This window comes from Streptococcus sp. 20925_1_77, assembly GCF_041432125.1.
Taxonomy (GTDB): domain Bacteria; phylum Bacillota; class Bacilli; order Lactobacillales; family Streptococcaceae; genus Streptococcus.
Map to the genome: position 1 here is coordinate 1 of NZ_JAPVZB010000017.1, position 44,897 is coordinate 44,897.

Annotated in this window: 19 protein-coding genes; 14 read left to right on the forward strand and 5 right to left on the reverse strand. The window is 41.6% G+C overall.

Annotated features, from left to right (window positions below; genetic code table 11):
• Window positions 1-45: 45 nt before the first annotated feature.
• Window positions 46-957, reverse strand: coding sequence for a UTP--glucose-1-phosphate uridylyltransferase GalU (gene galU / locus O3626_RS08765; RefSeq protein WP_371496440.1), 912 nt, complete (start codon window positions 955-957; stop codon window positions 46-48).
• Window positions 958-1,002: 45 nt separating this feature from the next.
• A complete protein-coding gene (locus tag O3626_RS08770; RefSeq protein WP_023919779.1) occupies window positions 1,003-2,019 on the reverse strand; it encodes an NAD(P)H-dependent glycerol-3-phosphate dehydrogenase in 1,017 nt (338 codons plus the stop codon).
• 229 nt (window positions 2,020-2,248) lie between these two features.
• On the opposite strand from O3626_RS08770, the gene O3626_RS08775 reads away from it, so the two are divergent.
• Window positions 2,249-6,148: a SpaA isopeptide-forming pilin-related protein gene (locus tag O3626_RS08775; RefSeq protein ID WP_371496442.1), complete on the forward strand. Its 3,900-nt coding sequence runs from the start codon at window positions 2,249-2,251 to the stop codon at window positions 6,146-6,148.
• Window positions 6,149-6,299: 151 nt separating this feature from the next.
• Here O3626_RS08775 and O3626_RS08780 read toward each other — a convergent pair whose 3' ends face one another.
• Both O3626_RS08780 and O3626_RS08785 read right to left on the reverse strand, forming a co-directional pair.
• Window positions 6,300-6,989: a gamma-glutamyl-gamma-aminobutyrate hydrolase family protein gene (locus tag O3626_RS08780; RefSeq protein WP_003012927.1), complete on the reverse strand. Its 690-nt coding sequence runs from the start codon at window positions 6,987-6,989 to the stop codon at window positions 6,300-6,302.
• 151 nt (window positions 6,990-7,140) lie between these two features.
• Window positions 7,141-10,422: a SpaA isopeptide-forming pilin-related protein gene (locus tag O3626_RS08785; protein WP_371496445.1), complete on the reverse strand. Its 3,282-nt coding sequence runs from the start codon at window positions 10,420-10,422 to the stop codon at window positions 7,141-7,143.
• 414 nt (window positions 10,423-10,836) lie between these two features.
• Between O3626_RS08785 and O3626_RS08790 the strand changes: the two genes are divergently transcribed.
• The 5 genes from O3626_RS08790 (at window position 10,837) to O3626_RS08810 (ending at window position 25,874) form a co-directional block, all read left to right on the forward strand.
• The gene (locus O3626_RS08790) at window positions 10,837-11,283 is read left to right on the forward strand and encodes a dUTP diphosphatase (RefSeq protein ID WP_371496464.1); all 447 of its coding nucleotides are present in this window, start codon (window positions 10,837-10,839) and stop codon (window positions 11,281-11,283) included.
• A gap of 9 nt (window positions 11,284-11,292) precedes the next feature.
• Complete coding sequence (locus O3626_RS08795) at window positions 11,293-11,760, forward strand: isochorismatase family protein (protein WP_155200156.1); 468 nt, start codon at window positions 11,293-11,295, stop codon at window positions 11,758-11,760.
• Window positions 11,761-11,780: 20 nt separating this feature from the next.
• The gene (radA, locus tag O3626_RS08800) at window positions 11,781-13,115 is read left to right on the forward strand and encodes a DNA repair protein RadA (protein ID WP_371496447.1); all 1,335 of its coding nucleotides are present in this window, start codon (window positions 11,781-11,783) and stop codon (window positions 13,113-13,115) included.
• Between the two features lie 282 nt (window positions 13,116-13,397).
• Window positions 13,398-13,892: a carbonic anhydrase gene (locus tag O3626_RS08805; protein ID WP_269796096.1), complete on the forward strand. Its 495-nt coding sequence runs from the start codon at window positions 13,398-13,400 to the stop codon at window positions 13,890-13,892.
• Between the two features lie 237 nt (window positions 13,893-14,129).
• Entirely contained in the window at window positions 14,130-25,874 is an 11,745-nt protein-coding gene (locus tag O3626_RS08810; protein WP_371496449.1) for an SspB-related isopeptide-forming adhesin, read from the forward strand.
• A gap of 409 nt (window positions 25,875-26,283) precedes the next feature.
• Here the strand turns inward: O3626_RS08810 and O3626_RS08815 are convergent, their stop codons facing one another.
• The gene (locus O3626_RS08815) at window positions 26,284-30,156 is read right to left on the reverse strand and encodes a glycoside hydrolase family 66 protein (protein ID WP_371496451.1); all 3,873 of its coding nucleotides are present in this window, start codon (window positions 30,154-30,156) and stop codon (window positions 26,284-26,286) included.
• A gap of 599 nt (window positions 30,157-30,755) precedes the next feature.
• On the opposite strand from O3626_RS08815, the gene O3626_RS08820 reads away from it, so the two are divergent.
• From O3626_RS08820 to O3626_RS08855, 8 genes are all read left to right on the forward strand, one after another.
• Window positions 30,756-33,386, forward strand: a complete 2,631-nt coding sequence (locus O3626_RS08820) for a GbpC/Spa domain-containing protein (protein ID WP_371496453.1) — start codon at window positions 30,756-30,758, stop codon at window positions 33,384-33,386.
• A 160-nt stretch (window positions 33,387-33,546) separates the two neighbouring features.
• On the forward strand, window positions 33,547-34,413 hold the full coding sequence (locus tag O3626_RS08825; protein ID WP_371496455.1) for an ABC transporter permease: 867 nt from the start codon (window positions 33,547-33,549) through the stop codon (window positions 34,411-34,413).
• Window positions 34,410-35,174 carry an ABC transporter ATP-binding protein gene (locus O3626_RS08830; protein ID WP_070464549.1) on the forward strand — a complete coding sequence of 255 codons (765 nt, stop codon included), beginning with the start codon at window positions 34,410-34,412 and terminating at the stop codon, window positions 35,172-35,174. The genes O3626_RS08825 and O3626_RS08830 overlap by 4 nt, the downstream gene beginning before the upstream one ends.
• Before the next feature lie 915 nt (window positions 35,175-36,089).
• Window positions 36,090-36,632, forward strand: a complete 543-nt coding sequence (locus O3626_RS08835; protein WP_195311437.1) for a hypothetical protein — start codon at window positions 36,090-36,092, stop codon at window positions 36,630-36,632.
• A 203-nt stretch (window positions 36,633-36,835) separates the two neighbouring features.
• On the forward strand, window positions 36,836-38,497 hold the full coding sequence (locus O3626_RS08840) for a ribonuclease J (protein ID WP_272106909.1): 1,662 nt from the start codon (window positions 36,836-36,838) through the stop codon (window positions 38,495-38,497).
• A gap of 69 nt (window positions 38,498-38,566) precedes the next feature.
• Window positions 38,567-39,349 (forward strand): alpha/beta hydrolase, encoded by a 783-nt coding sequence (locus tag O3626_RS08845; protein WP_371496458.1) that lies wholly within the window; start codon window positions 38,567-38,569, stop codon window positions 39,347-39,349.
• A 171-nt stretch (window positions 39,350-39,520) separates the two neighbouring features.
• Complete coding sequence (gene gltX / locus O3626_RS08850) at window positions 39,521-40,978, forward strand: glutamate--tRNA ligase (protein WP_371496460.1); 1,458 nt, start codon at window positions 39,521-39,523, stop codon at window positions 40,976-40,978.
• Between the two features lie 237 nt (window positions 40,979-41,215).
• A partial coding sequence (locus O3626_RS08855; protein ID WP_371496462.1) for an accessory Sec-dependent serine-rich glycoprotein adhesin occupies window positions 41,216-44,897 on the forward strand: 3,682 nt, incomplete at its 3' end.

Genomic DNA, 44,897 nt, shown 5'->3' on the forward strand with positions numbered 1-44,897 from the left:
TCCGGTCTCTTTGCTTTATAGTCGAAAAATCAGGGTGAGTATTTTTTACTCCTTGGTCGCTTTCTCAGATTCTTCTAAATGTTTTCCAAGATCAATGATATACTGTTTGAGATCATCTTTGACTTGAGGGTGTTTCAAGGCATAGTCAATCGAAGTTTTCATGAAGCCGAATTTATCACCCACATCGTAGCGCTGGCCTTTAAATTCACGGGCAAAGACTCGTTGGGTCTTATTGAGGGTGTCGATCGCATCCGTCAATTGAATTTCATTGCCGGCACCTGGTTCTTGATTTGCAAGAATATCAAAGATTTCAGGAGTCAAGAGATAGCGCCCGATAATAGCGAGATCACTTGGAGCATCCTCTGGGTTTGGTTTTTCGACAAACGTTTCAACGCTATAAAGACCGTTAATGCCTTCGCCTTGAGGTGCGATCACACCGTAAGAAGAAACCTCTTCGTGAGGGACTTCCATCACAGCGATAGTGGACGCATGGGTTTCATCGTAGTCGTTCATCAATTGTTTGGTCAATGGCAGGGCATCATCATTAGTGATGTCCATCAGGTCATCTCCCAGCATGACGACAAAAGGCTCGTTTCCAACAAAGGCTTTCGCTTGAAGAACAGCGTCCCCTAAACCTCGAGGGTGACTTTGGCGGATGAAATGAAGATTGATCGCTGTTGTATCATTGACCAACTTGAGTAAGTCAGTCTTGCCTTTTTGCTCGAGATTGTATTCCAATTCGAAGTTAGAATCGAAATGGTCTTCGATCGAACGTTTAGCCTTCCCTGTTACGACAAGGATTTCTTCAATCCCAGATTTCAGAGCCTCTTCTACGATGAATTGGATCGTAGGTTTGTCAACGATTGGCAACATTTCTTTTGCCAAAGCTTTGGTAGCTGGGAGGAAGCGTGTCCCCAAACCAGCCGCAGGAATGACTGCTTTTCTAACTTTAGTCATATAGTTTCCTTTCTAAAAGGTAGGATTGATGATAGGGTGGTTGACTTATTTCCACTCATTTTCTTCTTTAAATTCATTGCTCATCATGTGGTGGATGGCTTCGCGGATATCTTTTCCTTCATAGATGACTTGGTAAATGGCTTGTGTAATCGGCATGTAGACATCCAATTCTTGGGCCAGCTCGTGGGCGACTTTGGTCGTAGAGATCCCTTCAATGATCATGCCCATGTTGGCTTCGATGTCTTCCAATTTTTCGCCACGTCCGAGAGCGTCCCCAGCTCGCCAGTTGCGGGAATGGACAGAAGTTCCGGTAACGATCAAGTCACCGACCCCAGACAAACCGCTATAGGTCAATGGGCTAGCTCCGAGCTTAACGCCAAGGCGCGTGATTTCAGCGAGACCGCGCGTGATGATGGCTGCTTTGGCATTGTCCCCATAACCAAGACCGTGCAGGGCTCCAGCTCCGACCGCGATGATGTTCTTCAAGGCTCCAGCAGTTTCCACTCCGATAACATCTGTATTGGTATACAGGCGGAAGTAGTGATTGCTAAAGAGTTCTTGAACATAGCGTGCAGCTTCTAAATCTATTGAGGCAGCTGTAATGAGGGTGATGTCCCGTACGATGGTTTCTTCCGCGTGACTAGGTCCAGAAACGACCACCACCTCGCTGCGAAGAGAAGCAGGAATTTCTTCTTCAAGGATTTGAGAAATCCGATCGTGTGTACCAGGTTCTAGTCCCTTGGAAGCGTGCATGACTGTTACAGGGTGATCCAGTGTTTCAGCGACTTGTTTCGCCACCAAACGGGTCACCTTTGTAGGAACGACAAAGAGGATAGCGTCCACACCGTCCAAAGCTGCTTTCAAATCAGTCGTAGCAGTGATGTCTTCGCTAATAACGATATCTTTGAAATAGCGTTGATTGGTATGAGCGGTATTGATTTCATCGATTTGTTCTTGGATATTTCCCCAGAGACGGACTTCATGGCCGTTATCATTGAGGACTTGTGAAAGGGCTGTTCCCCATGAACCAGGACCCAATACTGCAACGGTTTGTTTTTCCATAGTATTCTCCTTCGTGAAGATTTCATTTCTATTTTACCATACTATAGGAAAAAAAGCTTTGGAATCTAGCTGAAATTCATAGGAAAAGCAAATAATATGATAATTGAAAGAATCTTGATAATTTTAGTAGATGATGCTTGCATTTATATGTTGAATATAGTACAATCTCTTACATATATTACTCTAATTAGTGATATATAGGAGAAATAAAAAGAAAAAGGAGTTTATGATGAAAAAGAGCTTAAAAATAATACTAACCCTAGTATTAGTTTTAGCTAGTGTCTTTGGTTTGTCCAACATTCGGTCGGCCAATGCGGATGGCACATCAGGAAAGATCCAAATTACAAGTAAAACGATCACACCTGCTAAGTCACCCGTGGACCAGTACACGGACATTGAGGTTGATCTAACTTTCAATGTTCCGAACGGAGTTAAATCTGGGGATCAAGCGGTCATTGCCCTCCCTCAGAATTTAAAATTTATTAAGGATCAGACATTTGATGTCATGAGTCCGGATGGTAAGTCTGTGGTTGCAAAAGCAGTTATTAATGCCGCAAGCAAAACCATCACCTTGACATATACAGATTATGTGAAAAAAAACTCGGACATTTCAGGTAGCTTGTCTTTTGGAGTTCGGGTAGAGCCTGCAACTGCATCTCCAAGCAAGGTTCCCATCACCTTGAATGTGGATAACAATCCTGTCCCTGTAGGGAAAGTTGACTTTGTAGTTGACCCAGGGAATGCTGAAAAGACCTTGGACAAGGTTAGCTGGGATACAAAACTCTTAGCAGATGGCAGTATCACACGTCAATATGAAGTACGTGTCAATGCAGCGAAAGAGCCGTTAACAGAAGCAGTTGTGACTGACCAATTGCAAACAGAAGGAATGAGCTATGTAGAAGATTCCTTTGTGATTAAAAAAGGGAATTGGGTCGTTAACAGTTCGTATAAATTAGACTTGAAAAATGGGCAAATCGTTAACATGCCAGTTGAGTTTGGAGCAGATAAGAAGAGCTTCAAAATCAGCTTGGGCAATGTAGCCCAAGGCGAAGGTTACTCGATTATTTATAAGGTGAAGATTCCTTATACCCCTGCAAAAGGTGAGAAGTTCCTCAATAATGTAACCTTGAAAGCTCAAAAAGTTGTTGAAACAAAGAGCAACCCATTCGTTTATCAAACTGCTACTGGGGAGGCTGAAGGTTATACCTTCTCCATCAACCTCAAGAAAGTTGATAGCCAGGATGAAAACACTGCTTTAGCAGGTGCTGAATTTAATGTAATCCGTGTTGCAACGGGTGCCGTTGTCGGTAAGTTGACAACCAATGCAAAGGGAGAAGCAAGTATTGGTGGCTTGTTGAATACAGCCTACCAATTAGTTGAAACAAAAGCTCCAGAAGGATATGAATTGGATGCAACTCCAATTGATGTCAAATCAGAAGATTTTGGAACAACAAAAACAGCCCTTAAAACAGTTACAAACAAGAAAATTGTTAAAGAACCGACACCAACCAGTGCGGTGATTGAATTAGATAAGGCCCTTACGGGTCGTGACTTGGTAGACGGTGAGTTTAATTTTGAATTGTACGAAGGTGCGAACAAGCTTCAAACTGTTACCAACAAAGCTGGTAAAGTAACCTTTGAATCTATTTCTTACACAGCAGAAGGTGAACACACTTACACTGTGAAAGAGGTTAAAGGGGATAATGCCACTATTGCTTACGATGCTTCTGAAAAACAAGTGACTGTTAAAGTCACTCGTGATGGAGATGCCTTGAAGGCAGAAGTTGTCTATCCAAAAAGCAAAACATTTACCAATGCCTTCACACCAAAGGCGGCGAATGCAACAATTGAATTAGAGAAAGAGTTGACAGGTCGTGACTTGGTAGACGGCGAGTTTAGCTTTGAATTGTACGAAGGAGCTAACAAGCTTCAAACTGTCACTAACAAAGCTGGCAAAGTAACCTTTGAATCTATTTCTTACACTGCAGAAGGTGAACACACTTACACTGTGAAAGAGGTTAAAGGGGACAATGCCACTGTTACTTACGATGCTTCCGAAAAACAAGTGACTGTTAAAGTCACTCGTGATGGAGATGCCTTGAAGGCAGAAGTTATCTATCCAGAAAGCAAAACATTTACCAATGCCTTCACACCAAACGCAACGACTGCAACAATTGAATTAGAGAAAGAGTTGACAGGCCGTGACTTGGTAGATGGCGAGTTTAGTTTTGAATTGTACGAAGGAGCTAACAAGCTTCAAACTGTTACCAACAAAGCTGGTAAAGTAACCTTTGAATCTATTTCTTACACAGCAGAAGGTGAACACACTTATACTGTGAAGGAAGTGAAGGGAACTACCCCAGGTATCACATACGATACAGCCGAAAAACAAGTCACCGTTAAGGTAACAAAAGATGGAGACAACCTAAAAGCAACAGTTGTCTATCCAGAAAGCAAGGTCTTTGCAAATACTTACTCAGCTCCAAGTCCAGCAAAAGCTAAAATTTCAGCTAGCAAGATTTTAGAAGGTGCTGAATTGAAGAATGGCGAATTCAATTTCCAATTGTTGGATGAAACCGGAAAAGTTCTTCAAACAAAACAAAATGCTGAAGATGGTACGGTAGCCTTTGATGACCTTTCATATTCATCAGAGGATGCAGGAAAAACTTTCCACTACACGATCAAAGAAGTCATTCCTGAAAGCAAAGCAAAAGGAATGACCTACGATGAAGGAAGTATTGATGCGACTGTAACTGTCACAAAAGATGATGCAAGCAATACACTCAAAGCTTCTGTGGCATATGGTGATAAGAAATCATTCACTAACAAATTGGTAACAACTTCAATTCCGCCAACTCCTCCAACTGTTGACAAACCTGAATTGAAACTCTACAACATTCAATTGCACAAAGCTAACGCAGATGGAAATGCTCTTGCAGGTGCTGTATTTGGTCTCTTTGAAGCCGATGGTACTACTCCTGTAGCAAATCCTTATGGAGAAGGTCAAGCGACAGCTACTTCATCAGATGAAGAAGGTAAGAAGGGGCTTGTAACCTTTACGGGATTGGAAGCAAAAGATTATGTAGTGAGAGAGCTTACAGCTCCAGACGGTTACCAACTATCAACAGATGTGATTAAAGTTTCTGCTAGCGAGTTGAGAGCTGCGACTAACCTCGTCGTAGACAAAGGAACAGTGGTCAACAAACCATTCACTTCAATTCCGCCAACTCCTCCAACTGTTGACAAACCTGAATTGAAACTTTATAGCATTCAATTACATAAAGTCAACAATGAAGGGAAACCACTTGTTGGAGCTGTCTTTGGACTCTTTGAGGCAGATGGTACTACTCCAGTTGCCAACCCATATGGAGAAGGTCAAGCGACTGCGACTTCAGATGCGAACGGTCTTGTAACCTTTACAGGATTAGAAGCAAAAGATTATGTAGTAAGAGAGCTTACAGCTCCAGACGGTTACCAATTATCAGATGAAGTCATCAAGGTCGCAGCTAGTGATTTGGTTGCTTCAAACAGTGTAGTGGATAAAGGAAATGTCGTTAACAAACCGTTCACTTCAATTCCACCTACTCCACCAACTGTTGATAAACCTAAATTAAAACTCTACAACATCCAATTGCATAAGGTGAATAAAGAAGGTAAAGCACTTGCAGGAGCAGTCTTTGGACTCTTTGAAGCAGATGGTACAACTCCGGTAGCTAATCCATACGGTGAAGGTCAAGCAACTGTATCTTCGGATGCAGATGGTCTTGTAACCTTCATAGGATTTGAAGCAAGAGATTATGTCATCAAGGAATTGACAGCTCCAGCTGGCTATCAATTGTTGAGCGATCCAATCACTGTTACAGCGGAAGACTATGTACAAGCTACAGACTTGGTTGTGGATAAAGGAAATGTAGTTAATGAACTAACTCCTCCGACTCCGCCAACAGGAAAGACCCCACCGCCTTCTACTGACAAGCCTAAAAAACAGATTCCATCAAATCCTCCAAAGGGAGAAGGTAAGAGATCTCTTCCTTCTACAGGTGAAACAGTAAGTACTGGACTTGTTGCAGCAGGGCTTGCCCTTGCAGGTGCTGGAAGCATACTCGTTGCTAAAAAACGCCACGAATAATAATTCTTAAAACAGGTTTTCATCTAGCATTGCTAGATGGACCTGTTTTTTTATTGATGACCGTACTGTTTTCTGACATTATTTCTGATGTCTTGCGCGTCTTTTCTTAGACACAAAAAAGAGATCGGCTCAAGTCCAATCTCTAACTTCATTATAATTCCTGCAATAAATAACGGAAGAGTTCTAAATTCCCTTTTTCTTCATTGACCAAGTATTCTGGATGCCACTGCAAGCCCATAATCCGATGGCCGTCTACTGCTTCAATGGCTTCGATGGTGTGATCGCGCGGATCAAAGGCGGTCGCACGGAAATTCGGTGCAAGATCCTTGATACTTTGGCGGTGCACGGAATTAATCCGACTGGCCTGACCAAAGAGTTGTTCCACCACACTGCCTTTTTTAGTCTGGATAGAATGGGAAGTCCCAAACGGAAGTCCTTGCCAATGCCCTTCGATCTCTTGGTTGAGTGTTCCTCCAAAAGCCACATTGATCAACTGAACCCCACGGCAAATTCCTAGAACCGGTTTGTTTTGGCGTACTGCTTCCTTCAGTAGGGCAAGCTCAAATTGATCCCGTTCGATATTGTAATCATCGCTCTCGATGGTTTTTTCTTCGCCATAGAGACTAGGATCGACATTTTGGCCTCCACTTAATATCAATTTGTCAATCGTTTCAACATAGTCCTTAACTAAGGAAGGATCCCCCATCGGGATGACCATTGGAAGTCCACCTGCTTGACGAATCCCTTCTGCAAACTGGCTGGAAACGGAGGAATGAAGGTTTTTCCCTTCCGGGTCCACCGGACAGAGATTAGCGGATACCCCAACAATTGTTCTGCACATATTCATTCCTCCTTCATTATTACTAATACTTATCTTACCACCCATTAGTGATAGTGTCTAATATGTATTTTTAAAGGAGATGATAAATAATATTTATCGCGTAAAAAAACAGGTTTGTCTAGCAGGGCTAGAACAAAACCTGTTTTAGAAATTAATTTTCACGTTTTTTGTAAACCAAGGCGCTTCCAGCTACTGCCAAAGCAAGTCCTGCAGCTACTAGTCCCTCACTCACTGTTTCACCTGTAGAAGGAAGAGTATGTTTCTTCTCTTCTTTTGGTTGACTTCCAGAAGGCTTATCACCTTTTGGTTTATCTGTTGATGGAGTAGTTGGTGGAGTTGGAGGAGTAGTTGGCGGGGTCGGAGGTGTCGGAGGAGTTAGTTCATTAACTACATTTCCTTTATCTACAACCAAGTCTGTAGCTTGTACATAGTCTTCCGCTGTGACAGTGATTGGATTCGTTAATAGTTGGTAGCCAGTTGGCGCTGTTAACTCCTTGATGACATAATCTCTTGCTTCAAATCCTATGAAGGTTACAAGACCATCTGCATCCGAAGATACAGTTGCTTGACCCTCACCGTATGGATTAGCTACCGGAGTTGTACCATCTGCTTCAAAGAGTCCAAAGACAGCTCCTGCAAGTGCTTTACCTTCTTTATTCACCTTATGCAATTGAATATTGTAAAGTTTCAATTCAGGTTTGTCAACAGTCGGTGGTGTTGGTGGAATCGCAGTGAACGGTTTATTGACTACTTTTCCTTGATCAAGCACCTGGTCAGTTGAGGCAATCAATTGACTAGCTGAAACAGTAATCACTTCTTCAGAAAGTTGGTAGCCTTCTGGAGCAGTGATTTCTTTCACAACATAATCCTTGGCTACAAGTCCTGTAAAGGTAACGAGGCCATTGGCATCTGAGGTCGCAGTCGCTTGACCTTCACCATATGGGTTGGCAACTGGAGTTGTACCATCTGCCTCAAAGAGTCCAAAGACAGCTCCAACAAGTGGTTTTCCTTCATTGTTGACTTTATGTAATTGAATGCTATAAAGTTTCAATTCAGGTTTGTCAACAGTTGGAGGAGTTGGCGGAATTGAAGTGAATGGTTTATTGACCACTGTTCCTTTGTCTACGACGAGGTTAGTCGCAGCTTTCAACTCGCTAGCAGAAACTTTAATCACATCTGTTGATAGTTGATAACCTTCTGGAGCTGTAAGCTCTCTCACTACATAATCTTTTGCTTCAAATCCTGTAAAGGTAACCAGACCACTGGCATCTGAAGTTGCAGTCGCTTGACCTTCGCCGTATGGGTTGGCAACTGGAGTTGTACCATCTGCTTCAAAGAGTCCAAAGACGGCGCCTGCAAGAGCATTTCCATCTGCGTTAGCTTTGTGCAATAGAATGTTGTAAAGTTTCAATTCAGGTTTGTCAACAGTCGGTGGTGTTGGTGGGATTGAAGTTGTTACCAATTTGTTAGTGAAGGATGTCTTATCACCATATGCCACAGAAGCTTTGAGTGTATTGCTTGCATCATCTTTTGTGACAGTTACAGTCGCATCAATACTTCCTTCATCGTAGGTCATTCCTTTTGCTTTGCTTTCAGGAATAACTTCTTTAATCGTGTAGTGGAAGGTTTTTCCTGCGTCCTCTGATGAATATGAAATGTCATCAAAGGTTACCGTACCATCTGCAGCATTTTGTTTTGTTTGAAGAACTTTTCCGGTCTCATCCAACAATTGGAAATTGAATTCACCATTCTTCAATTCAGCACCTTCTAAAATCTTGCTAGCTGAAATTTTAGCTTTTGCTGGTTGAGGAGCCGTATAAGTATTTGAGAAGGTTTTATTATCTGGATAAGCCACATCTGCTTTCAGGTTGTCGCCATCTTTTTTCACCTTAACAGTTACTTGTTTATCAGTCTTGTCATAGGTAATACCTGGGGTATTTCCAGCTACTTCCTTAACAGTGTATGTGTGTTCACCTTCTTCGGTGTACTCAATTGGTGCAAATGTTACTTTTCCGTTTTTGTTTGTAACAGTTTGAAGCTTAGTTGCACCCTCGTACAATTCAAAGCTAAACTCACCGTCTTTTAGATCACGACCGGTAAGAGTTTTATCAAGTTCGATGGTAGCTTTTGTTTCTTTTGGCTTATCTTTCGGATTAATAATTGTTTTGGTTACCGAATGATCTGCTCCAAAATCTTCAACATTAACCACAGTATCGGCTTCTTTGATGATATGACCTGAAGGGGCTTCAATTTCAGTTAAGATATATTTATCTTTTAACAGTTTGCCAACAGCAATATTACCATTTTCATCTGATTCAAACTCACCAATGACTTGATTATTAGCTTGACGAACAACTCTAAACTTAGCACCTTTAAGAGGTTGATTTGCATCGTCTACTTTATGGATATTGATTGAGTAAACATAACCAAGACCAGCACCACCAGGAATTTGAACGGCTGCAGCATTCGTTATATTTTTGGTTTCAATACCTATACCTTTAAGAGTTGCTTCATTTCTCAAAACCTCTCCGTCGGCAGGGTCATAATTTAAACGAACATTATAAGCAATACGATATTGGTCATTTTCAGTAACATCACCTAAATCGATAACAAATGATCGACCATCTTCGCTAATTGTAATCTTATGTTGGTCTGTTACATCAACTCTATCAGAGAATACCCATTCACCAGCATCAAAAGAGAATTTACCTTTAATAATTTTAATGCTATCTTTTACGTATGAAGCATTCGTAAATTGTAAGTGATCTTCGAGTGTGGCATTCTTAATATTTTGCTTTGTACGATTGACAGAAATCGTGTATTGAATTTCCCTTTGGTCCCCTGCGTTTACCCAACTAGTCTTTGTTAAAAGTCTTGGATTTCCGTCGCCGACACCAGTAAATGAAACTTTACCAGCAAATTTTGTTTCGTTGTTAATGGTGATTTCTACTGGAACCTCACCTTTTTGAGGGTGTTTTTTGAAATCGATACGAGCGTAAAAGAAGAATGATCCGCTTGTATCGGAGTGTTTTTCAACATAATCCGTATAGGTAATTGTAATGGATTTATTATCTGGGTTTACTTTAGCATTTGCGATAACTTCATTTGTATTTAAATCTCTAATTGGAAACGAACTTGAAGTAATCATCAAAGCATCTGGAACAGTAACTACAGTTGAATCTCCTGCTTTAACATTTTTTCCAGACAAATCAAAATCAGCGTTGATTCGGAAGGTTGCCCACTGTTGTAAGTCCCAGTTGAGATCTCCTCCTTCATTGTTGGATACTTTGATATTTGAAATCGTATCCACGAATTTACCAGTAACGGTTACTCCGGGTGTCTCGGCTGATGTTTTGGTCAGGCTAAGAGTGAAGAGAACCGTTAATAAAGCAAGGATAAATGCAAAAATTTTGACATTTTTTTTCTTATCCATTTTATCTACCCCTTTTTTCATAAAATCCTATTCCCACTATACAATATGGTCAAACTGGTCGAGATCTGTATCCGCTCCGTAAGATCTCAAGTTTCCAAATTGAATCTTGAGAAAGACCTCCATATATTTGTTTTAGTAAGAAAAATATTTTAGTTTTAAAATTATTCCCTACAAAGGGAATTATAGCAAAAATGATGAGTAGCTTCAAGCTTTAAAGGGCGATTTTTGGCATAAATCATATAATAAAATATATTTTCATTTACTTACTATAATTTTCAGAAAGCATACACGAAACTGTCAATAATTTTCCAAAAAAACTAAAAAAATACGAATAGTAGTATAGGAGAGACGCTAGGGCAAAGTGATGGTATAATAGAAGAGATAGAAACTATTTAGAATGAAAGAGGAATCATGATGACAAAAATTCGTGGATTTGAACTTGTATCAAGCTATACCAATCAGGACTTGCTTCCAAAACGGGAGACGGCCCATGCGGCTGGCTATGATTTGAAGGTAGCCGAGCGCACAGTGATTGCACCAGGAGAGATCGTCCTCGTTCCAACTGGGGTCAAGGCCTATATGCAAGCGGGTGAGGTGCTCTATCTCTACGACCGTTCCTCTAACCCTCGCAAAAAAGGCCTGGTCTTGATCAACTCTGTGGGGGTTATCGATGGAGACTACTACGGCAATCCTGGAAATGAAGGTCATATCTTTGCTCAGATGAAAAACATCACCGACCAAGAAGTCGTCCTTGAAGTCGGGGAACGCGTGGTTCAGGCTGTCTTTGCTCCTTTCTTAATTGCAGATGGAGATGAGGCAGCCGGCGTGCGGACTGGTGGATTTGGAAGTACGGGGAAATAAAGGAATAAAATGGCAGACTATTTATTAGTTGTAGACATGCAGTCAGATTACGTTGCTGTAGGAAAAGCATATCATGAAAAACTGACTGCAGCTGTAAATGACAAAATTGCTACCTATCCTAGCGACCGAGTTGTCTATATTCTCAATCGTTTTTTCTGGGAGAGAAAAGATAGAAAGAAGAAATTTGCGACCGACTTGCTGGTTGTATCTTCTCGTATTTTTGAAAAGCGTCGGGCTTCTTGCTTTACTAATCCAGATTTAAAAAATTTTTTAGAGGGAAACAGTGCTAAAAGTATAGAGTTTATAGGGGTAGATGGCAATGGCTGTGTCAAGGCTTCCGTTTTGGCAGCTGTCAAGGAGAATTATCAGGTTTCTGTCGATTTGTCTGCTGTCGGAGTTGCCAACCAGAAGAGATTTCAAAATACATTGTATAAGTGGCGCTCTATAGGAGTCGCAGTAGAAGGAGAATCATCATAGCTAAGAAAAAAACGACGTTTGTGTGTCAAAATTGTGCCTATAATTCACCTAAGTATTTAGGGCGCTGTCCTAACTGTGGTTCTTGGTCTTCCTTTGTCGAGGAAGTCGAGGTTGCTGAGGTGAAGAATGCCCGGGTATCCTTGACAGGTGAAAAAACCAAACCCATGAAATTGGCGGATGTGACCTCCATCAATGTCCATCGTACCAAGACCGAGATGGAAGAATTCAACCGCGTCCTTGGGGGCGGTGTGGTGCCAGGAAGTCTGGTCCTAATCGGGGGAGATCCAGGGATTGGGAAATCAACCCTTCTCCTTCAAGTATCAACCCAACTGTCTCAAGTGGGAACGGTTCTCTATGTCAGTGGGGAGGAGTCGGCCCAGCAGATCAAACTTCGGGCAGAGCGATTGGGAGATATCGATAGCGAGTTTTACCTCTATGCCGAGACCAATATGCAGAGCGTGCGAGCAGAAGTAGAGCGCATCCAGCCTGATTTTCTGATCATTGACTCTATTCAGACGATTATGTCTCCTGAGATTTCAGGGGTTCAAGGATCGGTTTCCCAGGTACGTGAAGTAACCGCTGAGCTCATGCAGCTGGCTAAGACTAATAACATTGCCATCTTTATCGTTGGGCACGTAACAAAGGAAGGAACCTTGGCAGGCCCGCGTATGTTGGAGCACATGGTGGATACGGTGCTCTACTTTGAAGGCGAGCGCCACCACACCTTCCGGATCCTGAGAGCGGTCAAAAACCGCTTTGGCTCAACAAATGAGATTGGGATCTTTGAGATGCAGTCAGGTGGCCTGGTCGAGGTCCTTAATCCGAGCCAGGTCTTTCTAGAAGAGCGCCTGGATGGGGCGACTGGATCGTCCATCGTTGTCACTATGGAAGGGACCCGTCCGATTCTAGCTGAAGTGCAGGCATTGGTGACACCGACCATGTTTGGAAATGCCAAGCGGACGACAACGGGGCTTGATTTCAATCGAGCTAGTCTCATCATGGCGGTGCTAGAAAAACGAGCGGGTTTGCTCCTTCAAAATCAGGATGCCTACCTCAAGTCTGCAGGTGGTGTCAAGTTGGATGAGCCGGCTATCGACCTAGCGGTTGCAGTTGCCATTGCCTCGAGCTACAAGGACAAGCCAACCAACCCGCAAGAGTGTTTCGTTGGAGAGTTGGGCTTGACCGGAGAAGTCCGCCGAGTCAATCGGATCGAACAACGGATCAATGAAGCTGCTAAGCTCGGTTTCACCAAGATTTATGTACCTAAAAATTCTCTGACGGGGATCACGACACCATCAGGTATCCAAGTGGTCGGTGTGACTACACTAGCTGAAGTCTTGAAGAAAGTATTTTGATAGAAGAAAAGAGGCTGGGACAAAAGTCCTAGCCTCTCAATTGTCTTTGGATTGTCGAGCAAGACGCAGTGATTATGTGTACTACGCTGATTTCATCAGCTTTTACAGCCCTACTCAACTGTGCGGAGGTGGGACGACAAAATCGAATTCTAACGAATGACCGATTTTAGTCCCACTCTCTTTTTCCGATGTGACAAATATGAGCAGATAGCACCTGACAGAAAGAAGGGAATATGATAAAATAATAGATGATTTGACATTCAAAGGAATAAAGGAGAGACCATGTCTTATTTTGATAATTTTTTAACAGCCAACCAAGCTTATGTGGCTCTACATGGAGACCTCCGTCTGCCGATTAAGCCGAAAACACAAGTTGCCATCGTGACCTGTATGGATTCTCGCCTTCACGTGGCACCAGCACTGGGTTTAGCTCTTGGAGATGCCCATATTTTGAGGAATGCTGGAGGGCGCGTGACCGATGACATGATCCGCTCCTTGGTCATTTCCCAGCAGCAAATGGGAACCCGTGAAATTGTTGTCTTGCACCATACAGACTGTGGCGCACAAACCTTTGAAAACGAAGGTTTCCGGGAACATTTAAAGAAAGAACTGGGAGTAGATGTTGGAGAGCGCGATTTTCTCCCCTTTCAAGATATTAAAGAGAGCGTTCGCGAGGATATGGAGCTTCTCAAGAATTCCCCTTTGATTCCAGAGGATGTCATTATCTCAGGAGCTGTGTATGATGTGGATACCGGATTGATCTCCGAAGTGAAATAAAATAGAAGAGTTCAAGAAAACAAAAGGACTTTGTTTTCTTGAACTCTTTTTTACTGGTGTAAAAAAATGAACCGGCTAGGAAAAAATGTGACAAAATGATTAAAAAATCGTGGTAAACTATGACATTTTTACAGAATTATGACATATTTATTTCGACATATTGATTCTCTGTGTCGATCGTGTTACAATTTTATTTGTATCATGGAATCATGAAATATGAAAAAGGAGATCCTATAAATGAAGGATATTTTCAATAGACGCCAACGCTTTTCTTTACGAAAATATAGCATTGGGGTTTGTTCTGTTCTCTTAGGAACAGCGCTCTTTGCTGCAGGAGCTCAATCTGCATCAGCGGATGAAGCAACAGCAGCCTCTGGAACTGCAGAAACAGCAGCTTCAGAAGCAGCACAACCTGCTACAACAGAGTCAAGTCAATCAGAAGCACCAGCTGCTTCTAAGGCATACGGGGAAGGAGCATCAGTTCCAAAAATTGACCGTTCTGGGACTGCTGCTGCAACTTCAGAAACACCAGCTCCAGCAACTGAAAAAGCTGAAGTAGCTGAAACACCAGCTGCTACAGAAAACAAGGAAGCGAAAGCTGAAGAAGCTGCAAAACCAGCTAAAGCTGAAACTAAAAAATCTGAAGAAGCTCCAAAAACGACAGCGTCATCAGAAACCAGCAAACCTGTAGAGAAGAAAAAAGAGTCAAGCTCTAAACCAGCTTCTACAACAGCGGCTACCACAGCTCAACCTACTGCAACTCCTTCTGCAGCAGGTGAAAGCTCAGAAAGAGCAGCTACAAGAGAAGAAGCAGCTACACCAGCAGGAACGACTACTTTTTCAGCTACTGTAAGTTCAGCAGCTCCGATCACTGGTACGCAAGCAGAAAGTTCAGCAAGTACAGATGCAGATGCAGCTGTGGCTGTAGCAAATGCTAATGCAGAACGTACAAATGCAGGAGCATTAGCAATAAGCAGCCGTCGTCGTAGTCGTCGCGCTGTTACTGACGAAGCTGTATCTGGAGACCACAACTCTAACCCAGTAGCGGTAAGTACTTACTTAAAAGATGGGGAAAAAGTAACTCCAGAAATTAAAGATGCTAACGGTGCAACTGTAAGCTCTCAACCTGTACCAGCTGGGTACGCGAGAAAAGAAGGAGATTGGTACACATACGCTATCTGGGATTTAACTAGATTCAATGAACGTTATGGTACAAAATACTATGCTCGTGCTTATAAGAGATTTGATGAATCTACAGATACAACTGTTGATTTAATTGATAAATCAACTGGTAATGTACTAGAAACTAGAACTGTTACTGCATCTAGTGGAATTCAAAAATTCACAACTACTACAGCAGCATCTAATAGCCAATTAACTTTCCAAGTTGATTATAAAGCTGGTACTACTGAAACTGGTAAAGCAGCTCAACCATTTATTCAAAATGGTTATGAAGTTGGAAAAAGTATAACAGATTTAGTAGCCGCTGGGCACCAACTTACACCAGCTGAACAAGCACTTTATACTGCTGTTTATAACGCTCGTACTACAACAGATATTCTAAACGTTGTTGAACCAGCTTATAACGGTCGTACAATTACTGATTCAAACGCTAAAATACCAGAAACAATTAATAAAACAACTTACTATAAAGTAGTTGACAAAAATAACCCAACATTTAACGCTAATAAAACAGATAAAACTGTTCAAGATTATAAAGAAAATGGTAATGAAGTAGATTTAGCTAGATATACTCTTAAAGCTGAAGAAGGACAAAGCTTCACAGCATCTGGTGAACGTCAATTTGATGGATATAAACTTTATCAAACTGCTGATGCAAATGATAAATCGGGTTATGTAAGTCGTCCTTACAAAGTTGGAACTAAATTCATGGATGCGGACCGTTATGGTATTAAACGTATTAAAGAAGTAGTAGGCGAAGACGGTTCAGTAGTTATTCGTGTTTACTTACTAGATCCAAAACAACAAAGTAAACGTTCTGATGGATCATTAAGTACTGATGGCTATATGTTAATCGCAGAAACTAAACCAATTAAGCCAGGTGAAGCTAATACTCAAGAATTAGCTGTTAAGAAATCACCTCTTACAACTATTCCACATACAGAAACTAATCCAAAAACTGGAGCAGTCACACAATATCCTAATGGTAAAGAAGTTCCATTTAACTTCCAAACAGCTTCTGGATATACACCATATAAAACTGTATTTGTACCATTCTTAGGAGATGGAATTGGTCACGGTTCAGCTAACTCACAATTAGAACGTGGAGTAGAAGGTATCGGTACAAACGTTGACTTATTAAACTCGTTAACACCATATAAACAACCAATTTACTACTATGTAAAACAAGAGCCAGTTGAGGTAACTCCAGAAGTTGAAAAACAATTGGAAGGACGTGTACTTGTTGATGGTGAGTTTACTTTCAAATTAACAGAAAAGAGCAGCAGTCCTGATAAACATGAAGAAACTGTTACTAACCAGGGCGGCAAAGCGACATTCAGCAAGTTAACATTTAACAAAACAGGTGTATATACTTACACAATAACTGAACAAAAGGGTTCTGATACAAACGTTGACTACGATGCAATGACTGTCACAATGACAGTTACTGTAACTGAGAACGCTCAAGGTAATTTGCAAGCTGGAGTTAAATACAGTGCTGAAGGTGGATTCAAATCAAGCGATGATGATAAGATCTTCAACAACTATGTTGTAGCACCGGTTAAGACTAAATTCGACTTCACTAAGAAATTAGCTGGACGTGAACTTAAAGACGGCGAATTTACATTTGTATTGAAAGATGCAAATGGTAAGACTCTTCAAACCAAGACCAATACTAAACAAGGTGTTGTAGCCTTTGATAATTTGACTTTTGACAATACACAAGTAGGTGTTCACAAGTATACTGTAGAAGAAGTCCAAGGTTCTGAAGCAGGAATGACTTACGACCCAATGAAAGCTGAAGTAACAATTACTGTTACGAAAGAAGGTCACGTTCTTAAAGCAACAAATGCTCTTCCTGCAGATACAGAGTTCAACAATACCTTCACACCTGCTGCAACTCAAGCTCAATTCAAGTTCACTAAACGTCTTGAAGGGAAAGAACTTACAAAGGATGCCTTCACATTCGAATTGCTTGAAAATGGCAATGTGATCCAAACCAAGAAAAATGCAGCAGATGGATCTATCACATTTGATGCGATTGAATACAACGCTGTAGGTGAACACACTTACACTGTGCGTGAAAAAGCTGGAACAGATACAAACATCGACTACGATTCAATGAACGCAGTCGTAACCGTTAATGTAACCAAAAATGCAGCTACAGGTCTCTTGAGCGCAGCTGTTACAATGCCAGAAGACACTGAGTTTAACAACTATGTTGTAGCACCAGTTAAGACTAAGTTTGACTTCAGTAAGAAATTAGCTGGACGTGAACTTAAAGATGGCGAATTTAAATTCGTTCTTAAAGATGCAAATGGACAAGAAGTTGAAACGGTAGCTAACAAAAAAGATGGAACTGTAACCTTTACAGAAATTTCATTTGACAACACTAAAGTAGGTACTCATACTTATACAGTAGAAGAAGTGATCCCTGCAACTAAAGAAGTAGGTATGACGTATGACACTATGAAGGCAACCATCACTGTTGAAGTTGCTAAGAATGGTCATGCTCTTACAACTGTAACAAACGTATCATCAACTGGTGGTGTAGATGATAACGGAGCATCAACTGATGGTAAGGAAGATAAAGTCTTCAACAACAAAATCACTCCTCCAGAAACGCCTGTATTCCAACCAGAAAAATTCGTTCTTAACAAAGAAAAATTTGACCTAACAGGTACAAAATTAATGGACGATGATAATGAATTACAAGATGAATACACTGAAACAAATGCTAATCCATATGCTGATCAAACTAACAACAATGAAGCAGAAAACATCAATACGAAGACTGTTGAACGTGGAGATAAATTAGTATACCAAGTATGGTTAGATACTAAAAACTTCACTGACAAAAACAACATCCAATCTGTTGGTATCTCTGATACTTACGATGCAGATAAGTTAACTGTTAACGCTGCTGATATTAAAGCATACGATAGCGTAACAGGAGTTGATGTAACATCTAAATTTGATATTACAGTAGCTAACGGAGTCATTACAGCGACATCTAAAGCTTCTATGAACAAATCTTTAGGTGATGCTGATAACACTCAAGTTATTGACACAACTAAATTTGCATTTGGTCGCTACTATAAATTCGATATCCCAGCGACTGTTAAAGCAGACGTTGCAGGTGGGGTAGACATCGAGAACAAAGCCAACCAAATCGTTCACGTTTACAACCCAGTAAGCAAATCTGTTGAAACTCCAGAAAAACCAACTCAAAAACGTGTGAACAGTGTACCAATCACTGCAGAGTTCAACTTCACAAAACGTTTGGAAGGTCGTGCGCTAACAGCTGGCGAATTTACATTTGAGTTGAAAGATAGCGACAATGTTGTGATCGCAACGGCAACCAACGATGCAGATGGTAAGATTAAATTCTCTCCAGTAGAGTACACAAATAAAGCTGGTGAAAAAGTCACTGCCCTTAAATACAAGAAGGGTCAAGAAGGTACTTACACTTACTCTGTAACAGAGGTGAAAGGTACAGACGCAACTGTCACTTACGATACAATGAAGGCAGAAGTAACTGTAACAGTATCTCACGACGGTACAGCTAAAGCATTGGTTGCTAACGTAACTGAACCAGCTGACAAAGAGTTCAACAATACCGTAACACCTCCAACAGAACCTAAGTTCCAACCAGAGAAGTATGTATTGAATACAGCTAAATACTCAATCACTGATAACAAACTTCTTGATGATGATGCTGAGTTGACTGATAAATATGGTGAAACAAATACTGATCCATATGTTGATAAAACAAACAACAATGAAGCAGAAAACATCAATACGAAGACTGTTAACCGCGGAGATAAACTCTACTATCAAGTATGGTTAGATACAACTAAATTCTCAGCAACTAACAAAGAAAACGTTCAATCAGTAGGAATTACTGATGACTTCGATGAAACAAAAGTTGATGTAGATGGTTCAGCAATCAAAGCATATGACTCAGTAACTGGTGACGATGTAACAAACAAATTCGACATCAAGGTTGAAAATGGTGTGATGACTGCAACTCTTAAAGCTGGCTTCACGAAGTCACTTGGCGATGCAGAAAACACTCAAATCATTGACACAACTAAATTCGCCTTTGGACGTTACTACAAATTTGATATCCCAGCAACAGTTAAAGCTGATGTACCAGGTGGATCAGACATCGAAAATACTGCAGCTCAAGTAGTCAACTACTACAACCCTGTAAGCAAAACTGTTGAAAAACCAAGCAAACCAACTGAAAAACGTGTAAATAACGTTCCAGTTGAAGTGGAATTCAACTTCACTAAACGTTTGGAAGGTCGTGAGCTTAAAGCTAACGAATTCAGCTTCGTATTGAAAGATTCAACAGGTAAAGTTGTTGAAACTGTAAGCAACGATAAAGATGGTAATGTGAAGTTCTCAGCTCTTACATTCAAGAAGGGTGAAGAAGGCGTTCACAACTACACTGTTGAAGAAGTTGCAGGAACAGATGCTACTGTGACATACGACACAATGAAAGCAACTGTAGCTATCACTGTTGAACACAAAGGTACAGCTAAAGTTTTAGTGGCTAAGCTTGGCGAAATCGCTGATAAAGAGTTCAACAACCGTGTAACTCCTCCAACAGAACCTAAGTTCCAACCAGAGAAATACGTTGTTTCTAAAGAAAAATACGATATCACTGGTGACAAGCTCGTTGACGATGATAGAGAGTTGGCAGACAAGTACGCAGATACAAATGCGAACCCATATGCGGACGATGCATCAAACAACGAAGCAGAAAACTTGAATACCAAGACTGTTGAACGTGGTTCTAAATTGGTTTACCAAGTATGGTTGGATACAACTAAATTTGATGCAGCTAACAAGGACAACATCCAAACAGTTGGTATCTCAGATAACTATGATGAAGCTAAATTAAATCTTAATGCGGCTGACATTAAAGCTTACGACTCTGTAACAGGTGCAGAAGTAACTGATAAATTCGACATCGCTGTCAACAACGGTGTGATCACTGCTAACTTGAAAGCTGGCTTCACGAAGTCACTTGGCGATGCAGAAAACACACAAGTCATCGACACAACTAAATTCGAATTCGGACGTTACTATAAATTTGATATCCCAACAACAGTGAAAGACGATGTGGTAGCTGGTGCAGATATCGAAAATACTGCGGCTCAAGTTGTAAACTATTACAACCCAACAACTAAGAAAGTTGAAAAACCTGAAAAACCAACTGAAAAACGTGTCAACAATGTTCCAATCTCAGTGGAATTTAACTTCACTAAGAAATTGGAAGGTCGTGATCTTAAAGCTAACGAATTCACATTCGAGTTGAAAGACAGCGACAATGTTGTAATTGCGACTGCAACCAACGATGCAGCTGGTAACTTCAAGTTCACTCCAGTTGATTACACAAACAAAGCTGGTAAAACTGTCACTGCCCTTAAATACCAGAAGGGTCAAGAAGGTACTTACACTTACACTGTAACAGAGGTGAAAGGTACAGACTCAACTGTCACTTATGATGAAATGTCTGCAGTTGTAACCGTTACTGTTTCTCATGACGGTACAGCCAAAGCCTTGATCACAAACGTGACAGAACCTGCTGATAAAGAATTTAACAACAAGGTAACTCCTCCAGAAGAACCTAAGTTCCAACCAGAGAAATACGTTGTTTCTAAAGCGAAATTCGATATTACAGGTACTAAGCTCGTTGATGACGATTCTGAATTGACAGATAAATATGGTGAAACAAATACAAATCCATATGTCGATACAACTGCCAACAACGAAGATGAAAACTTGAACACGAAACCAGTTGAACGTGGTCAAAAACTTTACTACCAAGTATGGTTGGATACAACTAAATTCTCAGCAACTAACAAAGAAAATATCCAAACAGTAGGAATCACAGATAACTACGACAAGGATAAATTGACTGTTAATGCTTCAGATATCAAGGTTTATGATTCAGTTACTGGTGCAGACGTTACGACGAAATTCGATATCTCTGATAACAATGGTGTTCTGACAGCGAACCTGAAAGATGGCTTCACGAAGTCACTTGGCGACGCTGAAAATACTCAAATCATTGATACTACTAAGTTCGAATTTGGACGCTACTATAAATTTGATATCCCAGCAACAGTGAAAGACGATGTTGTAGCTGGTGCAGATATCGAAAACAAGGCAGCACAAGTTGTTAACTACTACAACCCAGTAAGCAAGACAGTTGAAAAACCAAACAAACCAACTGAAAAACGTGTTAACAGTGTTCCAATCTCAGTAGAATTCAACTTCACTAAGAAATTGGAAGGCCGTGATCTGAAAGCTGGCGAATTCACATTCGAGTTGAAAGACAGCGACAATGTTGTGATTGCAACTGCAACCAACGATGCAGCTGGTAAGATCAAGTTTGCTCCAGTAGATTACACCAATAAAGCTGGTGAAACTGTCACTGCCCTTAAATACAAGAAGGGTCAAGAGGGTACTTACAAGTACACAGTAGAAGAGGTTAAAGGAACTGACGCAACCGTAACTTATGACACAATGAAAGCTGTTGTAACAGTTGAAGTTCGTCATGATGGTACAGCGAAAGCCTTGATCACAAACGTGACAGAACCAGCTGATAAAGAATTCAATAACACAGTTCGTCCTCCAGAAGAACCTAAGTTCCAACCAGAGAAATACGTCTTGAATACAGAGAAATTCTCTATCACTGATAACAAGCTTCTTGATGATGATGCCGAGTTGACTGATAAATATGGTGAAACAAATACTGATCCATATGTAGATAAAACAGACAACAATGAAGCAGAAAATATCAATACGAAGACTGTGAAACGTGGCGACAAGTTGGTTTACCAAGTATGGTTGGATACAACTAAGTTTGACGCAAACAACAAGGACAACATCCAATCAGTAGGAATCTCAGATGACTACGATGAAGCTAAATTGGAACTTGATTCTACTAAGATCAAAGCTTACGATTCAGTAACAGGCGCAGAAGTAACAGATAAATTCGATATCACTGTGAACAACGGTGTGATCACTGCAACCCTTAAAGATGGCTTCACTAAGTCACTTGGCGATGCTGAAAATACTCAAATCATTGATACGACTAAGTTTGAATTTGGACGCTACTACAAGTTCGACATCCCAACAACAGTGAAAGCTGATGTACCTGGTGGTGTGGATATTGAAAACACTGCGGCTCAAGTAGTAAACTACTACAACCCAACTACTAAGAAAGTTGAAAAACCAAGCAAACCAACTGAAAAACGTGTAAACAACGTTCCAGTTGAAGTGGAATTCAACTTCACTAAACGCTTGGAAGGCCGTGAGCTTAAAGCCAACGAATTCAGCTTCGTACTTAAAGATTCGGAAGGTAAGACTCTTGAAACTGTGAAGAACGATGCCTCAGGTAACGTTAAGTTCAAAGCTCTTGAATTCAAGAAGGGTGACGAAGGTGTACACAACTACACTGTAGAAGAAGTTAAAGGCTCAGACGCAACCGTTACATACGACACAATGAAAGCGAATGTAACAGTTACAGTGAAACACGATGGAACAGCTAAAGTTCTTATCGCGACTGTAGGCGACATTGCGGATAAAGAATTTAACAACCGTGTGACTCCTCCAGAAGAACCTAAGTTCCAACCAGAGAAATACGTTGTTTCTGAAGAGAAATTCGATATCACAGGCGACAAACTCGTTGATGATGATAAAGAGTTGGCAGACAAGTACGCAGATACCAATGCGAACCCATATGCGGACGATGCATCAAACAACGAAAAACAAAACTTGAATACCAAGACTGTGAAACGTGGCGACAAGTTGGTTTACCAAGTATGGTTGGATACAACTAAATTCGACGCATCTAACAAGGACAACATCCAATCAGTAGGAATCTCAGATGACTACGATGAAACTAAGTTGGAACTTGATTCTACTAAGATCAAAGCTTACGATTCAGTAACAGGCGCAGAAGTAACAGATAAATTCGATATCGCTGTGAACAATGGTGTGATTACTGCAACCCTTAAAGATGGCTTCACTAAGTCACTTGGCGATGCGGACAACACTCAAATTATCGACACAACTAAATTCGCATTTGGACGTTACTACAAGTTCGACATCCCAACAACAGTGAAAGCTGATGTACCTGGAGGTGTAGATATTGAAAATACTGCGGCTCAAGTTGTAAACTACTACAACCCAACAACTAAGAAAGTTGAAAAACCAAGCAAACCAACTGAAAAACGTGTAAACAACGTTCCAGTTGAAGTAGAATTCAACTTCACTAAACGCTTGGAAGGCCGTGAACTGAAAGCGAACGAATTCAGCTTCGTGCTTAAAGATTCAGAAGGTAAGACTCTTGAAACTGTAAGCAATGATGCGGCTGGTAATGTTAAATTCTCAGCTATGGAATTCAAGAAAGGTCAAGAAGGCGTACACAACTACACAGTAGAAGAAGTTAAAGGAAGCGACGCAACCGTTACATACGACACAATGAAAGCGAATGTAACAGTCACAGTTAAACACGATGGTACTGCTAAAGTTCTTGTGGCAACTGTAGGCGACATTGCGGATAAAGAATTTAACAACCGTGTAACTCCTCCAGAAACTCCAGAATTCAATCCAGAAAAATATGTTCTAAACGAAAAAGAATTTGATTTGACTGGAACTTCATTATTAGATGATGATAAAGAGTTGGCAGACAAGTACGCAGATACCAATGCGAACCCATATGCGGACGATGCATCTAATAACGAAAAAGCGAATATCAATACTAAGACTGTTAAACCAAAAGATAAATTGGTTTACCAAGTATGGCTTGACACAACTAAGTTTGATGCAAACAACAAAGACAATATCCAATCAGTAGGAATCACAGATGACTACGATGAGGCAAAAGTCGACGTTGAAGCTTCAGCTATTAAAGCATACGATGGTAAGACTGGTGCGGATGTAACAGCTAAATTCGATATCGCTGTGAACAATGGTGTGATTACTGCAACCCTTAAAGATGGCTTCACTAAGTCACTTGGCGACGCAGAAAACACTCAAATCATTGACACAACTAAATTCGAATTCGGACGTTACTACAAGTTTGATATTCCAGCAACTGTTAAAGCGGATGTTAAAGGTGGAGTAGACATCGAAAATACTGCGGCTCAAGTAGTCAACTACTACAACCCAGTAAGCAAGACTGTTGAAAAACCAAACAAACCAACTGAAAAACGTGTAAACAGCGTACCAGTGCAAGTAGAATTCAACTTCACGAAACGTTTGGAAGGCCGTGAGCTTAAAGCTAACGAATTCAGCTTCGTTCTTAAGGATAAAGATGGTAAGACTCTTGAAACTGTGAAGAACGATGCATCTGGTAACGTTAAGTTCTCTAAACTTGAATTCAAGAAAGAACAAGTAGGCGAACACAAGTTCACAGTTGAAGAAGTGAAGGGTACTGACGGAACTGTCACTTACGATGCGATGAAAGCAGTAGTAACTGTAGAAGTTAAACATGACGGAACAGCGAAAGCTCTCATCACTAACGTAACAGATCCAGCAGACAAAGAGTTCAACAACCGTGTAACACCTCCAGAAACTCCAGAATTCAACCCAGAGAAATACATCTTGAACGAATCTAAATTCGATCTGACAGGTGTGAAACTTCTCGATGATGATAACGAGCTGGAACATAAAGTTGCGGACACCAATGCGAACCCATATGTGGACGGTACTGCCAACAACGAAGCTCAAAATATCAATACGAAGACACTTAAGAAAGGTGATAAAGTATACTACCAAGTATGGTTGGATACAACTAAATTCACTGAAGCACACAATATTCAATCTGTAGGTGTAACAGATAAATATGACAGTGCAAACTTGACTGTCAACGGAGCTGATATTAAAGCATACGACTCTGTAACAGGAGAAGATGTGACAGCTAAGTTTGATATCAAGGTTGAAAATGGTGTAATTACTGCAACTTCTAAAGCGGACTTGACTAAGTCACTTGGCGATGCAGAAAATACACAAGTCATCGACACAACTAAGTTGGCCTTCGGACGTTACTACAAGTTTGAAATCCCTGCAGAAATTAAACAATCTGCTCAAGAGGGTGTGGATATCGAAAATACAGCTTCACAAATCGTACACCAATACGATCCAACTAAGAAGACTGTAGAAAAACCAGAAAAACCAACTGAAAAACGTGTAGTCAACATTCCAGTTAAGGTTCAATTCCAATTCACTAAGAAATTGGAAGGACGCACATTGAAAGCTGGTGAATTCAGCTTCGTTCTGAAAGACGAAAAAGGCAATGTGATCGAAACTGTGAAGAATGATGCGGCTGGTAAGATTACCTTCTCAAATCTTGAGTTCAAACGTGGTGAAGAAGGAACTCACCTCTACCATGTAGAAGAAATTCGTGGTACAGATTCTAGCGTTGTTTACGATAAGATGGTTGCGACCGTTGGTATCGTGGTGAATAAAGAAGGTAAAGTATTAGTAGCTACTACTAAGTTGCCAGAAGATACAGAGTTTAACAACACTGTTATTCCGCCAACAACACCACCAACAACACCGCCTAATACACCACCAACACCACCAACAACGCCACCAACACCACCAACAACACCACCAACGACTCCTCCAACACCACCGACACCAACAACTCCACCAGCTCCAGGACTTCCTAACACTGGTGAAGAACAATCAGTATCAGCTGCATTGTTAGGTGCTGCACTTGGTATGGTTGGACTCGCTGGACTTGCAAAACGCAAGAAACGTGAAGACTAAAATTGAGGAGACATCGACATCTTTGTTGATGAGGCGACAATTTTAGATCTAAGAAGAGGCTTTGCTCGAAAGAGCAGGGCCTCTTTGTTATGGAAAATAAAAAAATATACAGGTAAATAGTAAAATTTTTTAGAAATTCTGTAACTAGTTTCAGAAAATTTTCATTGACTTGCAGATGATAAAACAGTATACTAGTAAAGTAATTTGATCTTTCAAACTGCCGGCAACAAGGGGAATGAAGCCACTTTGAATTGGAATTACAGTAGGGTTTGGGGTGGTAGAACTTCACACCCTTATTGTCGTAAGTTACCTTCATAAAAGGAGTATAGATTCTGAATAAGTTGTATAAATATAAAAAACTTCCTTGGAACAGAATTCCATAGGAAGTTTCTTTTTGTTTGGGATCTAACTAATCATGTTTCTTTTTGAAAGCGACAAGACTGGTAAGGCCTGCTAAGAGACCAAGTCCAAGTAAGGCTAGGTGTGAGGTCTCTTCACCTGTTACAGGTAGGTGAGTTCCTTCTTGAGGGGTGTTAGGAACAGCTTCGGGGAGATCCGCTGTCTGGCTTGTAGTTTCAAGAGGTTTATCCTCTTCTGTTGTAGAAGTAGATGGGATTTCTTTTATTACTGCTGGTTGTGTATGAGAAGTACTAGGATGAACGATTTCTTTACTTCCTGTTTCTGGGAAGGTTTGTGGAGTAGGGACTTCTTTGACCTTGTATGCAAAGACTAAGACCGTTGTTCCCACTTCTACATTCCCAGTTTGTTCAGCTGCACCGATCCGTTCGTAGATGTGGCCGTCGTAGGAGATCTCATCTGGTGCGCTAGCGATGTAATGAGTTCCATTGTCCACATTCGTTGCAACCGCAAGTTCTGGTTGTAATTCAGTGCTCGTATCTTGGATGACAAATCGCGCGATGACAGTCCCCGTAGCTAACTTGTAATTGTAGATAACGGTTTTCATTCCTTTAGTGACGGTGCCATTTGGATCCGCAGAATCCGCACGGAGTCCAACTAGATGGTAGATACGACCATCTTTTGTGATTTCTGTTGGGGCCTCACTTGTATATTTGGTACCGAAGTCTGCTTCCGTAGCGAGGTCTTGCGCCTCTTGCAAATCAGTGTCGCCTCCCTCTGTAAGGAATCGTACCCTGACAGAGCCTTTGGAGATGGCATAGGAAATAGCAGTATCAGCTGTTGGAGACTCAGGGTTCGGAAGAAGATAGCCTTTGGTCTCGTCGAGAGGATCGACAAAGTTCAAGACTTGTCCATTAGCATCTTTTGGCTCTAATCCCTCCACGTAAGGAAGGATAGCGGTAGGAGATGCGATGGCAGTTGGATTAGTAGCATCATTGAGATAAGTGATCTCTTTTTGAGCATTGGTTGGTTCTTTACCAGTGGCATAGCTGATCCTATAGGCACCGACTGGTCGATAGATGACCGTATCTGTGATGTCTGCTACATCAGCGTGAATGCCAGTATGGTGACCTGCTTTTATCAGATCAGAAGAGACGGTATCAGTCGATTCTTCTGCTACGACAACATAGCCTTTTTTGACGGGATTTTCAAGAGCTGTAAAACTCGTGCCATCTTGAGCTGTCCAGTCTTCAAGCTTCGTCTCGCCTGTCACCAAATTGATGCTTCCTTTGCGAGCGAAATGAAGGCTGTCAGTTTGATCAGCTATTCCTGCAGGCCGGCGGTTAGATCCATCGTTGTCCTCTGTTACATAGGTCACTGTACGGGTCACTGTTTCAGATAAATGATCCAGATCAGCCGTTGTTTGACCAGCTGGAGCTAGAGGAGTTGGATAGACACGACCCTCGCTGTCTCCTGGAACAACTTGACCGGCTTGGATGGGCTGTGCTTCTGAAAATGCTACAATTTTTGGTGTCAAGCGGACAATAAACTCTTGAACGCCATCTTCATTGGTGTTGGTAGCGTCGCGGTCAAAGTTTGGTTGTCCGTCTGCAGCGAAGCCATTTTCTACTAGTTCATAGCCTTTCTTCAAATAGTTGGCAATGGTTTCTTTTGTAGAGTAGTTGATCTTTTCACCTGTATGACCAACCAAATCACTGGAACGCTCGAGCTCAACTCCATTTTCGTCTTGATAAAGAACATGAGCGGCTTCATTGAGTTTGACATAGAGCATATCCCATACATCAAGACTCGGAACATCGATAGCAGCCATCCATTGGCCAGCCCCTCCGTCATAATAAACATTTGCGCTTGTTTCCCGGAGCTTGATGTTGTATTTTCCTTCAACAGCATCAGGTGTTGCCCAGTAAATGCTGGCGTGTTCAGCCTGATCTTTTGTGATTTTTCCGAGTGGAACAAAAGCTTGAATATTGGTCAATTTTTCGGTTGTATTCACAGCGCTGTTCCATTTGTTTTCAGTGATGCCGACCAAATTGATCAAGTGAGCAATTCGATCACCCGTCTTGGTTTCTTTTGTAATGGTATAAACGGTTCCAGGTTGAACCCCATCAGCATTATCCAGATTGGATCCGATGAAGTTGCCGTTCACCAGTACATTGGTATTGTCTACGATCCGACGGGTATCATGTGACAAGGTGTCGCGACCGCGGAGAAGTTCTTGATAAGCAACGATGAATTCTTGGTAGTTGAATTCTGCATTGGCAAAGTCAGCATTGACTGGTAGGTTTTGATTGAGATACCATTCTGCTTGGATCACCCCAAAACCTTTAGCATCTTGAGAAGTATTGAGAGCTGCAGTCGTCATATGGTAACCACCGCTCGCTGCGATAATAGCATCTGTCAGCAATTCGTTGTCTTTGCTGAGGGTTGATGCGTTTTTACCACGATGGGTATAGGCTGCGATGATGGGAGATTTCCCCTTGTATAAATCACGCATCCGTTCGGTGAGGCGAGTCAAGGCTTGGTAGGTGGAGTCATAGGCGATGCTATCTCCCCAAACTTCTGCATAAGGAGCAGAGACATTTGTCTTACCTAGGCGATCCGCATCTCCAGTGGAGATATCGTTGATCATGAAGTCATAGCCTTCTTTTTTGAGGGCCTCTGTTGCAGCTGCGGCTAGTTCTGGATAGTGTTCGCTCAAAGAGAAGCCTTTTCCAGGTTCACTGACTTTTTCCACCCAGTTAGATCCCATGGTATCCCCTTGCCATCCATCAAAATTCCCTTCTTTCATGGCTTTGGTCATGACTTCAATGATAAATTTTTGCCAATTTGGATCACCTGGATCGAGAAATTGTTGGATATCGGTCGCTGTGACATCACCCTTTTTACCAAAGTTGAAATGGTCTTGTAGATTGCGAACAATGGCACTTTTTACTTCATTTGGGACCCCTTCTTCGAGGGAAACCGCGTAAATCATGTTATACAGCATGGCTTTGGCACCAGTTGTATGGACATGAGCCACCAGTTCTTTGACGGCTTCTGTATCGATGACAGGTAAGTAGGATTTGCGCTTGTCAGGATCTGTTTCGCTATTTGGAATCAAGAAAGTCGCCCAGTCTTGAGTGAAACGTTCAACATTTGCTGGGAATGGGTTAGCTGGCGTATTGTAAACGTCGTAGAAGAAGTAGTTGTTGATGTGCATATTGGCCAATTGGTCAATACTATTCTTGTAGCCTTCTACCTGATCATTGGTGATGGAGTTGTGATTGTCTTTTGAGCCGGCAACCACCCCATAACGTGGGTAGATCGTCCAGTCATCTTCAACAGCAAGACCCGCTGCCTTATGAAAGGCTTGGGAACCATCTGCTTTCTTACCAAGGACATCTACGATAAATCCAGCATTAGGTGAAAAGACAGTACTTGGAATTGTCAGTTCGCCACCTTCAACGTTTTTCTTTTCATAAATGACCTGATCTAAATGAGAGACAGTGACATCAGATGAAACCACTTCAGGGTTGTTGATAGAGATGCGGACGTCTTCCCCACTTTTATAAGTCGCTTTATCAAAGGTGACGTCGTTGGTGATTTTTGGAGTATTATAAGTAGTTGCTGGAGCTGCACTGACCGATTGAGTGGCAGTTACAGTTGGTGTTGATTCCGATGAAGAAGATGCAACTTCAGTTGTAGCAACTTCCTCACTAGTAGTGGTAGGAGTACTGCTATTGGTTGCTACTGGTTGAGCGGTTGATGGGATCTCAGAAGTCGGATTGGTGTTGACCTCGTCAGCCATGGCAACAGAGCTTAACATCAAGGCTCCAAAAAGGGTAATCATAGAGACTAATGCCTTGTTGCGCTTGCGAAAATAGCCGTGCCCTTTTTCAGAGACACTATTTTTTTGTTGATTCATTTTTTCTCCCACATACTGTTTGTATAGTTCGTTGAACAGTTTAAAGTAAATTGTTCTATCGATGCCAATAAGTATACGACATTTCACTAGATAGTGTCAATTTAAGAACGAAAGTCTGTTTGAAAATTTTCATGGAAGTGTTAGAAAATGGCCTTAAATAGGGGTTTTTGATTCATAAAAATGAAAAACCAAAAAACGTTTGACACAAAATTTCCCCGCATTTTAAAAATAGTACAAATTAGTGATAAAAAACAAAACAAGGAGAAACGTTTGCATAAGCTGTAAGGCCCATTAGTAAAAGAATTTCTGCAGTTTATTCTATTTTTATTTCTGTAAATAAAGTTAAAAAATTTTTTTTAGAAAAATGAACCGGCAAAAATCAGATGTCAAACGTTTGACATATATAGAAGAAAACTTTTATAAACAAGGAGTTTTATCAAAAAAGAAGCAAAATTTGAATGGAGATGTGAAAAAAATCAAAAAATAATATTGACACATAAGGGGGCAAGTGTTAATATCGCTTTACCAAAATAGACACCAACGTTCGATGTGTCGATTTTGATGAGAATAAATTTGAAAAAGAGGTTAGAAGGAACTATATGTCACTAATTAAAGGTAGTAAGACTACCAAGTATGCCTTGCGAAAAACGTCTGTCGCTTTTGGTTCTGTAGCAGTCGCTACGGTTCTTGCAGTAGCAGGTGCTGCATCTGTTTCTGCAGATGAAGTTGTTTCAGCTACTACAACAGTCACTTCAACAACGGCTACTCCAACAAGATCGACAACTGAGACTAAAGAAGTTGCTGTACCAGATTATTTAGAGACTGCGAAAACCGATGCGGTAACTACTGGACTTGAAGTTACAGAAACAGAAGCAAAGACCCAAGCAGATGAAAAAACTGCTGAGCAAGATTATGCGAAGCAAGCCATTGCTATGGATAAGACCGTAGCAGACTATAAGGCAGAAGTTGCAGCGAATCAAGCAACTTATGAGAAGGACAAAGCAGTTGTAGATGCGAAAAATGCAGCGGCTCAGGTAGCTTATGACAAGGAAGTTGAAACCTATAACAAAGAGCAAGTTGCTTACGAAAAAGCAGTGGCTGAAAATGCTGCAGCCCTAGCAGATAATCAGGCTGCAAAAGCGGCTTATGAAAAAGCCTTTGAAGAATACCAAACTGCTTTTAAAGCTTATATTGAGTCTGTTAAAGCCAAACAAGCCGTTGAGACAGAAAACAATTTGGCCCAAAAGGCTTACGATATCAAATTAGCCGACTACAAGGAGAAAAAGCGCCTCTATGATGAAGCGCAAGCAGCTTACTTGATTGACAATGAACTATACAAGAAGAAAAAAGCGCAATACGATGATGCTAAAGATGCCTTCAATAAGATGGTTAAAGAGCGTGGTGGAAACCCTGAGAAGTACAAACAAGATTTGACCTTACTTCCAGAAGAGTTGGCAGATGGGGAAACAACGACGCTTTACCACCAAACAACAGGTCTTACTACGTATTTGACAAAAGAAGGTCAATCTCGCTTGTATGGGGACGGTAAAGCTACCAAGATGTATGAAACCAAGAACCTACAAGATTCCGATTTGACAACAACGAACCCATATGCAGATAATGAAATCGAGTGGGCAGTCGTTAAAGTTGGAGACAAGTTCGATGTCACTTACAAGGGTCTTCGCCAGGCTAATATCAAAGAAGGTCGTGATATCAAGCGTATCGCTAAAGTGGTCTACAAGTATGAAGTGAAAAGCTTGCCATCTAATGACGGTCGAGGAATCGTTCAAATTTACAATGATCCAGCGGTAACAATGACAATCGGAAGCTCAACTGACACAGACCAACCCGTCACAGTTGGTGTTGATGTTGAATTTTATGATGAAAATGATCAATTGATTAATTTAGCTAACCATAATGCCATTTTGGCTTTGAATTCCTTAAACCACTGGAATGGAGCTTCTTATGTTGAAAATGACAAACCTCGTGCCCTTCTTGTAGAAGCTAAAGATATCAATGGAAACACTGTTCGTGGAACTTGGGATCCTTATTCAGATGGTAGTAACCCTAGTCTTGATGGAGCAGATGTCGCTGTGAAGCGTGGCTATGCAAACTTCGGTAGCGCTCAAGTCTTTAATGATGCTGATAATCCATTGAAGATCGTTGGTCAAAAAGCAACTTGGGATGGGAATGGCTTCTCAGTCAGTGAAGAAACTGTCCTTGATGTGACGACGGTCAATGCTTCTGGTGGAGGAAATGGTCATTCTATTGGAACAGAAGACTATAAATTTGGGGATAATTCTGATATTGTCGGTACCTATGCAGTTGATGCGGCCTCAGGAATTTTGACCTACACTCCACGGATGAAGCACCAAAACACTCCTCACGTAGAGTCTGTAAGTATTGGGAATAAAGAGTTTATTAAGTTGCCAAACTCTAGTGTTGATCAAGATCCAACTACGAAGGAAGTATTTGCCAAGGAACAGAACCAGTATATGAATGAAGGAGCAGTCTTTAATGCGGATCCTTCAAGTTCAACTAAAGGTTGGGATGATCCAAAAAGTCCTTATCTCTACTATGGTGGTGGTGCTGTTATCTTGAAAGACGGCCATCTTGAATTTACCGCCAAGGGAGCCAATGCGACAGATGAAGCTACTCTCTATTGGTTCTCAATCAATTCAAACGTTGCCTTTCCTCAAGATCCAGGAGAAGAACCAGTGCAACCAACCGCACCAACTGCTCCAACCGCTCCTGAAAAACCTGAAATCAAAGATGTTCCAGTTGAAAAGGAAGTTCCAGTTCCACCAGCTTGCCCACTTTATAAGGTGGAACCAAAAGTTCCAGAACAACCAGTGAAGCCAACAGCTCCTGAATTGGAAAAGGATCCTGTGCTAAAAGAAACGGTAAAACCGACTGTAGAATGGCATAAAAATAATATTCTTGTTACAAAAGAAGAGCCACAACCGGAACCGCAACCGGAACCACAACCGGAACCACAACCGGAACCACAACCAACACCTAAGACAGAGCCTAAACCAACGATTGGCTACCATACGCCTGCGCCAATGGTAGAGCAAAAAGTTGAAGAAAATTTGGTCTCAGATATTGTGAAGGTGAAAGAAGTATTGCCAAATACAGGTACGGAATCTGCAACGGCCCTTATGAGCCTTGGCTTACTTGGTATGATCGCAACAGGCTTAGGTCTTGCTCGAAAGAAAAAAGAAGACTAAGATCTTTCTTCAATTCTTTAAAAAATCCAACTATTAAAAACCAGAAGGGCAACCTTTTGGTTTTTTAAAAAAGCATTTAAAGGGAATTGATGACAATTTCCTATAGGTTCTCTTCCATATTTATGTTACAATTAAACTACTACTATCGAAGGGAGAAACTATGATTAATTCAATTGTTTCACAAGGTTTAATTTGGGCCATTTTAGGGTTAGGAATCTTTATGACCTTCCGAATTCTAGATTTTCCAGATATGACGACAGAAGGGTCCTTCCCGCTTGGAGGAGCGGTGGCGGTGACCTTGATTACTAAAGGGGTCAACCCACTCTTTGCGACGCTGGCTGCTATTGGTGCAGGATGCTTAGCGGGACTTGCAACGGGCCTTCTCTACACAAAAGGAAGAATCCCCACGCTCTTGTCAGGGATCCTGGTGATGACGTCCTGTAACTCTGTTATTCTCTTTGTCATGCAGCGGGCTAATCTGGGACTTTTGGGCTATAAAAAAATTCAGGAATTTCTTCCTTTTGCCAGTGGGTTCAATGAGATCCTGATTGGTTTAATTTTCGTAACGCTTGTGATCCTTGGTTTGATCTTCTTCTTGGATACACGCTTGGGTCAAGCCTATATTGCGACAGGGGACAATCCAGACATGGCCAAAAGTTTTGGGATCAACACCGACCGGATGGAATTGATGGGCTTGGTCATTTCAAATGGGATTATTGCTCTTTCTGGTGCACTGATGGCTCAACAAGAAGGCTATGCGGACGCTTCACGAGGGATTGGTGTCATCGTTATCGGGCTTGCCAGCCTCATTATTGGAGAGGTTCTCTTTTCAAATGTCACCTTGACAGAGCGTTTGCTCAGTATTGCAATCGGTTCAATCGCCTACCAATTTTTAATTTGGGCCGTGATTGCGCTTGGCATCAATACCAGCTATATCCGAATCTTCAGTGCCTTGATCTTGGCTATCTGCCTGATGATTCCTACCTTTAAGGGAAAAATCATGAAAGGAGCGAAACTCAGTAAATGACAGCAATTGTAGAATTAAAAAATGTAACCAAAGCTGTGAGCAATGGGATGAATGAAGAAAAAGTCATTCTGGATGATGTCTCCTTGGAAATTCGAGAGCATGATTTTATCACGATTTTAGGGGGCAATGGAGCTGGGAAATCAACCCTCTTTAATACCATTGCTGGGACACTTCCAGTTAGTAGCGGGAAGATCTATATTCTAGGTGAAGATGTGACCAACTACTCTCCTGAGAAGAGAGCCAAGTACCTATCTCGTGTCTTTCAAGATCCTAAAATGGGAACAGCGCCTCGTATGACAGTGGCAGAAAATCTCTTGGTAGCGAAGTTTCGTGGAGAAAAACGTGGTTTGATTCCGCGTCACTTGGCAAGCTATAAAGAAGAGTTTCAAACAGTTCTTGCTAAGATCGGCAATGGCTTGGAAAATCATATCGATACAGCAGTTGAGTTTCTATCAGGGGGGCAACGTCAGGCTTTGAGCTTGTTGATGGCGACACTAAAACGTCCAGAACTTTTGCTATTAGATGAACACACTGCAGCCTTGGATCCGAAAACCAGCCAGGCTCTGATGACCTTGACGGATGAGTTTGTGAAACAAGATGCCCTCACGGCTCTTATGATCACCCACCATATGGAAGATGCTTTGAAATATGGAAATCGCTTGATTGTGATGAAAGATGGGCATATCGTCCAAGATCTCAATCAAGAAGAAAAAGCCCAAATGACCATCGCAGACTACTATGAATTATTTGAGAAAGAATAAGATACAAAGGGCGTAGCGGATACAGTCAAAATAGGGAATACGACGCAGAATCTTCAGATTCTAGGAGGATTCATCTTTTTGACACAATCCGCAGCCCGTGTTCATTTACTAAGATACAAAGGGCATAGCGGATACAGTCAAAATAGGGAGTAGGACCGAAGCGATATGATTTATGAACGCTTCTTCGTCCTACCCCCACAAGTCTGATTAGGATTCTTCCGAACTGATCAAGCGAGAGAAGAGTTCAATCAGCTACTGTGTCTTGTCTACATGCTAAGCTAGAGAGCTTGTTCTCTAGCTTTTTCTCTTTCTAAAACACAAGTTACTGTTTATAAATATACGTCGTTCCTTCAATGACTGCCTTATACAACAAAAAAGCTTAGAAAGAGGTCAGAAGAAAACCACATAAAAATAGGAACTAGTTTCAGCTGAAATCGCTTGCAATTTCTCAGGTAGGTGGGTATAATATAGTTAGAAAGATGAAGAAGGGATTGATACCAATGCCTTATCGAGTTAAAATTTAGGTTACTTCGTTTTAGGCCTGTTTTGCTGATAGCTGTTCATGCTCTTATCGTAAAAGAGCAGTTATGTCGTGTGTGTCGGATCGGTTGGACGGTCGGGCAAGCCTGCTTAGTTTGTCCGGAGACATAAGAAAACGTGGAAATAGTAGGTAGAAGCTTTTTATAAAGGTTTTCAAACTTCAATGCGTCCAGTCGAAAGCTCATAAATTTAGATTTGGGATAGCAAAGAAAACCTCTGGTATTTTACACAAATACTATTAAATGAAATCAACATCATAAACATTGTTTTGTTAGCCAATAGGTTAATTGCACCAAGTCAGCGAAGCAGACCAGGCCTCTAGTCCCGTAAGACTGGAGGCCATTTTTTATAAAATACCCAGGAGGAGGTGAGAGTATGGGATTGTCGTATGCGCAAGAATATAGTTGCCGTGACCATTTTCGGCAAAGAGCTTTTGAGCGCTTTGGCGTAGATGATCAGCACCTGAACAGGTGGATCAACCAACACCTCCCCTCCCTCTCTCCTTATGATAGTAATGTGGTTCAACCAGCTAATACAGAAGCCTATGTAGCCAGTGATGGTGTCATCTTTGTCTGCAATATCAAAAGTCGGGAATTTATCACCTGTTTTAAGGCGGTTAATTACCATGAGTCTAAGGAAGAAGAGGAAGCTTATACGGACATTCACGATAGCAATGTCACTTCTTTCAAAAAAGACATGAACCACTTGGTCAATCGCTATCGACTCAAGGAAGCCAAGGAGCTGTTTGAAAACATTGGGGAGGATTTGGATGACTTTTATCGCCTGTCCCAAACGGTCAAAAACGGCCAATTGAGCGAACGAAATAGTCAGCGCCTAGAGGAATTGCTGAGCAAATTCCATGTGATCAAGGCAGCCATGCGGATCATTGAAAATAAACGGGGAGATTATCATTTTTAGGGTCTTTTCCCCCTAAAAATAGGCGCCTAAAAGTCCTCTCATCTACTTTAGATGAGAGGACTTTTTTGCCGTGGAAAGCTTTTTGAAAAAAAGAGAAAAAAATTGTATAATAGAGTGGATATGCAAGTATTTGCAAAGCTGTAATTCGACTTGGGTAACCAAGGACCGTAAGTATTAAAATAATCACACTAAAGGAGACAACAGTGAGTAGTATTAAATTAGTTACTCTTGGCGGTGTTCGAGAAAATGGAAAAAATCTCTACGTTGCCGAAGTGAACGATTCAATTTTTGTCTTGGATGCAGGTTTGAAGTATCCAGAAAATGAGCAACTTGGGGTGGATGTCGTCATCCCCAACATGGATTATCTATTTGAAAATAAGGACCGTATTGCGGGTGTTTTCTTGACCCACGGTCACGCGGATGCCATTGGGGCTTTGCCTTATCTTTTGGCTGAAGCAAAAGTCCCTGTATTCGGGACAGAGTTGACCATCGAGTTGGCTAAACTCTTTGTCAAAAGCAATGACAGTGTTAAGAAATTCAACGACTTCCATGTCATCGATCAAAATTCTGAGATTGATTTTGGCGATGCCGTCGTATCTTTCTTTCAAACTACCCACTCCATCCCTGAAAGTATCGGGATTGTGATTGGCACTCCTGAGGGCAATATTGTCTACACAGGAGACTTTAAATTTGACCAAACTGCCAGCGAGTCTTATGCGACGGACTTTGCTCGCCTAGCTGAGATTGGACGTGAGGGTGTGCTTGCCCTCCTGAGTGATTCGGCCAACGCAGATAGCAAGATGCAGGTTGCTAGTGAACAAGAAGTGGGCGATGAAATCCTGGATACCATTGCGGACTGGGATGGTCGTGTCATCGTAGCGGCGGTAGCCAGCAACCTTTCTCGGATCCAGCAGGTCTTTGATGCTGCAGCTGGGACTGGCCGCCGGGTGGTCTTGACAGGGTTTGATGTGGAAAATATCGTCCGCACAGCCATTCGCTTGAATAAATTATCTCTTGCCAACGAAAAACTCTTGATCAAGCCAAAAGAAATGAGCCGTTTTGAAGATCATGAATTGATCATTTTGGAAACAGGCCGGATGGGTGAACCGATCAATGGTTTGCGTAAGATGTCGATTGGTCGTCACCGCTATGTGGAAATCAAAGATGGGGACTTGGTCTACATCGTCACAACGCCGTCTATTGCCAAAGAAGCAGTGGTGGCACGTGTAGAAAACATGATCTATCAAGCAGGTGGAGTTGTCAAATTGATCACGTCAAGCTTGCGCGTATCTGGTCATGGAAACGCACGGGACTTGCAGTTGATGATCAACCTTCTTCGTCCTAAATATCTCTTCCCAATCCAAGGGGAGTACCGTGAATTGGATGCCCATGCACGAGTGGCGATGGAAGTCGGTATCTTGCCTGAAAATATCTTTATTCCAAAACGCGGAACGGTGATGGAGTATGAAAAGGGGGACTTCGTCCCTGCCGGTAACGTCTCAGCAGGAGATGTCATGATTGATGGGAATGCCATTGGTGATGTCGGCAATATCGTCCTTCGTGACCGCAAGGTCTTGTCAGAAGACGGGATCTTTATCGTGGCGATCACGGTGAACCGCAAAGAGAAGAAGATTATTTCCAAAGCGCGCGTGCACACCCGTGGTTTTGTCTATGTCAAGAAGAGTCGGGATATTCTTCGTGAAAGTTGCGAATTGGTCAACCAAAGCGTCGAAGATTACTTGACACAAGATAGCTTTGACTGGGGTGAGTTAAAAGGTTTGGTACGTGACAACTTGTCTAAGTTCTTATTTGAACAAACCAAACGTCGTCCAGCCATCCTACCAGTCGTGATGGAAGTGAAATAATAGAAGAATTGAAACGCTTGGCGGCCGAAGGCTTGCCGAGTGTTTTTAACAGTAGAAAGAGGAAAGCAAATGGCAGTTATGCAGATTGAGTATTATTCAGAAGCTTTGAAGATGGAGTGGGGGGTGTCCGTCCTTTATCCCGATGCATCGCGCGTGGAAGATCCAGCGGATACGGATATTCCTGTTCTCTATCTCTTACACGGGATGAATGGCAACCACCACTCTTGGTTGAAGCGGACCAATGTGGAGCGCATCCTGCGCAATACCAATCTGATCGTGGTCCTACCCAACACCAATAATGGCTTTTACACAGATACCCAGTATGGCTACAACTACTACACGGCCATTGCGAAAGAATTGCCAGAGACCCTTTCTCGCTTCTTCCCGAATATGACTAAGAAACGGGAGAAAACCTTTATTGCGGGTCTATCCATGGGCGGCTATGGATCGTTGCTCTTGGCTCTCAAGACAAATCGTTTCTCTCATGCAGCTAGTTTTTCTGGTGCTTTAAGTTTCCATGATAGAGACTTTGAAAACAATGACTTGGAACAACCAGCTTTTTGGAAGGGAATTTTTGGAGAGATTGAGGATTGGACGACCAGTCCCTACTCGCTAGAGACGGCTGCCAAGAAGTTTTCAGATAAGAAGACCAAACTCTGGATCTGGTGTGGGGAGCAGGATTTCCTTTATGAGGCCAATAATTTTGAAGTCAAGGAACTAGAAAAGTTAGGTTTGGATGTCACCTATACCCACAGCCCAGGTAAGCACGAATGGTTCTACTGGGAACGTGAGTTGGAGCACTTTTTACAAACCCTACCAATCGACTTTGAATTGGAAGAAAGACTAAACTAAGATACAAATAGATTAGATATCAGTCAGAGCATTTGTTCTGACTTTTTTCCTATATATAGGAAGAAAGGCTAGAAAGGTCACTTATTCATTTCAGTCCTGCTTTCTTTGTGGTATAATAGGAACGATTGAAAAATGAGCTAGAAATAGCGAACAAGATAAGAGGAGAGAAATATGGCAAAAGATATTCGTGTGCGTTATGCACCAAGTCCAACAGGGCTACTACACATCGGAAATGCTCGTACAGCATTGTTTAACTACTTGTATGCGCGCCACCATGGTGGAACCTTTATCATCCGTATCGAAGATACGGACCGCAAACGTCATGTCGAAGACGGAGAACGTTCACAGCTTGAAAACCTTCGTTGGTTGGGCATGGACTGGGATGAAAGTCCTGAGACGCATGAAAACTACCGCCAGTCTGAACGTTTGGAACTCTATCAAACATACATCGACCAACTCTTGGCGGAAGGAAAAGCTTACAAATCTTACGTTACTGAAGAAGAGTTGGCAGCTGAACGTGAACGCCAAGAAGCGGCGGGTGAAACACCTCGCTATATCAACGAATACCTTGGCATGAGCGAAGAAGAAAAAGCTGCTTACATTGCAGAACGTGAAGCGGCAGGTGTGATTCCAACGGTTCGTTTGGCAGTGAATGAGTCTGGTATCTACAAGTGGCATGATATGGTCAAAGGCGATATCGAGTTCGAAGGTGGCAATATCGGTGGTGACTGGGTCATCCAGAAGAAAGATGGCTACCCAACTTACAACTTTGCCGTTGTCATCGATGACCACGATATGCAAATCTCTCACGTTATCCGTGGAGATGACCATATTGCTAACACACCAAAACAGCTCATGGTTTATGAAGCCCTTGGATGGGAAGCACCAGAGTTTGGACACATGACCTTGATCATCAACTCTGAAACTGGTAAGAAATTGTCTAAACGGGACACCAACACCCTTCAATTTATCGAAGATTACCGTAAGAAGGGCTACCTTCCAGAAGCAGTCTTTAACTTTATCGCTCTTCTTGGTTGGAACCCTGGTGGGGAAGACGAAATCTTCTCTCGCGAAGAACTTATCCAGCTCTTTGATGAACATCGTCTCAGCAAGTCTCCAGCTGCTTTCGACCAAAAGAAAATGGACTGGATGAGCAATGAGTATATCAAGAATGCGGATCTTGCGACCATCTTTGAAATGGCTAAACCATTCCTCGAAGAAGCAGGACGTTTGACAGACAAGGCTGAGAAATTGGTGGAACTCTACAAACCACAAATGAAGTCAGTGGACGAAATCGTTCCATTGACAGACCTCTTCTTCTCAGACTTTCCAGAATTGACAGAAGCTGAGCGAGAAGTCATGGCTGGTGAAACCGTGCCAACTGTACTTGAAGCCTTCAAAGCGAAACTCGAAGCCATGTCAGACGATGAGTTTGGGGCAGAAAATATCTTCCCACAAATCAAAGCAGTTCAAAAAGAAACTGGGATCAAAGGGAAGAATCTCTTTATGCCAATCCGTATCGCCGTTTCAGGTGAAATGCATGGTCCTGAATTGCCAGATACCATCTACTTGCTTGGACGCAAAAAATCCATCCAACACATTGAAAACATGTTGGAAAAAATCAGATAATTATCAGAAAAGTCCCTATTAAATGGGGCTTTTTGTTTTACCTCTAAAGTAAAAGTATTATAGGATTTTTTCAAAAAATTGCCCCGGTTTGACAAATTGATCCTACTGAAAACGATTTTATCACTATCTAAAACAAAAATTATAAAAAAATAGCAATAATTAAGGATAATTGCTTCCAAAAATCGACAGATTAGTCTATAATGTTAGGGAAATAAAAAATGTAATAAGGAGACAGAAATGTTTTTTAAACGTTCGAACGGTGAATTCCGTGAAACGGATCGTGTGACCCGTTTCAAATTGATCAAATCAGGTAAAAACTGGTTGCGTGCTGCGACTTCTAACTTTGGTCTTTTGAAAGTCATTCGTGGTCAAGTCGAAGAGACTGTTGTAGCTGAAGTGCGTGAAGACGCAGTATCAGTGAAAGAAATGACAAGCCGTGGCTTGCTCAAAGGGATCGTAGCAGCTGGGGCTGTTTTTGGTGCAGCTACAGTAGCGAATACTGCAAAAGCAGATGAAATAGGATCAGACGTTGCGACTGCATCTGAGCTTTCAAGTGAAGCTCTTGTAGAACAAGGAAGTACAGTACTTGGTACAACATCAACAACAGAATCTCAGTCTGAATCAACAACAGCATCAACAACTGAGTCAACTACTGAATCTCAATCTCAATCAACAACAGAATCAGCTAGCGCTTCTGCCTCAACATCTGTAAAAGTATCAGCATCTTTATCAGTTTCATTGAGCGAACAAGGTTCAGCAGAACTTTCAGCAGCTTCAAGCGAATCAACTGTAGCAGCTGGCTCTGAAGCAAATGTAGAAGCTACTACAACAGTAGCGAAAGCTGAAGATAAAGTTGTTTTGGAACAAAACACTTCAGAAGCAGCGTTGTTGAACAAGATTGCAGGAGACTACTCAGCAACTGTTTCAACTCCAGAAAAGAAAGCAGCACTTGATGCTGCCATCGCTAAAGTTCAAACAGAATTGACAGCAAGCAACAGCTTGATCAACGCTAATGCTTCAGCTCAATCATACGCAGACCAACGCGAACGTTTGAGCAAGTCAGTAGATGACATGATGGCAACCTTGACTGCAGCAGGATTTACTGGCAATACAACAGTAAATGGTGCTCCAGCTATTTCAGCACAGTTGTCACCAATCTCAACAAGCACTAATGGAACGACAATTCCAGTTATTACAGATGCGAACGGTGCAACGATTGAAGATGCAGCTTTCAATAAATCTGGTTATGCTTTGGATCCAAACGCTGATCGTTTCACTTTCGGTGTATGGCAATTCCTTAAGACGAACCACACTACTGGGGCTAAAACAAACTTTGATTACTATGCTACTCTTTCAGTAGATCGTTCTGCCATCACTGGTAGCCTTTCAGCTAACCCAGATGTTTACTTGCGTATCGTTAAGAAGTCTGATGGTTCAGAAGTTTACACTCGTACAATCAAAGCGGGTGAAAGCAATATCTCACTTCCAAGCTACATCACCAACAACAACTCTGATGTAACCAACACTTTGACTTATAAAGGTGCTAACGGCACTGATCCAGGAAACGTTACCTTCTCATTGGTAAATGCGAACCTTGAGTATGAAACACTTCAAATTCGTGATACAAACTACCCAGGTAATGAAAACGAAGACAAGCCAAACGTTCAAACTTCTGTTCCTTATGCAACAGTTGATCAAACAACTCACTATAAGCTTATCCAAGGTAACTCTACTCCAGGTCAACTATACAAGCCTACTGGAAATGAAACAGATCTTGCAAGCTACACACAAACGGGTCTTGCAGGACAACAATTTACAGCTTCAAACAACCGTGATATCCCTGGTTACAAGCATGTAGCTGCTACAACAGATTCTACTCAAAAAACATCTGGTATCCTTGGTAAGGGTGTTATCGGTCAAAAACTGGTCGAACTTCAAGGTGGAGCCAACCACTATTATGTGAAACGTATTTCTGAAATCGTGGATACAAATGGTTCGACTGTAACGAAATTCTATGCCCTTGATCCATCTCAAGTAGGCAACTTTAGCGCAAGTGATGTAGGTACAGAAGACGTATCTAAATACACACTCCTCTACACTAGTAAAGTAAATAAAGCTGGTGAAGAGTGGAAAGCTGATGAGACTAAAGTTACAAGAGTAAACAGCAAAAATGGTGACTACTATATTGATGTTAACGAAACTGCTGGAAGCAAATCACTTGTCATTACTGGTTGGCAGTCTACAACAGAGAAAGTATACCTCGTACACGATGAAACCAAGGCTGCTGAAGGATTTGCAAAACCATTTACGGATGCACCAGATCCTTCATTGACACCATCTGGTAAGGGAAATAACGCTTGGAACTTGATTGCTGGACGTAATGCGGATATTGTTGCAAAATCTAAGGTAACTCAACCAGATGGAAGCATTACTTATACAGAGTTGAAAGGTTACTCTTCATTCTCAAACAACTACTCAATTCCTACTGCGATTAAACCATCAACTGATGTGAACTATTACTTTGAGAAAATGGGTGATTCTGAGTCTGCATCTCAATCACAATCATTCTCAAACTCTGCATCAAACTCGCAATCTGAGTCAGAAGTAGTGTCTAAATCACAATCTGTATCACAATCAGAAGTAGCGTCTAAGTCACAATCTGTATCACAATCAGAAGTAGCGTCTAAGTCACAATCTGTATCACAATCACAAGCTGTGTCTAAGTCACAATCAGAGTCTGAAGTGGTATCTAAATCACAGTCTGTATCACAATCGACTTCTGCAAGTCTTTCACAATCAGCATCTGGTACACAATCAGAATCTGCAAGTCTTTCACAATCAGTGTCTGATACACAATCAGAGTCTGCAAGTCAATCAGAATCTGTATCTGATACTACATCAGAATCGCAATCTCGTTCTGAATCTGCATCTGCATCATTGAGCCAATCAGAAGTTGAATCAGCAAGTGTATCTGAGTCACAATCAGAATCTGCTTCTACATCTGCATCTGAATCAGCAAGCACATCAGAATCTGCATCAGAGTCAGCATCAACATCTGCATCAGAATCAGCAAGCGCGTCAGAATCTGCATCAGCGTCAGCGTCTGAGTCAGCATCAACATCTGCATCAGAGTCAGCAAGCGCGTCAGAATCAGTATCAGCATCTGCATCAGTATCAGCATCAGTATCTGAATCAGTATCAGCATCTGCATCAGTATCAGCGTCTGAATCAGCATCAGCAAGCCAATCAGCATCAGCGTCTGAATCAGTATCAGCAAGCCAATCAGCATCAGCGTCTGAATCAGTATCAGCGAGCCAATCAGCATCAGCATCTGAATCAGTATCAGCAAGCCAATCAGCATCAGCATCTGAATCAGTATCAGCAAGCCAATCAGTTTCAACTTCTGTATCCATTTCAGAATCATTGAGTACTTCAACTTCACTTTCTACATCAGTATCAGCATCAGCATCTAACTCTTCATCAAATTCTGAAAGTGAAACACCTAAAGTTGGTGAAGTTATCATCACTTACATCCGTGAAGAAGATGGTAAAGAAATTCAAAAACCTCGTCAAGATACACCAAACTCACCATATGACACACCATATAACACAACTGAGGAAGGTGAAAAACCTAACACTATCAAGACTCCAGACGGTAAGACATACAAGATCGTACCGAAAGGTGACTACCCAGTAGGTAAAGTTGACGAAGATGGACACTTGGAATCATCTGACCCAATTAAAGGTAAAGTTGACAAACCTAAATCAACTATCACTTACGTTTATAAAGAAGTGAAGGGTAATGTATATGTTCATTATGTAGATACTGAAGGTAACACTATCAAAGCATCTGTAACGGACGAAAAAGATCAACCAGTTGATAAAGATTACGATACAGTCGTAGACAACCGTCCACAAG

Excerpts from the sequence above, each read along its gene's own strand:
- O3626_RS08820 (WP_371496453.1), top strand. The coding sequence starts at position 30,756 with ATGTCACTAATTAAAGGTAGTAAGACTACCAAGTATGCCTTGCGAAAA.
- O3626_RS08770 (WP_023919779.1), bottom strand. The coding sequence starts at position 2,019 with ATGGAAAAACAAACCGTTGCAGTATTGGGTCCTGGTTCATGGGGAACA.
- O3626_RS08780 (WP_003012927.1), bottom strand. The coding sequence starts at position 6,989 with ATGTGCAGAACAATTGTTGGGGTATCCGCTAATCTCTGTCCGGTGGAC.
- galU (WP_371496440.1), bottom strand. The coding sequence starts at position 957 with ATGACTAAAGTTAGAAAAGCAGTCATTCCTGCGGCTGGTTTGGGGACA.
- O3626_RS08830 (WP_070464549.1), top strand. The coding sequence starts at position 34,410 with ATGACAGCAATTGTAGAATTAAAAAATGTAACCAAAGCTGTGAGCAAT.
- O3626_RS08805 (WP_269796096.1), top strand. The coding sequence starts at position 13,398 with ATGTCTTATTTTGATAATTTTTTAACAGCCAACCAAGCTTATGTGGCT.
- O3626_RS08825 (WP_371496455.1), top strand. The coding sequence starts at position 33,547 with ATGATTAATTCAATTGTTTCACAAGGTTTAATTTGGGCCATTTTAGGG.
- O3626_RS08815 (WP_371496451.1), bottom strand. The coding sequence starts at position 30,156 with ATGAATCAACAAAAAAATAGTGTCTCTGAAAAAGGGCACGGCTATTTT.
- O3626_RS08785 (WP_371496445.1), bottom strand. The coding sequence starts at position 10,422 with ATGGATAAGAAAAAAAATGTCAAAATTTTTGCATTTATCCTTGCTTTA.
- O3626_RS08810 (WP_371496449.1), top strand. The coding sequence starts at position 14,130 with ATGAAGGATATTTTCAATAGACGCCAACGCTTTTCTTTACGAAAATAT.
- O3626_RS08790 (WP_371496464.1), top strand. The coding sequence starts at position 10,837 with ATGACAAAAATTCGTGGATTTGAACTTGTATCAAGCTATACCAATCAG.
- O3626_RS08775 (WP_371496442.1), top strand. The coding sequence starts at position 2,249 with ATGAAAAAGAGCTTAAAAATAATACTAACCCTAGTATTAGTTTTAGCT.
- O3626_RS08835 (WP_195311437.1), top strand. The coding sequence starts at position 36,090 with ATGGGATTGTCGTATGCGCAAGAATATAGTTGCCGTGACCATTTTCGG.
- gltX (WP_371496460.1), top strand. The coding sequence starts at position 39,521 with ATGGCAAAAGATATTCGTGTGCGTTATGCACCAAGTCCAACAGGGCTA.
- O3626_RS08845 (WP_371496458.1), top strand. The coding sequence starts at position 38,567 with ATGGCAGTTATGCAGATTGAGTATTATTCAGAAGCTTTGAAGATGGAG.
- O3626_RS08795 (WP_155200156.1), top strand. The coding sequence starts at position 11,293 with ATGGCAGACTATTTATTAGTTGTAGACATGCAGTCAGATTACGTTGCT.